A 57,671-nucleotide genomic window follows, 5' to 3' on the forward strand; every position below is an offset into this window, starting at 1 on the left:
GTGCTTCAACGACGATCCTCCCCACTGTGAGGACCCGAGCACATCACCTTCTCCACGGGTGCCGAGATCGTATTCGGCCAGCGCAAAGCCGTCGAGGGTGCCTGCGACCTCGCTGAGCCGTTCGAAGCTCTCATCGATTTCAGGCACCTCGGTGAGCAGGAAGCACATGGCCGCACTGCCATCACGTCCGACGCGTCCGCGCAGCTGATGGAGCTGAGCGACGCCGAAGCGCTCAGCCTCGAAGACGACCATCATGGTTGCCCGAGGGACGTCGACGCCCACCTCGACGACGGTGGTGGAGACCAGGATGTCGGTCTCGCCGGAGACGAAGGCCGCCATCGTCCGGTCCTTCTCCGCCGGAGGCATCCGACCGTGCAGCAGAGCAATCGAACGTGACCGGAGCTGCTCGGAGTTCTGCAGCAGGTCTCTCAGGTCTTCGATTCCCTGTCGGCTGCCGATCACGTCGCCCGTTTCGGGATCTTCGATGTCGGAGGGGTCGATGCGGGGGAAGACCACGAAGGTGCCCCGCCCGTTCTCGGCTGCCTCGTCGATGAGCTGGAGTACGCGGGCCAACCAGTTGGGATGATCGCCCAGGGAGACGGCGTGGGTGGTGATGTCCTTGGTGCCGGCGGGCATCTCATCGAGGGTGGACACATCGAGGTCGGCGAAGACGGTCATCGCCACGGTGCGTGGGATCGGGGTCGCGGACATCACGAGGGTGTGCGGAACCTTGAGTCCGGCCTTCGCCCGCAGCGCTTCACGCTGTTCGACGCCGAACCGGTGCTGCTCATCGACGACGATGAGACCCAAGGCGTCGAACATCGTGGTGTCCGACATCAGGGCATGCGTGCCCACGACGATGTCGATCTGACCGGTGGCGAGGTCGAGTGCCAGCTGTTTGCGCTCCCGAGCCGGCATCGACCCCGTCAGCAGCGCCACCCGCACCTGATCATCGCTCGAGAGCAGAGGGCTGAGCGCCATCTGATCGCCGAGGAGGCTCTCAATTGAGCGGAAATGCTGAGTGGCCAGCACCTCGGTGGGGGCCAGCATGGCGGCCTGCGCTCCCGAATCGACGGCTGTGAGCATCGCCCGCAGCGCCACGACGGTCTTGCCGGAGCCGACGTCGCCGTGGAGCAGCCGATGCATCGCCGTCTTCCGGCCCATGTCTGCCTCGATCTCCTCACCGACGCGCAGCTGAGAGGCGGTGAGGTAGAAGGGCAGATTGTTGTCGAAGCGTTCACTTCTGGCTCCGACGTTGAGCAGAGGGGTGGCCTCGAGCCTTTCGTAATCAGCCTTGCGGGAGACGAACTCCGCCTGCAAGGCGAGTGCCTCTTCCCATTTCCACCGCTGCTTGGCTTTCTCCGTCGCCGCCGCTGACCTGGGCCGGTGCATGTCGTTGAATGCGGTGCGCAGGTCGGGCAGGTCAAGGTTTTCTCGCATGGCGGTTGGCAGCGGGTCTTCGAACTCGGCAGGGTCGGCGACATCGAGGAGAACCTTGATGGCCTTCCACAGTCGTGTCTGCGCGATGCCTTTGACTCGTGAGTAGACGGGGAATGGGGAGTTGAGGTCCTCCGGCGTCCACTTCTCATCGTGTTCGTCCCGGTTCAGCCAGGTGGGGGAGTTCAGCGTCAGCTGCCCGCGGTACTCCTCGACCTTCCCGGCGAAGACGACGGTGAGCCCGGGCACCAGCTGGCTGTCCAGCCAGCGCTGGTTGAAGAAGGCGATCTTCATCGACTGCTGTCCATCGTGGACGATCACGTCGGTGATGGTGCCGCGGCGTTTCTGCATGCGTCTGGTGTCCACGGAGATGACTTCGGCCTGCAGGATCGCGGTCTCGCCCAGGGGGAGCCCGCCCAGTGGCGTCTTCTCTCCGGGCACGAGGAACCGGCGAGGGAAGAAGCGGAACAGATCCGCCACCGAGGTGATCCCCCGCTTCTTCAGTGCACCGCGGTCTCGTGCGGTGAAGTAGTCGTCGAGGCGGGCGCTCATTCGACTCCCATGATGAGCAGTGTGGCCCGATCCCTTGAGTCGATGTCCTGGAACCTCACTTGGGCGTGTGATTTCCGGATCCAGTCCCGCAGGTGCGAGAGGACATCGGGTGCGCAGCCCGGCCCGTGGACGACGGTGAGGAGTTCCCCTCCGGCGCCCAGCAGACGATCCGCAAGCTTCTCGACCAAGGTGCTGAGCTCGGTGCTCTGAGTCTTGACCTTCCCATCTATGAAGACGCGGTAGAACTGCGAAGGATGAGACAGTGGGATCCTCCGCCCACCCTCCGAGCCAGGTTCAGCGCCCATCGAGTCATCGATGATCGGCAGGGCACCGGTCGGTGGGTTCAGTGCCAGCTGCTCGGCCGAGACGATGGTTCCCACGCGGGTACCGGCTGCGGCTTCGGTCATATCGGCGACGATCTCGTTGGTCGGGGCGAAGGGGTCATAGACCGCCAGTGCCGATAGCAGCGTGGCCACATTGCGGGAGCGCAGCACCTGTGCCCCGCTCACCTGTCCCAGCGATTTGAGGACCGTGGTGGAACTGGGGACGACGAGGACCTCTCGTTCCTCCTCGGCGATGATGTCTGTGGTCATGGCCACCGCGTCACCGGCATCCGGTGACAGGGCGCTTGCTCCGTTGAGTGCGCAGTGCATGAGCAGGCCGGTGCCCGAGACGATGGCCACCAGATGGGTCTCGCCCTCTTCCTCGTGCAGGCGCAAGTCCTCCATGTCGAGGCGGGCGATGCCGTAGCTGGCGAGGTGGTCGAGGACGATCACGGCGGTGGCTTCGTCCGCGACGTGGACGTGGACCTTGGGACCGTTGATGACGATCGATGTCCCACCGAGCGCATCAAGCGCCTCGGCGAGGGTGGATGACGTCTTTTCGGAATCGACGGATGCCGGGTTCGTGGCCAGGATGGCGATGATCTCGAGTTCATCGGAACTGGCCTGATGCACGATTCGTGGGGCCCTGGTGACCTCGACGAGCATCGAGTCTTGGGGTGTGCGGCCGGTGACCGTGGCGTAGAGGAGGTCGAAGAGTTCAACGATCCCTGTCGAGCCGGCATCTACGACCGCGGCTTCGCGCAGCACGGGCAGCTGTCCGGTGGTCTCGCGCAGAGCCGACCGGGAGCGCAGCCGCACCGCGGAGATGAGTTCGATGAGGTTGGCGCCTTTCTCGGCCTTCTCATGTGCCTCGGTGGCCATGGCGTCGAGGACGGTGAGCATAGTGCCGTCGACCGGTCGGGCCACTGCCTTTCTGGCCCGACCGGAGGCGAGCTCGAGGGCTGCTGCCATCGCTTCGGGCGTCGCCACGGTCACACCGTCCAAGGCATCTGCAACACCTTGGAGCGCGACGGCCAGGATCAGTCCGGAATTCCCACGAGCCCCGCGACCGGCGCCCTCTGCCAGTGCGGCAACGACCTGGGGCAAGGTGACGGGGCCAGTGAGCTCTTCGACGGCTAAGTAGGCGCTGCGCAGCGTGTGATACATGTTTGTGCCGGTGTCACCGTCGGGGACAGGGAAGACGTTGAGTTCGTCGATTTCGACGCGTTCCTTGCGCAGACGATCCACGGCCCGCCGAGCCCACCTGGCGGCCAGACGCCCGTTGAGGCCGATGGCTTGATTGGGTCCGCTCATGTCACTTCCCGAAATGGCTGAAGCCGCTCGTCGGCACCGGTGCGCCGTCGAGACTGACCCCGCTGCCGACTGTCATCTCTCCGATTCTCCGCCAGCCTACCGGAGGCGTGTCGAACTGCATCGACGACGCGACGAAGCCATGGTCCTCTCCCCCATTCAGCACCCAGCTCAACGCCAATTCCTCGGCAGACCGGGCTTCTGCCACAGGTGCCGGGGCTTCGGCTCCTTCCTCAGGTGCCTCGGCTTCGTCGGTGCTCTTAGCGCTGGCCAGCAGGTAGCGTGCTGCGGGCAGCAGCGGATCGATGAGTTCCTGGAGTGCGGCTCGGTCGATGTCTGCGTGGACGCCCGAGGCCGTTGCGACCCGGCCCAGGTCCGTGCTCAGCCCATCGGAGACATCGATCATCGCCGAGGCTGCCCCCATGCTCAAGACGGCCGCATAGTCCGGCTGTGGGGCCAACTGAGTGGAGATCAGCTCTTTGAGACTCGCATCGAGCTCGGGCTGCTCGCCCGTGTTCCCGGCACGATCGCCGAGACCGGCGAAGAGAAGATCCAATCCGGCAGCGGCGCGACCGATGGTCCCGGCCAGGTAGATCGAGTCGCCCGGCTTGGCACCCACGCGGGTGATCGCTGCGCCGCTTCCTGCAGCTGTGGCTTCAGGGCCTCCGACGGTGCCCAGCGCTGTGATCGCGACGACGATGAGCCCGGAGGACGAAAGGTCACCACCGATGATGGGAATGTCGCAGTCCAGCTCCTCACCGGCACGCGCCGCCTCGGCGACGATGCCTGCGAAGAGTGCCTCGAGGTCATCGATATCGGTTGAGTTCGGCACGGCCAATGACACGAGCAGCCCGTGCGGCACGGCGCCCATGACGCACACATCGGAAAGATTCTGTGCTGCGGCTTTGACTCCGAGCCGAGACCAGTCGAGCCAGGTGCGAGTGAAGTCCTCGTTCTCCACGAGCATGTCGGCAGTCGACACAAGATTACCCTCCACCGCGGTCACCGCGGCATCGTCTCCGGGTCCGATGATCACCTGCGAACCGCCGCGATTGTGAGAGAGGATGCGTTCGAGCACGTGTGATTCGCCAAGTTCGGACAGTCGGGTCATGACTCAAGGTTATCGGGAGATACGGTAGTTGTATGAGATCTCGTCGCCTCCGCCCGTCGCCTCGCCCCTCGCTTCGGAAGAGGCCTCAGAAGACGCGCACTATCGCACTCGCAGCCATTGCCACTGTGGTGGCTGGTGTGAGCCTGGCCGGATGCGAGAGAACCGTCGTCGTTGACCCGGCTCAGGACGCACAGAATCCCAAATGCGCCGACATCATGCTGCGCATGCCCGATGAGATCGCCGGCCAGAAGTCACGCACGACATCCTCCCAGGGCACGATGGCGTGGGGAGATCCCAATATCGCTGTCGTCCGCTGCGGCGTCACTCCTCCGGGACCGACGACTGATCAGTGCGTGAGCGTGAGCAGCGTCGACTGGATTTCAAAGGCCTCCGAAGAGGACGACACTTGGGTGTTCACCAGCTACGGTCGCACCCCGGCGGTCGAAGTTCTTGTCAACCGCAAAGCAGAATCGGGCAACAATGTCCTCGCTGCCATCTCACCGGCCCTGACCGCCGTCAAGGCAGAGGCCAAGTGCGTAGGAGCCCAAGACCTCGACAGCTGAGCAGGTCCGCTGAGTTGGTGCTCTGAACCAGTCCCCTCAGCAGGCCCCCTCAACATCGAGGGGCATACTTAGCCTCGACCGGGCTACTTACCTTCGAGGGTAGACGTTCTACTATGGCCGCTCGATGATAAGTAGCCCCCTCGGCGCAGTCACCATGCTTGTAAACGATGAGGGGCGATCACTGGACATGTGTGTACTCAACGCCGTTTGATGACGCTTGATGACGTTCATTGCATTTCGGCATCATTGAGAGTCATAATGAGCCCATGGTCTCTGTCTTCAGATCCAAAGAGCTCCATAACCTCGGGTTCACCGAGGCGGGCATTCAGGGTGCGCTGAGCTGTTGTCTGCGCCGGATTCGGCGCGGACACTTCGTTCTGTATTCGCCCTGCACCACGACTGAACATATACCGCTCCACCTTCTGCACGACGCCACCGCCACGGACTACCCGCGACAATATGGGGACATTCGAGACAATTCGGAATGGCTGAAGGTGCTTATCCGCTCGTATGCTGATGAACTTCAGTCGGGAGCGGTCTTCTCTCACGTGTCCGCAGCGCTGATACACGGTCTTGCCCCTCCGTTTCCGGCAACAGAGTCCGCCGAGGTGATCCGGCCCGGCATGCACCGTGCAAAGAAGACCCTGCTAACTCGGGACCGTGCACTGAACTCTGAAGAACTGGCAGAGATCGGCGATCTGCCCGTGACCACCATCGCCAGAACACTTCTCGACCTTGCCAGCGACTATCCTCTGGAAGTATCGGTCCCCTACATCTCTGAGGCACTGCGGCGAGGACTCACTTCGTGCGAATCGCTGCGCGACGGTATCCGAACAGGCACTCGTGGTTGCAGACAAGCCGTGCAGGCTATCAATCTGGCCAGCCCGGCTCACGAGTCATCTGCGGAAGCACTGTGCGCCGTGAAGTTCTTTCGCTTCAACATCACCGGGATGGTTCCGCAGATTAATGCTTACGACCTCTCCGGAAAGTGGATCGCACGCAATGACTTCCAACATGACAAGCATCCGCTGATCGTCGAGGTCCACGGCGTGGGAAAGTACTATCTCAATGCCGCAGGGCCAGACCAAGCGAGTTCTGCTAACCATGAACGACACATGAAGCTGCTCAACGCCGGATACCGAGTCTTCAACCTCGTTTGGGCAGACCTCTTCCGCACGAGTGAGTTCGTGAGGATCAGAGCAGCTCTCGCCGAGTTCGACTGACAGCCGCCGACGCACACAATCAACTGAGTGCATTGCGGCAAGCAAGAACGGGCGTGCACACCCAGCAAGGTGACTCAATGAGACGCCTCAGTGAGACCACTCAGCATTGACCGGGCTACTTAGCCTCGAGCGACGAGGCTATAGCGTGATCCTTCGACGCTAAGTAGGCCCCTCGACGAGAAGCGCCGTATGGCACCGGAACTCAGTGGGTGCGGGCGTGATCGACCAGTGCGATGGTGATGAGCTCTGAGATGAGTGCCGGGTACTCGATGCCCGAGTTCGACCACATGAATGGGTACGCCGAGGTGGGGGTGAAGCCTGGGAGGGTGTTGATCTCGTTGATGAGGACTTCCCCCGCCCCTGTCACGAACGTGTCCACGCGTGAGAGTCCCGTGCAGTCGAAGAGCCGGAAGACCTGGGCCGAGAGTTCCTGGATCCGGGCCGTCGTCTTCTCGTCCACCCGTGCCGGGCAGGTCAGCTGCGCATCCGCGAGGTTGAGGTATTTGGCCTCGAAGTCATAGAACGAGTGCTCCCCTGAGACTTCGATCTCTCCGGGGTACGAGACTCGGATCTCACGGTCGTAGACGGAGCCGAGCACCGCGCACTCGATCTCACGGCCCACAACCTGTGGTTCGACGATGACCTTCGCATCATGCTCGAAGGCAGAGCGCAGCGCCTGATCCAGCCCCTCGGCTGATTCGACGCGACTGACTCCCATCGACGATCCTGCCCGAGCAGGCTTGACGAACACGGGCAGCCCCAGGCCGGCGATCCGCTCCTGCGCCTCGGCCTGATCGGCGTCCCACATGGTTTCGGTCACGAGCTCCCAGGGGCATGTCGGGATTCCGGCATGGGCCATCAGGGACTTCGTGTAGTGCTTATCCATGCTCGCCGCCGAGGCGAAGACCCCGGAACCGACGAAGGCCGTGTCGCTGAGCTCGAACAGACCTTGCAGAGTTCCGTCCTCCCCGTACTGGCCGTGCAGCAGCGGGAAGTAGACATCAACGGATCCGAGTTCGGTGTAGCGGCCCTCGGCATCGCGCTGCAGCAGGGGCGAGCCCTGAGCGGAGATCGGCGGGATGACCTCGGTTCCGTTGTCGAGCACCTCTGGCATATCGGCCGGGTCGAAGGCCATCGTCGACCAGTCGTCGACGATGCGCCACACACCGGCCTTCGTAATGCCGATCGGCAGCACTCGGTAGGCGTCTTCATCGATGGCCTGAATGACTCCGGCAGCAGTGACACAGCTGACGGCGTGTTCGCTCGATCGTCCGCCGAAGAGGACTGCGACGAGTGGCCGGTGATCATTTTCAGGCATAGGAATCCTTGGTCGTCAGAGCGCGTGACCGTTTGTACGGACTGGAAAACTCTAGCTCACTTGAGCTCGAACGTGCATTCCAACCAGGCACGGGCGATGCCCTTGAAGAACATGTTGAACCCGGCGAAGGCCGGTGAAGCGGAATCGTCGAGGCCCAGCGGCTCAGCGAGTGCTGTGACGATGAAGAAGTAGCGGTGTGATCCGTGCCCCTGGGGTGGTGCAGCACCGACGAAACGGGGTTCACCTGCATCGTTGCGCAGCGTCACGGATCCTGCCGGCAGGAGGTCTGCCGAGGGATCGCCGGCGTTGGCGGGCAGGCTGGTCGTCGACGCGTCGAGGTCGGTCACAACCCAGTGCCAGAAGCCGGAACCGGTGGGCGCATCCGGGTCATAGCAGGTCACAGCGAAGGCCTTGGTCTCTTCGGGGAATCCCGACCAGGACAGCTGCGGGGAGACGTCCTGACCGCCGTCAACACCCATCGCACCCGAGAGCTGCGGACCGGTGAGTTCGGCGCCGTTCTCAATGTCTGTGCTGGTGAGGGTGAATGTCGGGACGTCGGAAAGGTTGTAGAACGGTGAGTTGACGCTCATGACTGCTCCTTCTCGTTGAAATTCCTGCTGAGACGCTGAGGCGATCAGGCCGGTGGCCCTTCGTGCTTACGCTTCCGAGACAACAGCAAACCGGCGAGTTCGTCAACCCGCAGCCGCCCGGCGAGGACGGCACACACGGCTTCCGTGATCGGCAGGTCGACCGAGTACTTGCGTCCCAGCGCAAGGATGGCAGGAGCCGATTTCACTCCCTCAGCGGTCTGGAGGGTGTGGGCGATGACGTCGTCAAGGCTCATGCCCTCGCCGAGGTGGCGCCCGAAAGTTCTGTTCCTCGACAGCGGCGAGGCGCAGGTGGCGACGAGGTCACCGAGCCCGGCCAGCCCGGAGAGGGTATGCGACTGGGCGCCCATGGCGGCAGCCAAGCGGGACGTCTCGGCCAGACCACGGGTGATGATCGACGCCTTCGAGTTGTCGCCGAGCTTCTGCCCATCGGCGATGCCGACGGCCAGTGCGATGACGTTCTTCACCGCGCCGCCCATCTCGACACCGACGACGTCGGTGTTCGTGTATGGACGGAAGTACCCGTTGGCGCTGATCTCAGCGACCACCTCGGCGGTGTCGATGCTCTCCGAGGCGACGACGGTGGCGGTGGGCTGTTGGTCGGCGATCTCACGGGCCAGGTTCGGTCCGGACACGACCGCGATCTGGCCCGGATCCACCTCGGCGACCTCGGCGATAACCTCGGACATGCGCATGCCGGTGTCGACCTCGATGCCTTTCATCAGGCTCACGAGCCTGACTCCCGGACGCAGGTGATCCTTCCAGCGACTCAAGTTCTCTCGCAGGGTCTGTGCGGGAACGGCGAGGATGATGACCTCGGCGTCGGTGACCGCGGCAACGTCGTCATCGGTGGCCGTCAGCAGCTCGGGCAGGACCCGATCGCCCAGGTACCGTTCGTTCGTGTGCGAGCGCGTGATCTCTTCTGCGACCTCGGCCCTCCGGGCCCAGAGCGTGACGGGGAATCCGGCATCGGCGACGACGGCGGCATAGGTGGTCCCCCACGATCCTGCACCCAGTACTGCTGTCTTCTCGACGCTCATTCGCCTGCCTCCTCGTTGTGGAATCTCTCTGGCAGCTCCCGGCCCGAGAGCTCACCCACCATCACTGCGATGGTGTTCGTCAGACGCTTCGTCAGCAACGTCTTCGATCGTTTCTCGTCGCGATGTCCCCACAAATCGTCATAGCTGAGGGCAGGACCGAAGCGCACCACCGAGGTGTTGCTCATCGGCCTGAACTTGGGCAGCTTCGCTCCCCGTGGGTAGATTCCGTTGAGCCCCCAGTGGGCGACGGGAATGATCTGGGCCCCAGTTTCCAGCGCCAGCCGCGCGGTTCCGGATTTGAAGTGCTGGGGCCAGAACTCCTCATCCTTCGTCAGCGTGCCTTCGGGGTAGATGACGACGGTCTCACCCCTAGCCAGCGCTTCCTTGGCGTAGTCCAGGGAGTCACCGGCCTGTGCCGAAGCCCGCAGCACCGGGATCTGGCCCAGGCCCTTGAGAATGACACCGAGTGCCCCAGAGAACAGAGTCGACTTCGCAAGGAAGTGTGGGACCCGACCATTGCGCCACAGTGCGAGGCCGACGAGGATCGGGTCGAGGTGGTTCGCGTGATAGGCGGCAACGATCGCTCCGGTACCCCGGGGCGGCAGATTCTCCGAGTTCTCGACCGTCATCTTCGTGGCGGTGCGCATGAGCCCGTAGGCCGAGGTCGCGGCGGCGAAGGCCACTCGCTTCTGCGAACGCACCGAAGCGGGGTCGAAGGAGACGAGCTCCTTCGACTCAACATCCTCGCTCATGCGGAGACCTCGGCGCCGAGACCCAGCAGCTTGTCGAGGAAGTTCTCGTATCCGCGGTTGATGAGTTCGATGCCGTGGACCTGGCTGGTGCCGCGTGCCGCCAATGCGGCGATGAGGTGGCTGAACCCGCCGCGCAGGTCGGGCACGTCGATGCGTGTTCCCGTGAGTTCGGTGGGTCCGGAGACCACGGCCGAGTGCTGGTAGTTGCGGCGCCCGAAGCGGCAGGGTGTGCCGCCGAGGCACTCGCGGTAGAGCTGGATCTGGGCGCCCATCTCACCGAGTGCGTGGGTGAAGCCGAAGCGGTTCTCGTACACGGTCTCGTGGATGATCGACAGGCCCTCGGCCTGGGTCATGGCCACGACGAGCGGCTGCTGCCAGTCGGTCATGAAGCCCGGGTGCACATCGGTTTCCAGCGCGAAGGATGTGAGTTTGCCGCCGGGGTGGCGGAAGCGGATCCCTGACTCCTCGACCTCGAATTCGCCGCCGATGCGGCGGAAGACGTTGAGGAAGGTGATGAGTTCGGGCTGGGAGGCGCCTTCGACGAAGATGTCTCCGCCGGTGGCCAGCGCGGCCGAGGCCCATGAGGCGGTCTCATTGCGATCAGGCAGCGCCCGGTGGATGAAGCCGCGCAGGGAGTCCACACCTTCGATGCGCACCACCCGGTCGGTGTCCACGGTGATGATGGCGCCCATCTTTTGGAGCAGCGCGATGAGATCCATGATCTCGGGCTCGATGGCCGCATTGCGCAGTTCGGTCACACCTTCGGCGCGGACGGCGGTCAGCAGCACCTGCTCGGTGGCTCCGACGGAGGGGAAGGGCAGTTCGACCTTCGTGCCTTGGAGGCGTCCCCGGGTGGTGAGCATGATGCCGCCGGAGGTCTTGTCGACCTCGGCGCCGAACTGCCGCAGCACGTCGAGATGGAAGTTGATGGGACGGTCACCGATATGGCAGCCGCCCAGGTCAGGAATGAACGCTTGGCCCAAGCTGTGCAGGAGAGGTCCGCAGAAGAGGATCGGGATCCGTGAGGAACCGGCATGCGCATCGATGTCGACGATCGACCCCTGCGCCATGTCCGAGGGATCCAGGTGGAGCTCACCGTCGGGCAACTGCCCATCGGGACCGGGCGTGACCCGAACTCCGTGGAGTTCGAGCAGACCGGTGACGATCTCAACGTCCCTGATCTGCGGGACTCCCCGCAGCACGGAGGGTGTCTCCCCCAGCAATGAGGCGACCATGGCCTTGGGTACCAGGTTCTTGGCACCTCTGACCTGGACGGTTCCGCCTAGCGGATTGCCGCCGCGAACTTCGAGCATGTTCCTCCCTGCGTCACACTTGCACCCGGTGGGATCCGGACGTGGTCCAGACTAATCCGGACTCGTCCAAGACTAGCGCAGACGACGCGTGGGTCCCCTGTGGGAAGGCTCTCAGACCTTCGCGGGCAGGGTCTTCGGTTTGAATGCGGCGCGTCGGGATTCGAAATCAGAGATTTCGGATTCCTTGGCCAGGGTCAGGCTGATGTCGTCATGGCCCTCGAGGAGGCGCCAGCGCGTGTAGTCATCGATTTGGAAGGTCACGGTGACCGAATCGCAGGTGACGGTCTTCTCGTTCAAGTCGACGGTGATCGGCGTGCCCGGGTGGTTCTCCAGGATCTTCCAGATCAGTTCGATGTCGTCCTGTTCCAGCTGAGCTGCCAGGAGGCCCTCTTTGCCGGAGTTGCCGCGGAAGATGTCGCCGAAGCGGGAGGAGAGAACGACACGGAATCCGTAGTCCTTCAGTGCCCACACGGCGTGTTCACGCGAGGAGCCGGTGCCGAAGTCGGGTCCGGCCACGAGGACCGAGCCGGCGGAGAAGTCGGGATCGTTGAGGACGAAGTCCTCGGCGGTCCGCCACCGGTAGAACAGGGCGTCTTCGAATCCGGTGCGGGTGACGCGTTTGAGGAACTTCGCCGGGATGATCTGGTCGGTGTCGATGTTGGCGCGGCGCAGGGGAACGCCGGTGCCGGTATGTGTGCTGAAAGCTTCCATCAGTCGTCAGTCCTTAAACGTTCGCCGAGGTGGGGGTGGGTGTCAGTGTCAAGGTGGGCTTATCGTCCGTCCACGCCACCGGCTCGGCGTCGCGTGGGAGATCCTTGACGTCACCGGGTGAGGACAGGGTCCCGCGCACGGCGGTGGCGGCGGCCACGAGCGGGGACACGAGGTGGGTGCGCCCGCCCTTGCCCTGACGGCCCTCGAAGTTGCGGTTCGAGGTCGAGGCGCACCGTTCACCGTCGGCCAGCTGGTCAGGGTTCATGCCCAGGCACATCGAGCAGCCGGCGAAGCGCCACTCACCTCCGAAGTCCTTGAAGATCTTGTCGAGGCCCTCGTCCTCGGCCTGCAGGCGGACCTTCGCGGAGCCTGGAACGACCATGAAGCGGACGTTCTCGGCCTTCTTCCGGCCCCGAACCACCTCGGCGGCGGCTCGCAGGTCCTCGATGCGTGAGTTCGTGCACGAACCGAGGAACACGGTGTCGACTTCGATCTCACGCAGCGGGGTGCCCGGCGTCAGACCCATGTAGGCCAGTGCGTTGGCGGCCGAGGCCTTGTCGTTCTCGTCGGCGAAGTCATCCGGTGAGGGCACGGAGGCAGACAGCGGCAGTCCCTGTCCGGGGTTGGTTCCCCAGGTCACGAACGGTTCGATGTCCTTGGCTTCGAGGACGACCTCGTGGTCGAAGGTGGCGCCCTCGTCGGTGTACAGGGTCTTCCAGTACTCGACCGCTGCGTCCCAGTCTTCACCCTCGGGTGCGTGCGGGCGACCCTTGACGTAGTCGAAGGTGGTCTCGTCGGGGGCGACCATGCCGGCGCGGGCTCCGGCCTCGATCGACATGTTGCAGATGGTCATCCGTGCTTCCATCGACAGCGCCCGGATCGCCGAGCCACGGTACTCGAGCACATAGCCCTGACCGCCGCCGGTGCCGATCTTCGCGATGATGGCGAGGATGATGTCCTTGGCGCTCGAGCCTTCGGGCAGTTCGCCGTCGACGGTGATCGACATCGTCTTGAAGGCCTTGAGGCTCAGCGTCTGGGTGGCGAGCACATGCTCGACCTCGGAGGTGCCGATGCCCAGTGCGAGAGCACCGAAGGCGCCGTGGGTGGAGGTGTGCGAGTCGCCGCAGACGACGGTGGTGCCCGGCTGGGTCAGGCCCAGCTGGGGGCCGACGACGTGGACGATTCCCTGATCAGCATCGCCGAGGCTGTGCAGCCGGATCCCGAATTCCTTCGTGTTCTGCCGCAGAGTTTCGATCTGTGTGGCGGAGGTGGGTTCGGCGATGGGTTTGTCGATGTCCCAGGTCGGAGTGTTGTGATCCTCCGTGGCGATCGTCAGGTCGGGGCGGCGCACGGGGCGCCCGGCGAGTCGGAGTCCGTCGAATGCCTGCGGGCTGGTGACCTCGTGGACGAGGTGGAGATCGATGTAGATGAGGTCGGGCGCACCGTCTTCGCCCAGGGATACGACGTGGTCGGCCCAGACCTTCTCGGCCAAAGTGCGTGGCATGATTCCTCCCGCGGGTACAGGGATTGCCTGTACATGCTTACTGCTGTGATGGCCCGTATTCGGGCGCGAGTGACATTCGATATGGTGACTCGAGGAGGGCCCAATGGGGTCTCAACGAGTGTGTACAGGAAACTTACTCGCCCGTATCGCATTTCGAACTTGCATCTCGCCCACTGAGACGCGCACAATAGTGTCTATGACAAGCAATGGTAGCGGCGTCGGAGTCATCGACAAGGCCGCAATGGTTCTCTCCGCCCTTGAGGCCGGACCCGCATCACTGGCCGAGCTGGTCTCATTGACTGGACTCGCCCGACCCACTGCCCACCGACTCGCCGTTGCGCTCGAATTCCATCGCATCGTCGGTCGTGATCTCCAGGGTCGCTTCGTCCTCGGTCCACGTCTGGCCGAACTCTCTTCTGCTGCCGGCGAGGACCGCCTGCTTGCCGCGGCCGGACCCGTCCTTGGCCAGCTGCGCGACCAGACCGGCGAGTCCGCTCAGCTCTTCCGCCGCCAGGGCGACCTGCGCCTGTGCGTGGCCGCCGCCGAACGTCCCGTGGGTCTGCGCGACTCGGTGCCGATCGGCGCCACACTGAGCATGCGCGCCGGCTCTGCCGCTCAGGTCCTCCTGGCCTGGGAAGAGCCCGACCGTCTGCACACGGGCCTGCGCGGTGCCCGCTTCTCTGCAACCATGCTCTCCGGTGTCCGTCGCCGAGGCTGGGCCCAGTCCATCGCAGAACGCGAGCGGGGCGTCGCCTCCGTCTCAGCCCCAGTCCGCGGGCCCAGCAACCGCGTCGTGGCCGCGGTGTCGATCTCCGGACCCGTGGATCGCCTGACACGTCAGCCCGGACGCCTGCACGCGAAGTCCATCATCGACGCGGCCCGGACCCTGAGCGAAGCCCTCATCAGGGGCTGAGGACGCCGCCATGATCGCCGCCCAGAGACGCAACGTGATCATCGAGACGATCGAACGAGATGGTGCGGTCTCCATCTCCGCCCTCTCGGACCTGCTGAGCACCTCAGCGGTGACCATTCGGCGTGATCTCGATCAGCTCGCCGATGAAGGACGCCTGACTCGCACCCATGGAGGTGCGGTCCTCTTCTCCAGTGCGCGCGAGTCCACGTATGCGGAGAAGCTCGAACAGGCGCTGGCAGAGAAGACCGCAATAGCCCGTGCCGCAGCGAAGCATGTGCGCAACGGCGACGTTGTGGCACTGGGCCCCGGCACCACCACCGAGCTGCTAGCCGAGGAGCTCAAAGAACGCTCCGGCATCCGCATCGTGACCAACTCCCTCCTCGTCGCCGAGGCGATGGTCTCCTCCCCCGACATCGAAGTCATCGTCGTCGGCGGAATCCTGCGACATTCGATCCGCGCCTTCGTGGGCGGCGGAACTGTCTCGCAGCTCCTCGGGCTGAGGGCCGACACCGTCTTCCTCTCAGGCAATGGCCTGGCCGCGGACTTCGGTCTCTCCACACCTGCTTTTCCTGTGGCCGACACCGACCGGGCCATGGCGGCCGGGGCTGGGAAGGTGGTCGCGCTCGTCGACCACACGAAGGTGGGTCTGCGATCCTCAGTGCTCACGGTTCCGACTGAGGAGATCGACCAGTTGATCACGGACTCCGGCAGCGACGGCTCCGAGCTGGATGCGCTGCGCACCGCCGGCGTCGATGTCGAGGTCACGACCACCTCGGCGAGCTGACCGAGGACCTGCGCCGGGCGAGCCGGAGCATCTCGACCTCTCGATCTGATGACGATCCGGTGTCACTTCTTGATTGTTTTGTTGTGATTCTGATAACTTCTGATCAATCGCGGCGATGGCGCCGTGCTGGACAGAAGAGGTACATATGAAAACCGCACCATCGCGTTCAGTCATCCAGGCCACTGCATTCCGAGTGTCCGCAGTCGCGGCAGCAGGGGCCCTCCTGCTGTCCGGCTGCACGAACGAAGGGTCGACGTCCGAGCCGACGAGCAGCGGCGAGGCCGCACAGGCAGCCGACAGCGCAGGTTCTTCGGGCCCCACCTGCACTATGGACGACTACGGAGTCGACAAAATCGACCTCAATGGGGCCAAGATCGGCTTCTCCCAGTCCGAACCGGACTCTGCGAGCTTCAGAGCTGCAGAGACGAAGTCGCTCAAAGACGCAGCCAAAGAGGCGGGATCAGATCTCGTCGTCACCAATGCCAACAATGAACTGCCCAAGCAGATCAGCGACATCGAGAATCTGCTCAGCCAGGACATCAAGGCACTGGTCATCGCCCCGGTCAACTCCGACGGTCTGGACTCTGCCCTCAAGGCGGCCAAAGAGAAGAAGGTTCCTGTGGTCACCATCGACCGCAAGGTGACCAACAAATCCTGCGATAACTACCTCACGTTCATCGGCTCGGACTTCGTCAAACAGGGCGAGCGCGCCGCTGATGCCCTTGCGAAGGCCACAGACGAAAAGGCCAAGGTCGCGGTTCTGCTCGGACCCTCGGGCAACAACGTCACCGATGGTCGCCAGAAGGGCTTCAAGGACCAGGTCAAGGCCGAGTATCCCGACATCGAGATCGTCGCGGAGCAGACGGCCAATGCCTCACGGTCGGAGGGCCAGGAAGTCACGGCTCAGCTGCTCCAGTCTGACCCCGACATCGACGCCGTCTACGCTTTCAACGACGAAGAGGGCCTGGGCGCGATGGCTGCGATCCAGGAAGCGGGCAAGACACCGGGTGACGAGGTCAAGATCGTGTCCATCGACGGCACGAAGAATGCGGTAGAGGCCATCGTCGACGGCAAATACAACGCGGTCATCGAATCCAACCCTCGGTTCGGTCCGCTGGTGTTCGACACCCTCACGAAGTTCTACGACGGTGAGAAGATCCCTGAGGACATCATCATCAAGGACGGCGAATACACCCCCGACAATGCGCAGCAGCAGGTCGGACAGGCATTCTGACGTGGCGGAGCCCGGATCTCTCTCGGCCGAGGCTCAGCCGGTACCGGCAGCCCAGCCTGTGCTGTCTGCGCGTGGACTGAACAAGTCCTTCTCCGGTGTGCATGTGCTGCGCGATGTCGACTTCGTGCTCGGCCCCGGGACCATCCACACGATTGTGGGTGAGAACGGGGCTGGGAAGTCGACCCTGATCAAATCGCTGACCGGGGTCTATCAGGCGGATTCCGGCAGCATCGAGCTTGCCGGGACCCCGGTGTCGTTCAATCATCCGTCTCAGGCTCAGGACGCGGGGATCTCGACCGTTTACCAGGAGGTCAACCTCGTCCCGCTGCTCACGGTCGCGCGCAACATCTTCCTCGGCCGTGAGCCTCGCACACGCCTGGGACTCATCGACCTCAAAGCGCTGAACTCGCGTGCCGCCGAGGTGGTGTCCGGCCTGGGCATCGACGTCGACGTGACCGCCGAGCTGGGTGCGCTGGGGTTGGGAGTCCAGCAGATGATCGCGCTGGCGCGGGCCGTGACTACTGAGGCGAAGGTTATCATCATGGACGAGCCGACCTCCTCACTCGAACGGCGCGAGGTCGACGTCCTCTTCGGAGTCGCACGTCGGCTCCGGGATCAGGGTGCCGGGATCGTCTTCGTCTCCCACCGTCTCGACGAGCTGTGGGAGATCTGCGACGAGGTCACGATCCTCCGCGATGGTGAGGTCGTCCACACCGGAGCGATGGCTGACCTTGATCGCCGATCCCTCATCTCGGCCATGCTAGGCCGCGACATCGCCGAGCACGGAGTGACATCGTTTGCTGAGGATTCTCCCTCCTCTGCAGACGACGACTCCCCCACCGCCGAGGTGGTGCTCGAGGCGATCGGGCTCAATGCTCCGGGACGTCTGCACGACGTGGATGTCGAGGTTAGGGCCGGCGAGATCATCGGCCTGGCCGGACTACTGGGGTCAGGGCGCAGCGAAACCGTCAAGGCGATCTACGGCGCCCTCGACACGAGCGCCGGTTCGATCGCCGTCAAGGGTGCATCCATTCGACGACAATCAGTGCCTGCGGCGCTGAAGGCAGGCATCGCCCTGCTCTCCGAAGACCGCAAATCCGAAGGCATCGTGCCCGAGCTCTCCGTCCGCGACAACATCGTCCTCGGCATCCTGCCCCGGGTGTCCACCGCCGGGGTGCTCTCGCGGCAGACGATCGACGAACTCGTCGACACCTACATCGACCGTCTGGGAATCAAGGTGGCTTCGCCCAGGCAGCTCGTTTCGGAGCTCTCGGGAGGCAACCAGCAGAAGGTCCTCATCGCCAGATGGCTGGCCACCCAACCGTCGGTATTCCTCCTCGACGAGCCCACCCGCGGTATAGATGTCGGAGCCAAGCAGGAGGTCCAGGCACTCATCGACGAACTCGCCGATCGAGGGATGGCCGTCGTCCTCATCTCCTCGGAGACCGAGGAACTCGTGGCCGGATCCGAATCCGTCATCGTGCTGCGTGACGGTGAGATCAGCGAGATACTTACCGGCGATGAGGTCGACAACACGCGACTCCTGCAGTCCCTGGTCTCGGGAGGTCAGGAATGATGAGTGCCGCAGCCACCACCTCGGCGCCGTTGAAGCGCTCGACCTCGGTGCGCACGTGGATCGCCGCCTACGGTGTCTATCTCGCTCTTGCCCTGCTCGTCGTCGTCAACGTCATCATCACCCCGCACTTCCTCACCGTGTCCAACCTGCGCCTGCAGCTGATCCAGACCGCGCCGGTACTCATCGTCGCCCTGGGGATGGCGATGGTCATCGGCACGAAGGGCATCGATCTCTCCGTCGGCAGCGTCATGGCCCTGTCGGCCGCGGTCATGCCGCTCTACATCGGGTATGGGACGATGCCGGCGATCATCGTCGGCATCGTCGCCGGTGGGCTCAGTGGATTGATGATCGGCCTCCTCGTCTCCCATTTCGGGCTCCAACCGATCGTCGCCACCCTCGCCGTCCTCATCGGCGGACGGGGTTTGGCCAATGTCATCGGCGGTGAGATCAAGAATCTCTCCGATCCCGGCCTCGCGGTCCTGGGCACCGGCTCCTTGTTGGGCGTGCCCTATTCGGTGCTCAGCGCGATCGTGTTCGTCATCGTGGTCGGCTTCCTCATGCGCCGGACCTCGTTCGGGGTCATGATCGAGGCGATCGGCGGCAACAAACGTGCAGCTGAGCTCGCCGGCATTCGGATCAAGTCGGTACTCGTCACCGTCTATGTCCTCTCCGGCCTGCTCGCGGCCTTCGCCGGGATTCTCGTCGCCGCCCGGTCACAGGCCAGCGACCCGCGCACCTTAGGTCTGCTCATGGAGCTCTCCGCCATCGCAGCCGTGGTCATCGGCGGAACGTCGCTGAACGGCGGCCGCGTCAGAGTCCTCGGCACCGTCGGAGGCGCACTGCTCATGCAGCTCATCGTCTCCACCTTGGTCTCCCACAATGTTGCGGACTCAATCTCGCAGATGGTCCAGGCCGTCGTGATCGTCGTCGCGGTCGCACTCCAAGTCGGAAGGAGGAGAACATGACGAACCAGGATCCCGTCGATGTGGTCTCGGCCAACCAGACCAATCGCTCACGCATCGAGATGCTGGCCAGACTCACCCAGCGCAACGGCGCCCTGGCCATTCTGCTCGGACTCGTGGTGATCACGTCAATCGCGTTTCCGTCATTCGCCTCGGCGGGGAATCTGTCTCAGATCGCCCTGCAGTCCGCGTTCCTCGCCCCCCTGGCCCTGGGGCTGACCTTCGTCATCTTCACCGGCGGAATCGATCTGTCCGTCGGATCGGTCTTCGCCCTCGGCGGCGTGCTTGCGGCTTGGGCCTCGCAGTACGGGTTCCTGGCCGCGGTGCTCCTCCCTCTCATCGTGTGCACACTCATCGGGCTCATCCAAGGGGCCATCATCGCCGGGACGTCGATCCCGGCGTTCATCGTCACCCTGGCCGGGCTGCTGTTCGCCCGGGGGCTGCTGCTGGCGCTGACCCAGGAGGGCTCTGAAACGTACAAGGTGCCCGCCGAGGCGGCGTTCCTCCAGCTCAGCCGCGGCTCGTTTCTGGGATTGGGCTATCCGGTCTGGATCGTCGTGGTCCTCTTCGCCATCGGCGTCCTCGTCCTGCATCGGACCTCTTACGGCTCCACCCTGCTGGCGATCGGAGGTCAGCCGGATGCCGCTCGGCTGATGGGTCTGCCCGTGCTGCGCTCGACACTCATCGTCTATGCGGTCAGCGGCACGATGGCGGGTCTGGCCGGCGCTTTGACGGCCTCCTACACGGCCTCCGGTGTCACGACTCTGGGAGTGGGCCTTGAGCTCACCGCCATCGCCGCGGTGGTCTTGGGTGGGACCCTGCTCACCGGCGGTGCCGGCACGGTCGTGGGTTCGCTGGTGGGCGTCACGCTGCTGCAGGTAGTCGCCAATCTCATCAACCGCCTCGGGCTGACGAATTCGAACTGGCAGGCCATCGTCAACGGCGCCGTCCTCCTCGTCGTCGCGGTCGCACAGGTCCTCCTCTCCCGGGTCCAGGCGAAGGAGCGTGAGCGCAGACGCGGAGGTGAGACCGACGGAGCCGACGGCGAAGGTACTGGCGTAGGCGAAGTCGTGGGCGCCTCCGACACGCCGAGTTCGGAGGGAGAATCCCCGCTCACAGGCGAGCGATCATAATCAATCAAAACTTTTCATGTTCGATCACTGGAGATCAGCCGATCTGTCCTCTAGAGTATCCGCTTGAGGTGGCTTTGATCACAAGGAGCCATTCACCGAAGACGTTGGAGGACCTGTGGAAGACATCCGTCTGGACGCCCAGTGGATCGACTATGTGCTGATAGCGATCTATTTCATATTCGTTCTCGGTATCGGCTGGTTCGCCAAGCGCGGTATTTCCTCGAGCATCGAATTCCTGCTCTCAGGGAGAAGCCTGCCGGCGTGGGTGACGGCATTGGCCTTCGTCTCAGCCAACCTCGGCGCCGTGGAGATCATGGGCATGTCGGCGACGGGTGCCCAGTACGGTATGCCGACGATGCACTATTTCTGGATCGGCGCCGTCCCGGCGATGCTCTTCCTCGGCGTCGTCATGATGCCCTTCTACTACGGTTCGAAGGTTCGGTCCGTTCCCGAATTCATGCGCAGGCGTTTCGGCACCGGAGCCCACCTGGTCAACGCGCTGTCCTTCGCCGTCGCTCAGATCCTCATCGCTGGCGTCAATCTCTTCCTGCTCGGCACCATCGTCAATCGCCTTCTCGGATGGCCTCTGTGGATCGCCCTTGTCGTCGCCGCAGCCATCGTCCTGTCCTACATCACGCTCGGTGGGCTGACGGCAGCGATCTACAACGAGGTGCTCCAGTTCTTCGTCATCGTCGCGGCTCTGCTGCCGCTGACGATCATCGGCCTCAACCGTGTGGGAGGCTGGGATGGACTCGTGGCGAAGATCAGCAACGACGGCATGCTCGGCGCAGAGCAGCTGAGCAGCTGGCCGGGTGAACAGCTCTCCGGATTCTCCAACCCTGTGCTCTCGGTGGTCGGAATCGTCTTCGGCCTGGGCTTCGTGCTCTCCTTCGGCTACTGGACGACGAACTTCGTCGAGGTCCAGCGGGCCATGGCTTCGAAGAGCATCAACGCCGCACGACTGACCCCGATCCTCGGCGCCTTCCCGAAGATGTTCATCCCGTTCATCGTCATCATCCCCGGAATGATCGCCGCAGTGCTCGTGACGCAGCTGACCAAGTTCAAGCAGATCGCGAGCAGCGTCGACGAGGTGACCGCTCAGGCCCAAACCGGCGTGACCTATAACGATGCGCTCCTGCTGCTCATGCGCGAGGTTCTGCCCAATGGGCTCCTCGGCGTGGCAATCGCCGGCCTGCTCGCCGCGTTCATGGCGGGAATGGCCGCCAACATCTCCGCGTTCAACACTGTCTTCAGCTACGACCTGTGGCAGCAGTACGTCGTCAAGGACCGAGACGACGATTACTACCTCAAGGTCGGCCGCTATGCCACAGTCGGTGCCTGCATCGTTGCGATCTTCACGGCTCTCATCGCCGGGAACTTCTCCAACCTCATGGACTACCTGCAGACCTTGTTCGGTTTCTTCAATGCGCCGCTGTTCGCCACGTTCATCCTCGGCATGTTCTGGAAGCGCATGAGCGCGACCGCCGGTTGGGTCGGCTTGGTCGGCGGTACCCTCTCGGCCGTCGCCGTCTTTATCCTCAGTGAGACCGGAGTATTCGACCTGCCAGGTCAGGGCGCAGCATTCCTCGCCGCCAGCACGGCCTTCGTTGTCGACATCGTACTCTCCGTGATCGTCACCTACAGGACCGCGCCGAAGCCCGCGCATGAACTTCGAGGACTCGTCTATTCGGAGACGCCGAAGACCGACTTCGAGGACTTGAACGAGCCGAAGCCCCCGATCTGGAAACGTCCGGTGCCAGTCGCAGGGCTTGCACTGGTCATCGTCATCATCCTCAACATCACCTTCGGCTAAAGGAACAAGTGAGACTAGTGAGCAATTCGAACGAACTGACTAAGACCGCTGGTGCATTCGACATCCGCAACTTCATCGGCGTGCTGCTGGGAATCTTCGGGGTCATCCTCACGATCGTCGGCATCGTCGGCTTCACCCCAGACGAAGCGGAACGGACAGGCGGAATCGACGCGAACCTCTGGACGGGAATCGGCCTGGTTCTCACCGCAGTGCTGTTTCTCGTCTGGGCCAAGCTGCGCCCGATTCGCATCATCGACACAGACTCGGCTGAGGACACGGCCGGGACCGGCGACACGGTCGCCTAGTTTGGCCGTGGAGCCTGGGCTGCGGTGCCCAACTTCGCTGTGGTGTGACCGTGGAGCCTAGATTGGCTGCGGTGCCTCAAGAAAGCGGCAAGTAGGCACCGGCCGCATCAGTCGATTCTGCGGGCGCCTTTTCCGGCGCTGACGGTGAAGACATCGGGTGCGCGATATCCGTGTTCGGCGAACGCAGCCATGACGGTCTCACCTATCTGGTCGGCGCCTGCAACGTCGACGAGAGCGATCGCAGATCCACCGAAGCCGCCACCGATCATTCGTGCCCCGATCGCACCGGCCGACATGGCCGCCGCAACGGCGACATCGAGTTCGGTACACGAGACCTCATAGTCATGGGCGAGCGAGTTGTGGGAGGCAAGCAGGAGTTCGCCGATTCCGCGGATGCTGCGGCCTTCTCCCCCGTGCCCTTCTAAGAGTTCAACGGTGTCGAGAACCCGGGCGTTCTCACTGAAGACGTGCCGTAATCGCCGCCGCTGCTCCTCGGTGAGCGGAGCGAGGTCGACCGCCTCGTCGAGTTCACGCAGACTCGCGGCACCGAGGATCGCAGCGGCTTCCTCACACGTATGCCGGCGGTCACCGTAGCCGCTTTCGCTGTGCGAGTGGGACACCCGGGTATCGATGACAAGCAGCCGCAGCTCTTCGGCGTCGAGATCAAAGGGGATCTGTCGAGTTCGCAGGTCCCGACAGTCGAGGAAGAGCGCATGTCCGGCCTCGGTCATCACGGAGGCCGCTTGGTCGACGATTCCGGTGGGAGCGCCGACGAAGTCGTTCTCGGCGCGCTGGGTGAGCAGCACCTTCTCCCGGTCATCGAGGCCGAGACCGTAGACGTCGTCGAGGGCAATGAGGACCGCCACCTCGAGCGCATGAGAGGAGGACAGCCCGGCCCCCACCGGGACTGTCGATTCGATGTAGAGGTCGATGCCGCCAACTGTCGTGCCCGTCGTCTTGGCGATCTCGTCGACGACTCCCGCCGGATGGCTGAGCCACCCACGCAGAGTTCCGGGAACGAGCTCCTCGGCGGCGAACTGGCCCGTGAGTCGCTCGCCTCGCTCATCCCGATGATCGGAGACGATCCGGATGCTCTCTTCGCACCGAGGCGGTGTCGCGCTACCAGCATCGTGGCTGCTGTAGTGCGTCTGAGATCGCCGTCCGATGGCCACGTATACGGCTCTGTCAATGGCGATAGGCAGGACGAACCCGTTGTTGTAATCGGTGTGTTCCCCGATGAGATTGACGCGTCCGGGAGCACGAAAGCAGCCGAGCGGCGAATAGCCGAAGAGTGCTTCGAACTCGCTGCGCAAGTGTGTTTCCGTCGGAGCCGTGGCCGTGCTCATCGGCGACCGTCCTCGTGTGCAGGAGTCGCGGTACGTTGCCGCTGGTCAGGTATCGCGGCACGCAGCCGCGCCGCAGTCTCTTCGGCGGAGACGTCGCCGACGAAGGCCCCCATAGCCGCTTCGGACCCGGCGAGGAACTTCAACTTGTTCTCTGCCCGCCTGGGGCTCGTGATCTCCAGATGCATCCACTCTGCGCCGCGATCCTCACAGTTGACCGGTGCCTGGTGCCACGCTGCGATATAAGGAGTGGGCGTCGGATAGAGCCCGTCGATCCTTCCCAGCACCTCGGGATAGATGCGAGCGAGGTCGTCGCGTTCGGCCTCGTCGAGTTCGTCGATGCTCAGCACCTGCCGATGCGGAACGATGTGGACTTCGACCGGCCATCGAGCCGCGTAGGGCACGAAGGCAGAGAAGTATGCGGATTCGAGAACCATCCGCTCACCCGAGCAGCGTTCGAAGGCGAGGATGTCGCCCATCAGCGGCCGGCCAGTCTCGCGGTGATGCTGCACCGCTCGGGCAGAGGTGAGAACGGTGTGCGGAGTGACAAACGGATAAGCATAGATCTGACCGTGGGGGTGATTCATCGTCACGCCGATCTCCTCACCGCGATTCTCGAACACGAAGACCTGCTCGATTCCTTCTTGGGTGGAAAGCTCGCTCGTCCGGTTCGCCCAGGCGTCGATGACCGTGCGTGCACGGGCCGGGTCAAGGTCGGCGAACGATCCGTTGTGCTCGGAAGAGAAAACGACGACTTCACAGCGACCATAGGCTGGAGCGGTCAATGCGGACGCTGAATCCGCCCAGGGTTCGGAGGCTGCGTCGGCTCCTGAGGCCGCCTCGGCGAAATCCTGACTCGGATCAGCACTCACCGCACCAAGTTCAGATCCCAGCGAAGGGAACCGATTCTCGAAGACCACGACTTCGTAGTCGGCGGCGGGGATCTCGGTAGGTCGTCCGGGCGAGGATGGGCAGAGCGGGCATTCTGCGGCGACGGGGAGATGCGTTCGCGACTGGCGATGCGTGGCAACAGCCACCCATTGGCCTGTGAGCAGATCGAAGCGCAGCTGTCCGCCTGTGGGACGAGGCTCGGCGGGGCGGTGGTCCTCGACAATCGGCGCCGACAGCGAATCGGCGTCCTGGAAGAACAGGATCTCTCTGCCGTCGGCGAGCTCGTCCCTACGGATCCGTGTGCTCAACGGACGCCCACGGACTCAACAACTCGACGGCGGGATTGAGAAAAGCAGCTCAGACCCATCAGACCTCCCAAAAGTGATCATTTTCGATCATAATGCTAACACTCGCCCGGGGGAGATCCCAGATCTCGCGTAGAATTCCGGTGCAGAGGAACTTTTGTCCACCTAACACGAAGGAGTCGCATGGCCGCCTTCATCGAACTCGCTCTCGGCGAGGACTCCGCGGTCATCTCCCAAACCGGGGCAGCACTTCTCGAATACACCGTCGGCGATCGTCCCGTGGTCCTCGGCATGAACGCCTTCGACGGGGCCGTGCTCGCCCCCTGGCCCAATCGCATCGCCGATGGCCGCTACGATTTCAGGGGACGCAGTCACCAGCTGCCGATCACAGAACCCTCCCGCCGAACCGCGCTCCACGGACTGGTGGCGAACACGGTCTGGGACGTGGCGGACCGTGACGAGACTTCGGTGGCTCTGAGAACCACGATCGAGCCCAGTCCCGGCTACCCCTTCGAGCTCACCCTGACTGTGACGTATACGCTTAGCGAGGACGCGGTCGCAATCGTCGCTCATGCCAGCAATTCAGGAACGCAGTCCGCACCGTTCGCCTTCGGGTTCCATCCTTGGATCCACCCCGGTGCCGCCACGGTCAACGAGGCTCAGCTGCTCACTCCGGCACAGACCTGGTTCGCTGTCGATGACCGACTCATCCCGATCGAGGAACGGCCCTTCAACTCCGGGACGTTCAACTCGAGGTCGTTCATCCCCACCGACCATGAACCCGATGAGGCCTCGTGCATCGTCTGCAAGGACTTCCGGGCGTTGCGTGTCATCCGGGACAGCGTCCTCGACGATGCGTTCGGTGCACCGCGCCGCGCAGCCGACGGATGGTCATATGCGCGACTCAGAGGAGCCGATGACCGAACCGTCGTCGTCGGCATGGATGAGAGCTTTCGAGCCTGGCAGGTCTGCACCGGCGACGAACTCGACCCGGCGCTGCGCCGCAGCGCCATTGCCATCGAACCCATGACCTGTCCGCCCAATGCCTTTGCCGCTGGAGTCGACCACGATGTCATCGAACCACAGGGTGAGCTCCGAGTGGAATGGAGCATCAGCCTGCGTTAAGAGTTCTGAGCGCAAAGTGATCTTGCCCTGATAAGTTGCATCTATCGACTTCAACCCGTGCGAAGGAAGATTATGTCAACACCACAGAACCCGTACTCCGGTTCGGATGCAGAGAACAATCAGAACATCCCGAGCGATCAGACCCGCCCGGACACCGGCCAGGCCAGCCCGGAGTTCAGTCAGCCGCAGGATCCAGCTGCTGGTGAACACCCTGTCGACGAAACGTCCGTCAACGAACCGTCCGTCGGCGAACCAACCGTCGGCGAACCAGCCGTCGACGGACAGTCCGATGCCACACAGTCACATGCTGGCACTGCCCAGTATGGCCAAGGCTCGCAGTTCAGTCAGGCCGGTCAATACGGCGGCCAGCAGAATCAGTTCGATCAGCAGAATCAGTTCGGCCAGCCGGACCAGTTCGGCCAAGGGGGTCAGTACAGCCCTCCGGAGCAATACGGTCAGGGCAGTCAAGGTGGTCAGTACAATCCGCAGGCTCAGTACGGCCAGTATGGGCAGCCAGCCCAGCAGGACCAGTATTATCAGGGCGCTGACTACGCAGCGCACAACCAGACCAATTACGCCGGTTCACAGCATGCTCCAGCGGGTGGTTTTCCACCGCCGGCAGCACAGCACAATGCCGGCGGCAACAGCGGCTTCTTCAAGTCGCTCTTCGACTTCCGCTTCGATAGCTTCATTGCCGTTCGCTGGGCGGGATTCATCTACATCATCGCCATCGTTGTGGCTGCGCTGTCCTGGCTGGCGTCCATCATCGGTGGACTCATCACCGGCGCAGCAGCAGGAGCCGCCACCAGCTATATGAGCAGCGGGCCGAGCTTCAGCCCGTGGCCACTGCTTCTGGCTATCATCTTCGGCTGGGTCGTTCCGGCGCTGTGGGTGATCTTCGTCCGTCTGGCCCTCGAACTCATCGTGGCTAACGTAAAGACTGCAGAGAACACGAAGAAGATCGCGGACTCCATCGGACGCTGAACAGCTTCGGTATTCGCTCTGAGTCCCAGGGATCGGCTTTGAAGTCGAGCTCTGAGACCCAGAGCGAGCTGCAGGTTATTACCCGGGCTATATAACCCGGAATGTATGTACGGAAAACGGGGTTATAGGCCAAAATGTGTGTATGGGTAGGGCGTGTTCGGCAGGCTAATCCTGATGGTTTCACCGTGATCGTCCGCCCCAACCTTTCTGGATACCGTTACCGTCTTCGACGCTGAACGAGGTCCCGTACAAAGACGTTGTCTCCGGGCGGCCGGCATCTGGTCTCGTGACTTTTCGAGTAGGTTTCCTGGTCCACGCAGCCGACGTGACAAAGTCCCACGGATCCCTCGCAGCTTCTGTCTGCAGATACAGCAGCCAGTCGACTCCCCGCCTGGCATGATCGGCCGGGAGGCCCCTGTGGAGTCGCAGGAACTCCTTGATAGCTCTGTTCGGCCCGCCCTCTAAAGGGTTGGTCGGCCTCGCGACCGTGATTCCTTCTTCCGCCAGGTCCAGCCAAACGAAGAGTTGCTCGTCACGGACGAGTCCGGCCAGGAGTCTCCACGCCCGCCTGGTCCGTAGGTGTGTGTGTACCACCAGGTCTGGCCCGGTCTGACGTGCGAGGGTCGAGGCGTGCCGGCGTGGGCACGAGTACGGTGTTTGAGGAAGGTCTGCCACCGCGCTTCCCATGCTGCGAACTCACCCATCCACGCGGCAGCCTGATCGTGAGTCTTGACCTTAGTGAGCATCGTGTAGATCGCGAGAAGTTCCTTGTTCGCAGGCAGATTCGGTCGCCGTGTGAGGTGCCTGTTTCCGCCCTGGCGGATATGGAAGTAACAGCGCTGGATACGCGTCGATGGCCACAGCCTCCTGATCGTCGTTATCAGGGGCCCGTTGCCGTCAACGACGGCGACGACGGGGGCCGGGATCCGTTCGATGAGCGCCGTCCATGATGCGGTCTTTTCCTGGTCACACCACTGCCAATCGATGACGTGTGTGCCGGTGTGGGCAATGAGGACGCACCATCCGTTGAAGTAGGTGCCATCGAGCATGATTTGGTCATGGATCTCGCCTGTTCGCGACAGGGTGGGGGCCACGTTCCAACACCACTGTGTGCGCCTGGCGAAGGTGCGTGTGCTGGTGGCGAAGTCGCCCCTGTCACGGGTACTCGTCAGCCAGGCCATGAAGCTGGCGAACTCGGCTCTTCTAGTGACATCAGCCCGGGTTTGAGACGTCGAGGCGCCGCAGTGCTTGCACCGCCACCTGGTCCGTCCAGCAGTGGTCTTGCCGTTCTTAACGAGCTTGTTCGCACATACACCACAGCGGGGATGATTCCTGGGATTGGACACTGAACATGCTTCCAGACCATGTTCAGCCCCGTCTTGGCCTACTGCCTACTGGGCAAAGTCCCTATGCTGTACACACAATCTGGCCTATAACCCGGAAAACGGCCGTGAATTAGAGCGAGCCCCACACCGATTCCTCGATGCGGGACTCAACCGTACCCCCGAGCAGGTTCGAACTGCCGTTTCCGCCTTGAGAGGGCAGCGTCCTAGGCCACTAGACGACGGGGGCCAATAAACAGCTCAGAGTCATACTCCTAAGCTGTTCGCTGGGGTACCAGGACTTGAACCTAGACTAAATGTACCAGAAACACTCGTGCTGCCAATTACACCATACCCCAATGTTATTCAGGCTCATTCCCTAAGGAATTTCCCTGAGCAACGAGATACAACTCTACACAAATCCCCCGCCAAGCTCCAAATCCGTGAAGCCCTTTTTCGGTGTGACCTTCTTAACATTGACTCCTGCGCGAACGATTTGACGCATGCGCTTCAGGATTTGTTCCCGCACGACCAAGTTCATTTCCTGCAGGACCAGGCTCAGTCCCGCGCCAGGGAGATGAGACGGTCAAGCACCCGGTATCCGTCGGCGCGCAGGCCGTTGTGCTCGTACTCATTCGTCACCCACGGCTTCACACCAGCAAGGAGGTCCGCCGTCGCCAGCGAGTAGTCCACAGGGACGTAGGCGTCCTCAAAGTACACCGCTGCCGCACCACGCACCTGTGAGGCCTGCAGTGCGTCAACGTCGTAGAGCCGGGGCCAATCGTGGCGTGCCACGAACTGTGCCACCTCGGCGAAGGGTGCAAGCTCCGGATCCTCGTTCAGTGACTCCGGTCCGGCATGTTCCCCCGCCAACAGGGTCGGATCGGCCTTGACATCGGCAGGCATAGCCCGCCGAGCCGCCCAGTCGGTGATGCCGCCGTCGGCCCAGCAGGATTCGTGAACTACCGCGTAGAGCGGGTTTCGTCCCGAGAACGGCAGTGCAGCAGCCAGATCATGCCGGAAGGCCGCCGAGGCAGGGTCCTGGTCCAGCAGATAGTGCAGTTTCTCGGGCCCGTCGGAGGCTCCGAGGAAGTGCCCGAGGAGACGGATGCGTTCCGTCGTCGCCCGTGCCCCACCGGGCAGTGCGATACCGCCCTCCGCCTCGGCGAGATCGATGAGACGGGCCAGCTTCTCACGGTCACGGGGAAACGCCTGGTAGAACTGCTCCGACTTCCGCTTCATGCCCTCCCACGTGGTGGCGTACACGGCGGCGGGATCCATTCCGATCGCGGGCAGTCCCCCGGTGAAGTAGACCTCGTTGAGCGACCCCGAGTGCGCCGAAACGTACCGCAGGGCGGTGAAGCCGCCGAACGACTGTCCTAGCAGCGACCAGGATTCGACACCCAGCCCCTGGCGCAGGATCTCAGCGTCCGCAACAATCGAATCGGCACGGTAGTGACTCAGCGCCGCTGCAATATCGGCGGCGTCTTCGCCGACTCCCTCGAGGCCGGTGATGCGTCCGTCAACGGAACCGATGGGACTCGATTTCCCGGTGCCCCGCTGGTCGAGCATGACGACCTGGAACTCTTCGAGTGCACGTGCCAGCCAAGTGGACTGGCCAACGGGAGTGGTGGGTCGGGGCGCTTCGACACCCGGCCCGCCCTGGAGGAACACGAGGTAGGGCTTGGTGCTGTCGGCCTCTGTCGCGGTGATTCGAGCGAAGACCTCGATGGTCCCCGGTGTCGCTGCGGACAGCCCCGCTCCACCACCGAAGTGGTCGAACGGGGCTTCGAAGGTCACATCGCGCAGATGCAGTCCCCGACGCGTCCAAGTCTGCTGGTTGAGCATCGTCACAGCTGGGCTGCCAGAGCCCGCAGACGGGTCAGCGACGAGTCTTTGCCGAGGATCTCCATCGACTCAAACAGTGGTGGGGAGACCTTGCGGCCGGACACGGCCACGCGCAGTGGACCGAAGGCCAGTCGAGGCTTGATCTCCATCTCGGTGACCAGTTTGGCCTGCAGCGTTTCGTGCAGCGTGTCCGTCGTCCAGTCTTCGACTCCTTCGAGAACCTCCATCGAAGCGGCGAGCACCTCGGGGGCCGAATCCTTCAGGGTCTTCAGCCCGTCCTCAGTCATGGTCAGTTCGGCATCGGGGGTGAACAGGAACGCCAACAGGTCGGGAGCCTCGCCGAGGAGGTTCATCCTCGTCTGCACGAGCGGAGCCGCCTGGTCAAGGATCTCCAGCTGAGCCTCCGATGGCTTCTCCGGGAGCACCTCGCCGGCCTGGAGATAGGGCACCAGACGGTCACGGAAGTCGCTGACATCGAGGAGCCGGATGTGGTCGGCGTTGATCGATGTCGCCTTCTTCACATCGAAGCGGGCGGGGTTGGGCAGGACATCATGGATGTCGAAGGCATCGACGAACTCCTTCACGCTGAACACGTCTTCGTCGGGTCCGATCGACCAGCCGAGCAGAGCCAGGTAGTTGATGATGCCTTCGGGGATGAAGCCGTTGTCGCGGTGGAGGAACAGGTTGGATTCCGGATCACGCTTGGACAGCTTCTTGTTGCCATCTCCCATCACGTAGGGCAGGTGACCGAACTCGGGAGTCGCTGCTGCGACTCCGATGTCCTTGAGCGCCTCGTAGAGCACAACCTGACGCGGGGTCGAGGACAGCAGATCCTCGCCACGCAGCACATGGGTGATGCCCATGAGAGCATCGTCGACGGGGTTGACCAGGGTGTAGAGCGGCTGCCCGTTGGCACGGACGACGACGTAGTCGGGGATGGTGCCGGCGCGGAAGGTGATCTCTCCGCGGACCAGGTCGGTGAACTTAACGTCATCGGCGGGCATGCGCACACGCCAGACGGGTTCGCGTCCCTCGGCCTTGAAACCAGCAATCTGCTCGGCGGTGAGGTCACGGTCATAGCCGTCGTAGCCGAGTTTGGGGTCACGACCCGCTGCCTTGTGCCTGGCCTCTACCTCTTCGTTGGTCGAATAGGACTCGTAGATGTGTCCGGCGGCCTTGAGCTTCTCGATCACGCCCGCGTAGATGTCGCCGCGCTGGGACTGGCGGTAGGGTCCGTCGGGTCCGCCCACGTCGATGCCTTCGTCCCATTCGAGGCCGAGCCACTTCATGGCCTCGAGGACCTGGCCGAAGCTCTCCTCGGTGTCACGGGCGGCGTCGGTGTCCTCGATGCGGAACACGAATTTTCCGCCGGTGTGCTTTGCATACGCCCAGTTGAACAGGGCGGTGCGGACCATGCCGACGTGCGGGGTGCCGGTGGGTGATGGGCAGAAACGAACTTTGACGCTCACTATGATCCTTCGGTCTCTTGGCTGCGAGTCTTGAGTGCTGCGAGTTGTGTAGCGGTGTGACGCGGTGCTGGTCGTGCGCGGTGCTGGTCTCAGGCGTCCATGACCATATTGGTGAGGACTCCGAGTCCGTCGATGGCGATGTCGACCCGGTTGCCGGACACGATCTGGCCCACGCCGGCGGGAGTGCCGGTGAGGATGACGTCACCGGGCAGCAGTGTGATGGTCTCCGACAGGTGCTCGATGAGCGTCGGGATGTCGAAGATGAAGTCTGCGGTGTTGCCGTCCTGCTTCAGCTCCCCATCGACCCATGAGCGGATGCCGAGATTATCGACGTCGAGTTCCGTTTCGATCCAGGGACCCAGCGGGCAGGAGGTGTCGAAGCCCTTCGCCCGTGACCACTGATTGTCAGACTTCTGAATGTCGCGCATGGTCACGTCGTTGCCGCTGGTGTAGCCGAGGACATGGTCGAAGGCGTTCTCGGCCTTCACACCCTTGGCGACGCGGCCGATGATGACGGCCAGTTCGGCCTCATAGGATACATATTCGCTGATGGCGGGAAGACGGATCGGATCGCCGGGCCCGATCACCGAGGTGTTGGGCTTGAAGAAGGTCAGCGGGCTGACGGGCACCTCATTGCCGAGCTCGGCGGCGTGGTCGGCGAAGTTGCGTCCGACGCCGATGACCTTCGACCGCGGCAGGATCGGGCTGACGAGACGAACGTCGTCGAATTTCAGCCTTTCGCCCGTTGACTGGGCCGGAGCGAAGAACGGGTCCTGGTCGAGAACGGCGAGGCTGAGGCCGGACGTGTCCCACGTGCCGTCCTCAATCTGCGGCACGTCGCCTTCGACGACTCCGTATTTGGGTTCATCCTGGTGCACAAATCTGGCAATACGCATGTGCCCCAGTCTAGTCAGTCGGCTGGGCCGCTGACACACGGGCTTTCTGCGCTCGGGCTGAGACACTTGAGGCATGCCCGATTCTCGTCCGTTCGATCTGCAGACCATTGCCGTGGGACTGCCCGCCGCCGCGCTCATCGACCAGCTGGCGAACACCCTCGTCGGCAGGTTTCCGCGCCTCGTCGTCGAGGCCCCGCCCGGAACCGGCAAGACCACCCTGGTGCCGCCGCTCATTGCCGAACATCTGGCCGGACGCCTGGCCGAACACCTGACCGGGACCGTGTCTGGGAACCGGGATGAGTCGCAGTTCGGACATTCTGCTGATTCTCCGCCCGCCCAGGGGCGAATCATCGTCACCCAGCCGCGGCGCATGGCGGCTCGGGCAGCGGCCAGGCGGCTGGCGACGCTGACCCGGACCCGCCTCGGCGAGGACATCGGCTTCACAGTCCGCGGCGAGTCACGGACCTCGGCGCGCACGAGGATCGAGTTCATGACCACGGGAGTGCTGCTGAACCGGCTGCTGCGTGATCCCGAGCTGGCAGGTGTCTCAGCGGTCATCCTCGATGAGGTCCACGAACGGCAGCTCGACACCGATCTGACCTTCGCCCTGTGCCGCGAACTCATCGATCTGCGTGAGGACCTCGGCCTCGTCGTGATGTCGGCAACCCTTGACGCCCAGATGTGGGCGCGCCGCTTGGGCTCCGGAGACGGTGCAGACGGAGTCTCTACTGATGGTGGCGACGAACCTGCCGCACTGCTCTCGGTTGCTGCGAAAATCCACTCCCTCGACGTCAGGTGGGCCCCGGCGAAGCAACGACCCTTAGATGCACGCGGGGTGACCTGGGACTTCCTCGATCACGTGGCCCGCACGAGCATCGAAGCATTGTCGACGCACACGGACGGGGACGTGCTCGTCTTCGCTCCCGGCGCCCGTGAAGTCGAGGAGATCGCCGCCCGAATTACTCGATCCCTTCCTGCTGGTTCCGGGACCGAGGTTCACACCCTGCTCGGACGCACTCCGGCCAAGGACCAGGACGCAATTCTGCGACCTCATCCCGCCGAGGTTGGTCAGCGTCGCGTGATCGTGTCGACCTCGGTCGCGGAGTCGGCCCTGACGGTTCCCGGGGTGAGCATCGTCATCGACTCGGGACTGGCCAGGGGTCCACGGTTGGACACTCGCCGTGGCATGTCGGGCCTGGTCACGACCCGTGAGTCGAAGGCCTCTGGGACACAGCGTGCCGGTCGTGCCTCGCGGCTGGGCCCGGGCACGGCCTATCGGTGCCTCTCCGAATCGGATTGGGCGAGCCTGCCCGAGCATACGCCTGCGGAGATTGCGACCTCAGATCTCACCTCGGCGGTCCTGACCGTCGCCGTGTGGGGTGGTAACACTGCGCTGCTGCCGGAGCCGATGCCCGAGGGCCCACACCGCCTGGCCGTCGAGAATCTCGTGGCGTTAGGCGCGCTCGAGCTCACCGAGTCCGAGGACGGGGCGAGTGCTGAGGAAGGGTCATACGAGACTGCCTCAACGACCGTGACCGAGCTGGGGCGGGCCATCGCCCGGATTCCAGCCTCAGTGTGGTCGGCTCGCGGTCTCTTCGATGGAGCCGCCATGCTGTCACCTGGGGCTGCGGCCGAGGCGATCGCCGTCATCGAGTCCGAGCAGCGTGCCCCGGGCGCCGATCTCGTGGCCACCCTGCGCGAGCTGCGGAGAAGCAAGGACCGTCGTTTCACCCAAGATGTGAAACGCTTCGCCGGACTGGCCGCGGAATTCTCAGGCCCTCAGAGCTCCACCACACATGATTCACTCGCCGCCGAACCCACAAGCCAGGGTGAGGATCGAGGCACGGGGCGAGGTGCGGGTCGGGGTGGTTCCCTGCGCCCCGATGACCTGGGGCTCGTGGTTGCACTCGCCCACCCCCTCCAGATCGCACGGCTGCGCAGTTCCTCAGCGTCGGAATACCTGCTGGCCTCGGGAACCGCCGCGTCCCTGCCCCGGAACTCGTCTTTGCAGGGCAGTCCCTGGTTGGCGATCTCCGATGTCGGCCTCTCGGGTGGGCGCGCTGTGATCAGGGCCGCTGCTGTCATCGATGAGGACACCGCTGAACTTGCAGGTGCCGGGCTGCTGGCGACAGATGAGACGGCGACCTTCGAGCAGGGGAAGGTGCGTGCGGTGCGCCGGACCTGCCTCGGCGGCATCGAACTCACTGCCACACCGATCAAGGCGAGTACAGATCTGGCCCGTTTCGCGATCGCACGGTCGGTGCGTGAGCTTGGCGCTCGGGAGATTCTGCGACCCAGCGAAGCGTTCGAGGAGCTGCGTTCCCGGCTGGGGCTGCTGCACGCCGTCTATGGTGCCCCGTGGCCGGATGTGCGCTGGTCACGGCTGTCGCAGACGCTGACCGAGTGGTGCCCGGCCGCTCTGGATCGGATCGCACGTGGGGCGGATCCGAGCAGGGTCGATCTGGTCTCTGCGCTGCGAACGCTTCTGCCCTGGCCGCAGGCAGCACGCCTCGAGGAGCTGGTGCCGGTGAGTATCGAGGTGCCCAGCGGTTCACGCATTCGCCTCGACTACCCCGATCCCGACCTCATGGATTCGGATGCCGAGTCCGAACCGGGGCCCGTTCTCGCCGTCAAACTCCAGGAGTGCTTCGGATGGCAGAGGGCACCGAGCGTATGTGAAGGCCGGGTCCCTGTGGTCATCCACCTCCTGTCCCCCGCTCGCCGACCGCTGGCGGTCACCAGCGACCTCGCTTCCTTCTGGGCCAATGCGTACTCCCACGTCAGAGCCGAGAACCGCGGCCGGTATCCGAAGCATTCCTGGCCCGAGGATCCGCTCACGGCTCCCCCGATGCGCGGGACCAAGCAGTCTGGGACAATGAAGCGGTGACGTCTACTGCCTCCCCGACTGCCGACAGCACCGACTCTCTCAGTGCTGCTTGTGCTGCTGCCGGTGCTGCGATGAGCGCACCAAGGTGGCGGGCGCTGCGGGATGACCACGCTACGAAGATCGCGGAGCGCACCGATGCTCACATTGCCCGCCGTCTCAAGGGCGAGAAGCACCCGGTAGAAGATTTCCTGTTCACCTACTATCCATTCAAAGCGGGTCAGTTGGCCAAGTGGAATCCTGGCCCCGGCGTGCAGCTCGAATTGGCTGATGAAGCAGACCAGACCTATTTCGACCGGCGCTGGTACACGAGAAGTCACGCCGGCACCATCGCCGAGGTGGATGTCGAGTCCTGGTTGGACGACCGTGGCGATGGGGCGAAGTTCATCGCCTCACTGCTGCAATCGACCCTGCGCCGGGAAGCAAACTTCGGGTGCTTCGGCATCCACGAATGGGCGATGGTCTACAAGCTCACCGAGGAGCAGCGTCGCCACCAGCAGGTGCCTCTGCGCTTGAGTCCTGCGGCCACCGACGCCGTCGTCGAAAGCCACCGGATCCAGTGCTCGCACCACGACGCGTTCCGCTTCTTCACCGAACCCGCTCGGCCCCGCAACACGCTTCAGCCCACACGCGAGTCCATGGTCGCCAATGAACAGCCGGGCTGTCTGCACGCGGGAATGGACCTGTACAAGTGGGCGATGAAGATCGGACCTATCGCACCCTCTGACCTCGTCGTCGACTGCTTCGACCTGACATTGGACATCCGCACCCTCGATATGGAGGCCTCCCCCTACGATCTGCGTGACTGGGGCTACGGTGTCGTCGCCATCGAAACCGCCGCGGGCAAGGCAGAATACATGGACCGCCAACGAGTCTTCTCCGCACGGGCACAGGCTCTGCGGCAGAGGCTGCTCGATGCTCTGGCCTGCGTCGGAGTTCACGCCAAGTAGGGCTCATCCGAACGGCGGACCTATGTTCACACTGGGACCATGTTCGTGCTGGGACCATCCGAGTGCACACAGTGCGGACCAGACTGTGATACCGGGACCGGCCTGCATAGGATCAGCGTGTGCGCGCAATCGTCTATGAAGAGTTCTCTGTCCTCCCTCAGCTGAGAGACATCGAGTCACCCTCCGTTCCCGCCTCCGGCGTCGTCATCGACGTCGAAGCCACCGGAGTCTGTCGCAGCGACCATCACGCCTGGTCAGGCCACGACTCGACGATCACCCTGCCCCATGTTCCCGGACATGAGCTGGTTGGTCGCATCGCCTTGGCGGGGCCCGAGGTCACGGATTTCCGTATTGGTCAGCGTGTGACCGTGCCATTCGTGTGCGGCTGCAGTCGCTGCCGGTGGTGTGTGAGCGGCAGTGCGCAGGTCTGCCCGGACCAGACCCAACCCGGGTTCACCCACTTCGGATCTTGGGCCGATGAGGTGGTCATCCACAACGCCGATGCCAACCTCATTGCGGTCCCCGACGATCTTCCTGCCTCGGCGACGGTGGGGCTCGGCTGCCGGTTCGCCACCGCCTTCCACGGACTGCGGGTGCGGGCGAAGCTGCACGCGGGTGAGACCGTCGCCGTCTTCGGCTGCGGCGGAGTCGGCCTGTCTGCCATCATGATCGCGCGCGCCATCGGCGCTCAGGTCATTGCGATCGACGTCAGCGATGCTGCCCTCGATCGAGCCCGAGAGCACGGTGCCGTGCACACGATCAACGCCTCTGGCAAGAGTCCCGAGACCCTGTCCGCCGAGGTGGTCGCACAGTTCTCGGATGAGTGCCCCGACGGTGTGGCCGTGAGCGTGGATGCCCTGGGTCGAGAGGACACGATCGCTGCCGGGATCGCTTCGCTGGCGCCCTTGGGACGCCATGTGCAGATCGGTCTGCTGGCCACGCCACCGGTCGTCGATCTGGGACGTGTCATCGGTCTCGAGCTCAGCGTCCTCGGTTCCCATGGGATGGCCGCTGCAGAATACCCGGAGATGCTCGATCTCGTCATCGAGGGCAAACTGCGACCGCAGGACCTGGTCACCAATGTCATCGGCCTTGCAGAGGCTCCTGCCGCAATGGAGGCGCTGGAGTCGAACACAGGATCGGGAATGACGATCATCGACCTGAGCCGGTGAATTCAGGCCTGAACCAATGAACACCTGAACTCGGGCTCGTGCCTCTGTGTCAGCTCTCCTGCAGTGCCGAGCGCATCGTCCCAGCCAGGCCCTCAATCAATTCAGCCTCGCCAAGAACACCGGGTTCGAACGGCAGTCTGAGCCGGTCCTTGCCCTTGTCGCGGTAACGCGGGATGACATGCATGTGGAAATGGAAGACCGTCTGCCAGGCATCTTCACCACAGCAGTTGAGCAGGTTGACCCCGTCGGCATCCCAGGCATCGAAGACCTGCTTGGCGATGCGCTGTGACTCGATAGCCACCTCGGCGAGGTCGGCGGATGGGATGTCGCGCAGGTCGGTGCTGTGACTCTTCGGGACGACGAGCAGATGCCCGTCGGAGCCCGGCTGAATGTCCATGAATGCGAAGGTCGACTGAGTCTCAGCGACCTTCGCACTCGGGACGTCACCTGCAATGATCGAGCAGAACAGGCAATCATGACTCATCGGCTCATCACACCATCACGGCGAGGACGACCGCAGCTTCCTGGCCCGACCAGCGGCCCAGGAGGAGTCCCGCATCGGAACCTTCAGCGGGAGAGTCGAGGTTGAGTTCATACAGCATCTGAACGTCTTCGGCACCGGCCAACGGTCCTGTGCCCCAGGCATGAGCCACGTCGGTGATCTCTTCACCGCGGTTGCCCTCATCGTCGACTTTGTATTGTTTGGCCGACGTTCCAGCAGTGGCGATCGCATGGTCGAGACGCTGTCTGAAGTGCGGGTCGCCCATGCCGGCGTAGACCCAGCGCTTGCCGAGAACGGAATGCTCCATGGTCGAGATCAGGTGTTTGTCGGCACCAGCCAGCTCCGCACCGCGATAGGTCAGCGGCACCTGGAAGACGCGATCACCGGCGGCGACGATATGAATCTCGGCGCCCACTTCACCGGCTGGATCATCAAACCGGTAGGAGCTGATCGATTCCAGCGACTCCGGGGCCACATCGGCCCCGGCTGCCCACGACTGCTGGCTCAGCCATGCAGAGATGACGTCGAGTTTTCCTGGTTTCAGTTCAGCGTTGTAGATATCAGCCATGTCATGCCTTCCGGGTCCCGGGGATCCATTCCCCGTCGACCACTTCATAGTCGGAGAAGACCGCTGGGGCCTCTTGGAGCATGGCCTCACCGATCTTGTTGAACACGAGACGAATCTCTTCCTCGGCACCCTTGGCGGTGCGCATCTCGATGACGTGACGCAGGGAGCGCAGGTTTGCGGTGTAGACGATGCCGGTGGCCAGCCCCTCGGGTGCGAAGCGGCGCATGAACGAGGTCATGTGCTTCTTATGGGAGAACTTGGTGCTGGCTTCGTCGAGTTCGAAGTGCTCTGCCATCCATTTCTGGTGTTCTTCGAGGGTGTCGAGGACCTTGAGAGAGCGTTCCATGAGCTCCGAGTCTTCGCGTGCCCATTCGGGGAACCAGAACGGAATGTCGGCCAGGCGCACGTAGCGCAGGGATTCCTGCGAGAACGCCGATCCCGCGCGGTGGCGGATGAGTTCGTGGGTGAGCACTCGGGACACATTGTGCAGCACGAAGGTGAAGTTCGCGTGTTCGAGGACCGACCCGTGCTGGGAGGCGATGACGTTGCCCAGGTACTGTGCCGAGTCGGTGCGCACGCGGGACACGTTCGGGTTCAGTCCCGGCTCCCACGAGCGGTAGCACATGCGTCCGGAGAACTCGACGATATCCTCGGCGTCGGGAGAATCGGCGTCTTCGACACGTTCCGCCCAGCTAGTTCCGCCCACCTCGTCGAGGTATGTCCTCATCGATTCCCAGTCGATGCTGGGTTTTGCGAGCAGTTCTACGGACGGTTCGACCTGGCGCATGGCTCTCCTTGTGCAGGGTATGGCTTGATTGATTCCCAATCCTACAGACACGAGGCCCAACGATGGTCGATGATCCGCCACTATTGTTTGCAGCGGCGTCTGCTGCTTGCGGCGGACGCCGAATGATCCGGGCAGATTGATCCTCAGAGTTCGAGGCGTGTGTCGCTTCGAGAGTCGACGGTGTAGGCGTTTGCCTCCGCTGATTCCACCATCACCGAGGTGGCCACGAGGTTTTCGAAGACGACCGCGGCATGGTCATCGATGGCAAGTCCGGGACCCGGCAGTTGGCCGGTCCCGATCCATTTTCGGAAGGTCTCGGCCCGGCCAGGTTCACCGTGATAGTGGGGGCAGACGCTTCCCGAAATGAAGCCAAGACCGTCGGTGAGCGGGGCTAATGGGCCGAAGGAATCTGTCGAGGAGGCCTCGAACCAGCAGTTTGCACCGGCACTGATGCCGGCCAGGATCGTGCCACCCGCCGCGGCTTCTGCCATGATGTCGTCTACGCCGTGGCGACGCCACAGGCTCAGCAGGTTGGCGGTGGATCCGCCGCCGACGTAGATGAGGTCCACATCCAGCAGCGTCGTTGGGTCCTCGTAGTCCCAGGGACTCTGGCCGAACAACGAGAGCACAGACGTCTCGGCCCGGCCGGCGAAGGCTGTTTCGAAGCGTTGAACGTAGTCGGGGTTGTCCCCCGATGCGGTCGGGACGAAGCACACGCGAGGAAGCAGCGAAGCGCCACCACCACCTCGGTGATGGTGTGCTCCGGTGCCACGTGTGTCTGTGTCACGTGTGTCTGTACTGCACATGTCTGTCTCGCGTGCCTCTCGCACCAGGGATGCGCGCTCGAGCAGGTAGTCATCGATCGCTGACTGCCCTGACTCTGGCATTGAGAAGCCGCCACCGCCGAGAGCAACGATCGTGGACTGTTCCGACGCTTCAGTCAGCGTTCGAGGGTGGGATTCCCACCCTGGGCTTTGCTCACCCGCTGGGCTGTGCTCACGCGGCGACTGGCTCACGGCACTCGGTGCGTCCATTTCTCGGTCCCGAACTTCTCTGCGACGAGAGCGTGAGCCTTCTCCAGCTCGTCGTCGGTGAATGCGTCGAAGTGTGCTCCGTAGCGGTCGGCGAATGTATCGGCCATGACGTCGATGATGTCCTTGCGGGCCTCACCGGTCTGGCTGCGCAGCGGATCGACGCGCTTCTTGGCGCTTGATACTCCCTTGTCGGAGATCTTCGCTTCGCCGATGCGCAGAACTTCCACCATCTTGTCGGCGTCGATGTCGTAGCTCATAGTCGCGTGGTGGAGCAGTGTGCCGTCGCGCATTCTCTTTTGGGCCGCACCACCGATCTTGCCGCCGGTTGAGGAGATGTCGTTGATCGGCTTGTAGAAGGCTTCGACGCCGAGGCTCTTCAACGCTGCCAGCACCCACTGGTCGAGGAAGACGTAGGACTCCTCGTAGTCGAGGCCAGCGACCAATGCAGGTGGAACGAACATCGAATAGGTGATGCAGTTCCCGCCTTCCATGAACATCGCTCCCCCGCCGGAGATGCGGCGCACGACCTGCACACCGTACTTCTCAACGCCTTCTGGGCGAAGTTCATTGACATAGGACTGGAAAGCTCCGATGACCGTGGCGGTATCGTCCCACTCCCAGAACCGCAGGGTAGGTTTCCGACGCCCCGCCGCCACCTCTTCCAGCAGCACCTGATCGAGAGCGACGTTGACCTGCGTGGGCAGAACCTCGCCGCGAATGACCTGCCAGTCGAAGTCGGTGAAGTTCGCAGCCGACCCCAGAGCACGTCGGACGACTGTGGCGATGTCCGAGGTGGAGAATCCATGCATCGCCAACTCCGAACCGTACCCGGCAAGGGCTGCGTCGAGACGCTGGCGCAGATTCGCGTTGTCCGCGGTGACGCTGGCACCCACAAGCGCCGGTGCAAGGTCGAAGTAGGCTTCTTCGGGCTCGAGGAAGAAGTCGCCGGAGATCTTGACCTCGGTGATGATCTTTCCATCGGTCTCCACATCGGCGACCACGAGTTTTCCGCCGATGACCTTGTACTCGGCGTGAAAGCGCTGGGATTCGTGCATGTCGTTCGTCATGCTCCCAACGCTACGCCCAGGCTCCACTCAGAAGCTATGAGTTTGCTCACTCCCCGGACGGTTCGCTTCCTGGTCAGCTCACTCCCCGGTCAGCGAGGTCCACAGGAATCGGTAGCTCAGTGCGCGGGTGAAAGCCGCCTGCTTGTTGTCCGACGCTGCCGAGTGTCCGCCTTCCGTGTCTTCGAAGAACCAGACGTCGTCAATCCCACGATTCTGCATCCGAGCAGCCATCTTGCGTGCCTGCACCGGACCGACCCGGTCATCGGAGGTCGCCGTCCAGAACAGCACGGGCGGATAGTCGGTGCCATCTTCGAGCAGATGATAGGGCGAAAACCTCTGGATGAACGCCCAGTCCTCAGCCACATCGGGGTCACCGTACTCTGCCTTCCACGAATAGCCGGCGCTGAGTTTGGTGTAGCGGCGCATGTCCAGAAGTGGGACTCCGCACGAGATCGCACCGAAGAGTTCGGGATGCTGTGTGAGCATGTTTCCCACCAGCAGCCCACCGTTGGAGCCACCTGCGCATGCCAGGCTGCGCGCGGATGTGACCCCGCGTTCGATGAGGTCTCGGGCAACAGCTGCGTAGTCCTCATAGGCGCGCATCCGGTTCTCTCGCATCGCCGAGGTGTGCCACCGTGGCCCGTATTCTCCACCCCCGCGGATGTTGGCAAGGACATACACCCCGCGACGTCCTGCAGGAATCGGGGTCTCGGCTGCAGCGGTGGGCTGTGGGTTGGCAGGATCGTTTGAGGCCCCCGTCGTCGTGCGGCCCAGCCATCCGATGCCCATCACTGGGGAATACACCGGTGTCCGGCTGACTTCGAATCCGCCGTACCCATCCAGGAGGGTCGGGTTGCTCCCATCGAGGGCCAACGCGCTATCGGCGATCTGGAAGTAGGGGATCTTCGTTCCGTCCTCGCTCGTGGCGAAGTGCTGCTCGACGGAGAATCCCTCGCTTGGGAAGAGTGCCGGTGCCGACTTGATGACGACGGGCGCGCTGGAGTCTCCAACGGTGCTGGGACTGCCAGCAGTGCTGGATTCTGCACTGCTGTTCGAGGGCTCCAGGCTCCCGTACGACAGGGTCGAGGGAGTCAGAAATCCCGTGCTGACCAGCCAATAGTCATTAGCGGTCGCGTCATCGTGCTTGTCGACGGCTCCGAGCCCGACCATGTGATTGGCGGGGACCCCAGGCAGAGAAAATGAGGAGAAGTTGTCGTTCGGAATCAGGACCACCAATTGTGACTGCACATCGGCCAGCAGCTCGAGGATCAAGTAGTCCCGTGTCCAGGTCCACGATTGCAGGGCGGTGTGCTCATCTGGGGTGAAGATGACGGTCGGTGCAATCGTCCCGGCCTTCACCTCGGCGATGCCGGCCACGGCCAGGCCACCGGCCGGAACCGAAAAGTCTTCGTGCCTCCACTCGGATTGGGGTCGAAAGAGCACGATGTCCCGTTCGAATCCGACTTCGACGTCGGTCGGCACATCGACGACGATCCAGGCCTTCTCCCACGCCGAGGCGTCGGTGGGCACTGCCTCGGATTCGTCCTTGACGTCGTCGAGGTCGATGAAGCTGAGTTGCGTGTTGAAGAAGTCGATGGCGTCGATGGCAAACGCTCTGTCGGTTGACTCGGGGTCTGCGGCGTCCACATCGCTGCCCACGAAGATGGCGACATGGTCGCGGGGAACTTCGGCGACGATCGGAGCATCGGCGATAGCCTGTCCGCGTGTGAGAACTCGTGCCTGGCGCGGATAGGACGAGGTGGTCAGAGAGTCCTCGCCTGTGTCGGTCGCGACGATGATCGTGTCGTCATCGAGCCAAGCGAAGCGAGTCTTCGCCGAGGGCAGGTCGAAGCCACCGTCGACGAAGGTTTGGGTCTCCAGATCGAATTCGCGCACCCGGTGGGCATCTCCACCATCCGGTGACAGGGAGACGAGGGCGCGGGCGTTGTCTGAGCGACGCACCGAAGCTCCGGCCCACACCCACGGTGTCTCCTCTGCAGCGGCGAGGGCGTCGAGGTCGATGAGGACCTCCCATTCCGGGGAATCGGAAACGTAGCTGTCCCAGGTGGTTCGCCTCCACATGCCTTTCGGATTCGTGGAGTCACGCCAGAAGTTGAAGTAGTGATCGCCGCGTTTAGCCACCATCGGGATCTTTCCCTCGGAGTCCAGTGCGGTCCGGATATCACCGGCGATGGAGTCAAACAGGTCGTCCTGGAACCGTGCGATGGTCTTCGCGTTCTGGTCCTTGACCCACGCGATCTGATCATCACCGTGGATATCTTCCAGCCACAGGTTCTCGTCGTGTGGCATGGGGGCAGCGTGCCGCGACTTGGTGGCGCCGCTGGAGGGATCGGTCTTCTGGTTGTCTGCCGGAGCTTCTTTGCGCATGCCACCATCCTAATGATCGCCGGAGGATGCACGATTCAAGGTCAGCACCGCTCGAGGACTGCACGACTCATGCAGGTGGTCGGAACATGACCAGTCCCGGTTGTCCGTTAGGCGCCTGGGGCCCATGGCCGAGGGCGAAGAAGCCGAGGCGTTCATAGAGCCGACGTGCTGGAGTGTCGATGTCGGTGGTCTGCAGCCAGCAGCCGTATCCGCTGATGCCGGTCAACCACGTCTGCAGAGTGGCCCGGCCGAGTCCGGACTGATGCAAATGAGGGTCACGTGCCAACAGGTTGAGCGCGAACGACCATTCGATCGTTGCAGCGGCGTCCCCGAGAGTGGCACGGAGTTCGTGCGCCCAGTCGTAGTCCTGTTCAATCCAGGACCAGTAATGGCCGTAGGCGATTGACCTCAGACGTCCGCCGGAACGCGCTGCTGCGACGAGTACCTGACCGTTTCGGACCGAGAGATCGTAGAGGCTCCCGAACAACGCTGCATGTTTCGGATCTTCGAGTAATGGCGGCTCGGCTGCTGCCGTTGCATAGAGCTCTTCGACTTCGGCTGGCGAAGGGAGGACTCGCGGGAGTCCCGCTGTTGAACTCATCGGTGCCCAACTCGGGCCGAGACCGCCCGGTACGCCCCACATCAGTTCAACGTCGAACTCTGCAGATGACGTTCCAAGTCCTTCACACTCGGCACGTTCAACCATGCTTCCACCTTAACGACAACAGCAGTCGAGCAGTTGAACTCAGAGAAAATTCTCGTCAGTGGGCTGAGAAACATACGCCGAGACCTGACGCCTGGAGCAGATGTCTGATTCCGGCATCTGGTTCACAAGTCTGGTTGAGGACATCACCCCACGGAGGCGAATTCAGCCAGTTGTTTCTCTAGGTTCAGTTCCACTGGACTCGGCGGTTCAATATAGCTTTCCCACACGTCTATTTTGAGGGAAGAATGTATTCCTTCCAACTTCGGTGCCTCGATTTTTCGAAGCGGTCGAAGTCTCACATAAAACAGGTCGGGATCACTAAGCGCACCTGGTGCCTCGACACTTGCTGCATTCGGAGCCTCTTCGCGTGCTGGAGCCGGCGACTCTTCGCCTCCTGCATCCGACACCTGCTCATCGGGGTGATTGGATCGAGGCCGTTCACGGGAATTGGCCACCGGTGTCCCGATCGGTCTGGTGCCGATCCGATATCGGTGCCCCGTAGGTGTTCGTACGACCAGTTCTTCTGCCGTGGCCTCATGGCGCCAGCCGGGAACTTCTTTGAGGAAGTTGCAGGCGGCGCAGAGCCCCGAAGCATTGTCCCAGTTGGTCTCACCGCCGGCGGCAAATGCCTGCGAATGATCTGCGTGTTTGATCTGGGCATCGCACCAGGGCGATCGGCAGACGTCGTCGCGGATCATCACCATACGGCGAAGCAGTCCGGAAAATTCACGTCGCTTCGAGTCCATTCGGACCAGCTGTCCGTCGGATGGACGTGTGTACAAGCGGCGGATGAAGACTGAGGCTTCGTTGTCTGCGATGAAATCACGTGCCGTCTTTGCTGGGATTGGGCCGAAACCTGGAAACCATGCTGACGTTTCGCCTGTGTCGAAGAGGCTGGTTTCATTCATCACTACGTGGACTTCGGTCGGGATGGCCTCAGCACTGTCTTGGCCCGTGGTTCTCTCAATTAAGAGATCGGCCATGACCTGTCCTTGAGTTCGCCCTTCGGACTGTCCTACCCCGACGATCGACTGTGCCGACTTCGACAGGTTGGTATATGCCGCCACAGCCTGTGACAAAGGTAGAAGCGCTGTCAGGTACGCCATGTTCCCAGGCGCTGGCCGCACCGAGACACCACGTTCTTCCACACACCTGTCGAGATGGTCGACGGCGGCTTTCTGGTCGAGCTGCTGAGCCAGAGCGCGAACTTCATTGCCCAATCGACCGACGCCAACCTCGGCGAGGCGATCGGCCATTTGGTCATCGACCTGGTGCCGTTTGTCCTTCGGGAGCCAATCGGTCTCCTTCGCAACAACTCGCGCCTTCTCCTCCGAGATGTCTCCACTCTTCAGCGAGGCATAGGTCTTGGGCAGGTCCAGCAGCAGCGAGCGAGAGAATCCGAGCAGTCTGTTCCCTCTGGCCCGAGACACCTTCCGTGCCAGCCCGATCTCGGCACCAAGGCCCTTGCCTTGGCTGCGACTCGGCACCCCTTCTTCGGCTTCGCGATTTCGACGGTGCATGTCGAAGGTCAACGTTTCTCTGGCCTGCGCAGCTGCACTCACTGACGTCAATTCTTCCAGGGCAGTGATTCTGTCGATCGCTTCGGCTTCCGTGCTCGCTGGCGGCAGATCGGACAGCGCCTTGCGCCACCGATGAATCTCGGTGATCACGTCTGAAACCGTCCCCGCTCCCATACCGATCACAGTAGCCGTCGCCCCTGACACGAGATTTTGGCCAAGCATCACTCCAAGTCAGGCGGCAGGTCAGGCCAGATCAGGAACGGTTCCGAACGATTCGGTCCTCAGTCGAGTGCTTCGCCTGTGGTCTCTCTGGCAAGCAGACCCATCAGCACCACCGCCATGACCACGAGCAGTCCGGTGAGAATGAACGTCACGGTGAGTCCGAGCACCGGCCACATGAAAGCACCGAAGACCAGCGGAGCAATGCCGGTCGCGATGCGGGAGGCAGCCGATGCCCAGCCGAATCCCGAACCGCGCAGTCGGGTCGGGTACAGCTCTGATACGTAGGTGTAGAGGGTAGGGATCGCGATCTGCACGACGAATCCGAAACCGATGATGCTGGCTTTGGCGGCGAAGGTCAGCTCGGAGCCCGAGGCCTCGATGAACACTGCTGCACCAACCAATAGGACCGCGGAGACAATCGAGGTCACGCCGAGCACCCATTTTCGGCCCACCCGTTCAACGATCAGGGCCGAGACGATGACGCCGAGGATTCCCACCGCGGTCATCGACCCGGTGACCATGAATGCAGCCTGGTCCCCCATGCCCTGCTTCTTCAGGATGCCGGGCAGCCATGTCAGTGCCGCGTAGTAGACAAGGAGGACGGACACGAACAGGGCCCAGGACACGAGAGTCGTCTTAGCGGAGTACTGCCACAGCTGCACAAGCTGGCCACTGGCTGCACGCAGCTGTTTGTTGACGGAGGTGACCGTTTCAGCCGAATCGGATGACTGCTGTGACACCTGGGTCGTAACGGTGGATTCGTGGGTTGTGTCGGAGGCTTTGTCCCCACTCACGGCAGGGACATCGTGGGTCCAGGTCGTCTCCTCGGCGCCGGTGCGCTCAACAAGCCGGGTGATGATGGCGTCGGCTTCGGCATACCGTCCCACGGAGGCAAGGTAGAGAGGTGATTCGGGAATTCCGAAACGCACGGCAACCGTCAGGAGAGCGGGCACAATCATGACGAGCATGATGAGGCGCCAATCCCCCACGCCCAGCAATGATGCAGAGACGAAGGCACACAGTGAGGCACCGATCGGCCACCATCCGTCCATCGCAGTCAGGACGCGACCGCGGTGCTTCTTGGGGGTGAATTCCCCGACGAGCGCATAGTCGACGGGGATGCATCCGCCGAGCCCGAATCCAGCGAGGAATCGGAAGAGGGTGAACCAGCCGAATGCCGGGGAGAAGGCTCCGGCGACTGTGAAGATGGAGAACACGAGGAGCGTGAGGGTGAACGCCTTCTTCCGACCGATCACATCGGCGATGCCGCCCCAGATGAAGGCACCCAGTGCCATGCCGATGAGGTTGGCTGTTGCGATCCAGGCGGCCTGGCCCGCGCTCAAGCTCCAATAGTCGCTGAGTAGCGGAATGAGGAACCCGTTGAGGGCAACATCCCAGGCATCGAACATGAAACCCAGACCACCGATGATGAAGATGGCACCTTGGGTTCTCCATCGCCAGGGAAGGTTTGCGACGACTTCGGAAGCGGTCGGCGTAGTCGCCGAGGTTGCAGTAGGCACGAGGCCACAATACCTCTTTAACGCATTTGTGAGTAAAATTGTCCGCGATAGAACCTGCAGGCGAACTTCGGCAAGAGAACCCGACACGAAGGACACGACCAATGTTCGGCAATGGAGCGGTTCGAGTCGTCTTAGGCAAAGCCGGCGTTGCCCGGTTGTCGAAGAAGATCGGCCAGCTTAACTACTTCCGCCGAGAGGTGGTGCTCGGGGCTTCATTGTACTTGTCGGACTGGCCGTCGCGGTTTTACTGGGAGTACTGGGAGTCGCCAGCGGCATATTCATGATCACAGCAGCATTTCGCATCCGCTCAACTGACATCCCGCTGGAGGGAATCGCTACTAGCTCTCTCGCCGCCATCGATCTCCGCTCAGGCGGCGCTGCAACCGATTTGAGTCGGGTCATCCCCGCTGACCGCTTGGTCAGCAATCTCAGCGACTCGGATCTCGCAGAGGCAGCATCGGCAGTCGGCAGCTCATGTGCTCGCGCGCATTCGCCAAGCCTACTGAACTCATCGACAAACCAGCCAAGATCCAAGGCACGTTAAAAGGGTCGGGTGCCGCGAACAAAATCGCGATACCCGACCCTCATAATGCTGGATGGTCTGAGCCTGCACGGCTCAGCAGGCCCTCAGGCCAGGCGAACCATCCAGTTGTTCGCGTCCTCAGCCCGACCGTACTGAATGTCGAGCAGAGTTTTGCGGAACTCCATGGTCTTCTCACCTGGCTTTTCACCATGATCGATCGTGAAGTCATTGCTCACGACTCGACCGATCGGCGTGACCACCGCGGCCGTGCCGCAGGCGAAGGCCTCGACGATGTCGCCGTTGGCGGCACCCTCTCGCCATTCGTCGACGGTGACCTTGCGCTCTTCCGGCTGCAGCCCAAGCTGTGGGGCGAGGTCGAGCAGGGATCGGCGAGTGACTCCGTCAAGAATGGAATCACCGAGCTGCGGAGTGAGAAGGCGGCCATCCTTGGTCACGAGCATGAGGTTCATTCCGCCCAGCTCATCGATGTACTTGTTCTCTGCAGCATCGGTGAACAGCACCTGCTGGCACCCCTGGGCTGCGGCTTCGTTCTGAGCGGCAAGCGAGCCCGCGTAGTTGCCGCCGCACTTGGCGAATCCGGTGCCGCCGGAGCCGGCCCGGTTGAAGTTCTGCGACAGCCAGATCGAGACCGGCTTGATGCCGCCGGAGAAGTAGGGACCGGCGGGGCTGGCGATGACGTAGTAGTCGACCTCATGACTGGACCGCACACCCAGGAATCGCTCGGTGGCGATCATGAAGGGGCGCAGGTACAGGCTCGACTCATCGGCTTCAGATTCAGGGGTGGGAACCCACTGCTGATCGAGCGAAACCAGAGCCTTGATCGATTCGATGAAGTCCTCTTCCGAGATCTGCGGCAGCGCAAGACGCTCGGCGGACTTGTTGATGCGCGCGGCATTGCGCTCGGGGCGGAAGGTCCAGACGGAGCCGTCTGCGTGGCGGTAGACCTTCATACCTTCGAAGATCTCCTGCGCGTAGTGGAACACAGCAGCAGCAGGATCGAGCACGAGCGGGCCGTACGGCTTCACCTCGTGAGCGTGCCAGCCATCGTCAAGGGTGTACCTGACGTGTGCCATGTGGTCGGTGAAGTAGAGCCCGAATCCGGGATCCTTCTTGATGTTCTCTCGCACCAGCTCGGGTTGCGGCTGGACATTCTTGAGAACGGCAAACTTAGTCATAAGAACTCTTTTCTCATTTGTGATGAGTGACACTGTCAGGGTAGTACATCACCCCGGTGCGATGCGCACCGGGGTGAAGTCCCTGTCATCGTCGAACAGGGGCGATTCTATGATTCCGTGAAGGCGGTTATGCCGTCTGAGCTGAGGTGGTTTGTGTCGCCCCAGCCGAGGCGGTTATGCCGCCCCAGCCGAGGCGGTTATGCCGCCTCAGCCCAGGCGGGCCGCAATCGCGTCGCCCACCTCGACGGTGGATCGCTTGGTTCCATCACGATCAGCCAAGTCAGCCTCAACAGCGGCCTCGATCGACTTCGCCACGACCTCGAGCCCCAGATGCGAGGCCATCAGCGAACCGGAGAGGATCGAGGCGGTCGGATCGGCGATCTGCTGCCCGGCGATGTCCGGGGCCGAACCGTGGATGGGTTCGAACAGGCTCGGTGCCGTGCCTTCGACATTCAGGTTGCCCGAGGCTGCCAATCCGATGCCGCCGGTCACTGCGGCAGCCAGGTCGGTGAGGATGTCACCGAAGAGGTTGTCTGTCACGATCACGTCGTAGCGTGAGGGATCGGTGACCATGTAGATCGTGGACGCATCGGTGTGCTCGTAGTTGAACGTCACCTCAGGGTATTCGGCACCAACCTTCTCCACGACGCGGCGCCACAGATGACCTGCATGGACCATGACGTTGTGCTTGTGGACGTAGGTGAGCTTCTTGCTCCTCGCCTGCGCTCGCTCGAAGGCGTCGCGGACGGCTCGTTCGACGCCGTACCAGGTGTTGACCGAGACCTCGGTGGCAACCTCATAGGGAGTATCGGTGCGGACGGAGCCGCCCATTCCGGTGTAGGAACCTTCGGTGCCCTCGCGGACGACGACGAAGTCGATCTCTCCGGGGTTCGCCAGTGGGCTGGTGACTCCTGCGAAGAGTTTCGAGGGACGCAGATTGACGGCGTGGCTGAGGCCGAAGCGCATTTTGAGGATCACGCCGCGTTCGAGCACACCCGAGGGCACGCTCGGGTCACCACAGGCACCGAAGAAGATCGCGTCGTGCTTGCGCAGCGACTCCAGCTCCTCGTCCGTCATGGTCTCGCCGGTCTCGTGCCAGCGGCTGGCACCGACATCGTAGTCCGTGAGTTCGAGTTCAACGGGCTCACCGGAGACCTCGATGGCGCGCTTGAGCACCTTGAGACCTTCGGGGACGACTTCGTTGCCGATTCCGTCGCCTGGCATGACTGCAATTGAAAACTTCATGGTCACAGAGTAGAACTCATCTCACGATGCAACTAGGTCGTCCTACTATCCGGACACGTTTCGGCTCTCAGGTTCACCGAATCCCGTCATCCACAATTTCATGTCTCAAACTTCGTTCCCGACTACAATTTCCCGGCCCGAGCGTCGAAGATGGGAGGAACACCCCGAAACCCCCAGAGAAAGTCGATCATTGACAGATACGATCCGCAACGCACGAGCCGCCGCCCTCCCCGCCAAGCTCTCCCGCTCCTGGCTGCTGGTCAACGCAGCCAAAGAGGAGATCTTCACAGAGGCGCAGATCTCCGAGTCGGATTCCGTCATCTTCGACCTCGAGGCCTCGGTCTCTGACGATAAGAAGCTCGAAGCCCGCGACAACGTGGTGCGTGCTCTTGAAGGCGGCATGTCCGCCTGGGTCCGGATCAACAAGATGGACTCAGAGTTCTGGGACGACGACCTGGCCGCCATTGCCATGCTGCCCGGACTGCGTGGTGTGATGCTGCCGGAGACCGAACGTCCCGAGCAGGTCTCCTACACTGCAATGCGCGCGAAGGCCGGACTCCCGGTCATCGCGCTGTTGGAATCTGCGATGGGCGTGGAGAACGCAACCAAGATCGCCGAGGCGCCGGGCACCTTCCGCCTGGCCTTCGGAACGAACGACTTCCGCAAGGACACCGGCTTCTCCGGCGACCCGATGGCTTTGGCCTATGCCCGGTCGCGCCTGACCATCGCTTCGCGCATGGGTGGACTGCCCGGCGCGATCGACGGACCGTCCGCAGCGACCGCCAGCGACGAACAGGTCCGCAAGGACGCCGAGGTGACCCACATGATGGGCATGACAGGAAAGCTTGTGCTCAACGTCGACCAGGTCGTGGCACTCAACGAATCGATGAGCCCCAGCGAGGATGAGCGCGACTGGGCGCGTCAGCTGCTCGAGGCTGCAGAAGGCGGGTCCGAGATCACGGACGGTTCGTACCTGCCGCGTCTGGCACGCGCGAAGAAGATCGCCTCCCTGGCGTCGACCTACGGCCTCTGGAACGCCTGAGTCTGAGTCCTTAATATGCCGGTCCGTCAACCCTCGTGGATCCTCTGGTCGACCCTGCCAGCGGTCCTCCTCGTCGTCGCCTTCGGCCTGTGGCTGAGAGTCAATGTCTCCGGGCCCACGACGGTTGATCAGGCCTGGCTGAACTTCGTCGGCCTTGAACCCGACACCACCGGGTATTGGCTGGCGGTTATCCTCGCCGAGGTGGGCGGAGGTACGGGTGCCGTGATCTGCACCGGCCTGCTGGCTGCGATCTTCGTCCTCCTGCGACGATTCCGTGCCGCGGGCGTCCTCGTCACCACCATGCTCGTGGGCATCGCCCTGTCCGAGCTGCTCAAGGCCGTGGTCACCCGGGTCCGGCCCAGTGAGCAGCTCTATGAGTCTCTGGGCTATTCGTACCCTTCGGGTCATTCCATGGGTGCGGCCGCACTGGCAATGGGGCTGGCGTTCATCGCCTCCCGTGCGCACATGCTCCGGCTGGCCGAGGTGGGCGCGATTGCCCCGTTGGCGATCCCGCCGGAGGACAAGACCGCGACTCTACCCGGCGGTGCCGAGACTCTCCCCACTGAGTCCGAAACTGCTCTCACCTCTCCCACCTCGACCGACGCAGTTCCGACCGAGATCACTCCCCCGCTCGAACCCGTGCGCCTGCGGTTCCACTGGTCGATCATTGTGGCCTTCGCGTGGATTCTGCTGATGATGTGGTCGCGCACCGCACTGCAGGTGCACTGGCTCTCCGACACGATCGGCGGGGCCCTCATCGGCATCTCGGCCGCCGTCCTCGCCGACGAACTGTGGACCTGGATAACGATAAGAACCCGCTCACCTCGACTTCAGAGGTGAACGGGTTCCGTTCGCAGCTATACGACCGGTGAAGGTCAGTCCTCGCTCAATGAGACTCCGCTGAATGCCGAAGCGTTGACTGCTCCGGCCACGGCCTTGACGACTTCCTCGGACACTGCCGAGTCGACAGCCAGAACCGAGAGCGCGTCATTGTCTGTGGCAGAGGGCGAGACCTGCATGCCGGCGATGTTGATCGCATTGGCTCCGAGCGCCTGGCCCAGCTGTCCGATGATGCCCGGACGGTCTTCGTAGCGGAAGATGAGCAGGTTGTCGGTGAGTTCAATCTCCAGGTCGAAGCCGTTGACCTCGGTGAGCTTCTGCACGAGCTTCGGACCGGTCACGGTACCCGAGACTGAGATCCGCTGCCCTTCGCTTGTCGTCGCGGTCAGTCGCGTGACGTTGCGGAAGGATTCGCAGTAGGGATCGGTCACGAGCTCGACGCCGATTCCGCGCTCTTCGGCCAACAGAGGCGCGTTGACGTAGGAGACCTGATCGGACACGACGTCCTTGAACAGGCCCTTGAGCGCGGAGAGCTTGAGGACGGACACGTCCTTGTCCGCGATCTCGCCGTTGACCTCGACCTTGAAGTGGGTGACCGAGGAGTTCGCCAGTGAGTTGACAACACGTCCCAGCCGCTCGGCCAGGGGAATGCCCGGTCGCACATCCTCGTGGATGGCTCCACCAGCGACGTTGACCGCATCGGGAACGAGTTCGCCTGCCAGTGCCTTGCGCACCGACTTGGCAACGGCCACGCCTGCCTTCTCCTGGGCTTCAGCGGTCGAGGCGCCGAGGTGGGGCGTGACGTTGACGGCGTCGAGTTCCATCAGCGCCGAGTGCTCAGGGGGTTCGGTGTTCCACACATCGATGCCGGCACCGCCGACCTCTCCTGCTGCGACCGCCTCGGCGAGGGCATCCTCGTCGATGATGCCGCCACGTGCCACGTTGATGAACCGTGCGCCCGGCTTGGCTGCTTTGAATTCCTCGGTGCTGATCATGCCGATCGTCTCCGGGGTCTTGGGCATGTGGACGGTGACGAAGTCACTGACGGCCAACAGCCCGGGCAGGTCGACGACCTCGACGCCCATCTGCGCGGCGCGTGCCTGCGTGATGTAAGGATCATAGCCGACCAGGCGCATGCCGAATGCCTTCGCACGTTCGGCCACGAGTCCGCCGATGCGGCCGAGTCCGACGATGCCCAGAGTCTTTTCGTAGAGCTCCACGCCCGTGTACTTCGAACGCTTCCACTCCCCCGCCTTGAGCGAGGTGTTGCCGGCGCCGAAGTAGCGTGCCGAACCGAGGATATGGGCCATGGTGAGCTCGGCCGCGGAGATGATGTTCGAGGTCGGAGCGTTGACGACCATGACGCCCGCCGAGGTGGCGGCTGGGACGTCGACATTGTCGAGTCCGACGCCGGCACGGGCGATGACCTGAAGCTTCTTCGCGGCACCAATCGCTTCGGCATCGACCTGAGTGGCGGAGCGGACGAGGATCGCGTCGACATCGACGATGTCGTTGAGGAGCTGAGAGCGGTCAGCACCTTCGGTGTGACGGATCTCGAAGTCCCCTCCGAGGGCATCGATGGTGGCCGGTGACAGATTTTCGGCGATGAGCACGATGGGCTTGGGCACTGAGTTCCTCCTGTTGCGTCCGGGACGCGTCCATCTTATGAGACTTTGTGAATGCTTTCACAAAGTCTCAAATTCTGGGAAGTGCGTCTCGGCTCACTTTAGGCGAGGACCTCAGAAGCCGTTGGGCGAGTACGGCATCCGACCCAGGTTGAACATTGAGCTCGCGCGCACGGCCGCTCCGGGCACGTTTTCGTCGATGCGCCCCGCCCGCGCAAGGATCACCGGGTCGGCACCTCCGAAGTAGAGGGAGCCGAGCTCCGCGATGCCCAGGCTCAGATCGGCAGGGGTCGAATCGGGTGCGGTTTCGACGACGGCGTTCTCCCCATCCGAGGTGATCGTAAACCGGCCGCCGGCCAGGTCAAGGGAGTCATCGACTTCGATCACCAGTGTGCCGGGTACGTACCAGGGCCTGGCCTCGAGGGCCGCTTTGACGTCGAGGATCCGGATCCAGATGTTGTCCTCTGTGGACACGGTCCGGACTCGGCGGGAGTCGGTGAGCAACCAGGGCAGCGGCGAATCCTCGGCAGATTCCCCGAAGGTCACTCGCGTCGACAGATCGATGGCGGCCAGGAATGACCACAGTGAGGCGTAGGCGGCGTCCGTGACCGCGACGAAGTCGATGAGTTCGATCGTCGGCGGATTCTTCGACCAGCCGGCGAATTTATAGGACACGTAGCCGTCGGCTTCGCCCTGCTCATCGAAGTGCAGAGCCGCACGCACACCGCGGTCGGCTTCACCGGTGTCGGTGTTGAGTGCTCCGGTGGCGCGTTCGATGTAGGTCTGCTGGCGTTCCATCGCCCCCGGAGAGGTGCGCATGAACTCTCCGTAGATCTTCGGAGCCAGTTCGCGCAGTTCGCCGGGCAGGCACAGTTCGACCCGACGGTCGGGTTCATGGACCATCTTGAAGCCGGGCGAGGTGTCGACCTCGATGGAGTGTGACCAGGTGGCGACACCGAAGCCGAAGCGGGAGTAGATTCCACCTTCGGTCGCTGTCAGTGCGGCGAACGGGTATCCGTCGGCCTTTGCCTCGGCGAGGTCGGTCGTCATCAGTGACCGCAGCAGTCCGCGCCGACGATGGGTCGGCCGCACCGTCACCCAGGTGATCAGATGACCGGGTACCAAACGCCCACCACCGACGTTGACCAGCTTCTCGAACCAGGCGAAGGTCGCCACAGGAACGCTGGCGTCGAGGGCGTGTTCGTATTCCTGCTTCGCGTAGACGGCGGTGAGATTGCGACCGTCGGCGATGGCCCGCTCGACACGGTTCTTCAGCGCATCATCAGTCGATCTGGCGTCATGGAATCCCACACTCGTCGATGCGAAGTACCCCTGTGTGCGCTCATCTGGAGCACCAGTGGACTCGTCGAAGCCGGGCTTGAAGTTCTCGAAGCTGTAATTCGTCACGCTTCCAACAGTAATTCACATCACCAGGATTACGAGTCCGAATCAAGTGGAATCAGTCGCTTCACAGCGGCCGGGCACAACGAAGCCCCGGAAGCCAGAGGGCCGTCCGGGGCTTCGGAGTGTGACGATCAGCGAGCGGCAGTGCCCTCGGTGTAGTCGTCATCGGAGTCCTTGAGCCATGCGAACATCTTGCGCAGTTCGCGGCCGGTGGTCTCGATCGGGTGCGTCTCTTCCTTCGAACGCAGCTCCTTGAACTCGGGCGCACCGTTCTTCTGGTCGTTCATGAAGCGCTCGGCGAACTTGCCGTTCTGGATGTCGGCGAGAACGGCTTCCATATTCTTCTTCACGTCCGGGGTGATGACGCGCGGTCCGGAGACGTAGTCGCCGTACTCAGCGGTGTCGGAGATCGACCAGCGCTGCTTGGCGATTCCCCCCTCGACCATGAGGTCGACGATGAGCTTGAGCTCGTGGAGAACCTCGAAGTAGGCGATCTCCGGCTGGTAGCCGGCCTCGGTCAGGACCTCGAAGCCGTACTGCACGAGGTGGGAGGTGCCACCGCAGAGAACGGTCTGCTCGCCGAAGAGATCCGACTCGGTCTCTTCGGTGAATGTGGTCTTGATGCCGCCGGCACGCAGTCCGCCGATTCCCTTGGCGTAGGAGAGCACGAGCTCCCAAGCGTTGCCTGAGGCATCTGCTTCGACTGCCACGAGAACGGGCACGCCACGGCCATCGACGTATTCGCGACGCACAACGTGTCCCGGGCCCTTGGGTGCGACCATGATGACGTCGACGCCTTCAGGAGGCTGGATGTAGTCGAAGCGAATGTTGAAGCCGTGAGCGAAGAGCAGCGCGTTGCCTGGGCTCAGGTTCGGAGCGATCTCTGCGTTGTAGATCTCGGCTTGAACCTGGTCAGGAGCGAGGATCACAACGAGGTCTGCCCATTCGGAGACCTCGGCGGGGGTGCCGACTTCGAGGCCTTCAGCGGCGGCCTTGTCGCGGCTGGCGGAGCCTTCCTTGAGGCCGATGCGGACCTCGACGCCGGAGTCGCGCAGGCTCAGTGAGTGTGCGTGGCCCTGGCTGCCGTAGCCGATGACGGCAACCTTCTTGCCCTGGATGACGGACAGATCTGCATTGTCGTCGTAATAGCGTTCTGCTGCCATAGTTCTCTTGCTCCTTCAGAGGTTTGGGGTACTCCCCCATCATTTCACAGTTTGGTACTGCTGTTCATTTGTTGAGATGGATCTCGTTCCACGAAGTGGAACGTGAAGACGTCAGCTGCGCAGCGTCACTGGATTCAGCTGCGCAGGGCCCTGTCGGTGATCGACTTCGAGCCGCGGCCGATGGCCACGGTGCCCGACTGGACGATCTCCTTGATCCCGAAGGGTTCGAGGACTTCGCGCAGCGCCTCGACCTTGCCCAGCTCGCCAGTGGCTTCGACGCTGACGGAGTCAGGTCCCACGTCGACGATCTTGGCGCGGAACATCTCCACCGCCGCCGCGACCTGCGGGCGGGTGGTGGCGTTGGCCTTGACCTTGTAGATGATGTGGGCACGTCGGACCGATGTGGCCGGTTCGAGCTCGACGATCTTGATGACGTTGACCAGCTTGTTCAGCTGTTTGGTCACCTGTTCCAGAGGCACGTCCTTGACGTCGACGACGACCGTGATGCGCGAGAGCTCATCATGCTCGGTCACCCCGACTGCGAGGCTGTGGATGTTGAAGCCGCGGCGGGCGATGAGTCCGGTGAAGCGGGTGAGCACGCCGGGCTTGTTCTCGACCAGGACTGAGAGTGTGTGCCGGTTATT

General features: G+C 63.0%; 49 protein-coding genes and 2 tRNA genes (3 of these 51 running past the window's edge). 17 read left to right on the forward strand and 34 right to left on the reverse strand.

From position 1 onward, the window contains the following. The 3 genes in view from INT40_RS08780 to INT40_RS08790 are tightly spaced (at most 1 nt apart) and all read right to left on the reverse strand, a layout consistent with a single transcriptional unit that may run on beyond the window. Positions 1-1,989, reverse strand: the 5' portion of a protein-coding gene (locus INT40_RS08780) for an ATP-dependent DNA helicase RecG (RefSeq protein ID WP_101571300.1). 159 nt of this gene lie to the left of the window's left edge; 1,989 of the gene's 2,148 nt are visible here — the first part of the coding sequence; its start codon is at positions 1,987-1,989; the stop codon falls past the left edge of the window. Further along, a complete protein-coding gene (locus INT40_RS08785) occupies positions 1,986-3,626 on the reverse strand; it encodes a DAK2 domain-containing protein (protein WP_193071743.1) in 1,641 nt (546 codons plus the stop codon). The genes INT40_RS08780 and INT40_RS08785 overlap by 4 nt, the downstream gene beginning before the upstream one ends. A 1-nt stretch (position 3,627) precedes the next feature. Beyond that, complete coding sequence (locus INT40_RS08790) at positions 3,628-4,734, reverse strand: thiamine-phosphate kinase (RefSeq protein ID WP_193071744.1); 1,107 nt, start codon at positions 4,732-4,734, stop codon at positions 3,628-3,630. 32 nt (positions 4,735-4,766) lie between these two features. On the opposite strand from INT40_RS08790, the gene INT40_RS08795 reads away from it, so the two are divergent. Together INT40_RS08795 and INT40_RS08800 are read left to right on the forward strand one after the other, a co-directional pair. After that, complete coding sequence (locus INT40_RS08795; protein ID WP_226841906.1) at positions 4,767-5,297, forward strand: DUF3515 family protein; 531 nt, start codon at positions 4,767-4,769, stop codon at positions 5,295-5,297. Positions 5,298-5,563: 266 nt separating this feature from the next. Further along, complete coding sequence (locus INT40_RS08800) at positions 5,564-6,520, forward strand: hypothetical protein (protein WP_193071745.1); 957 nt, start codon at positions 5,564-5,566, stop codon at positions 6,518-6,520. Positions 6,521-6,722: 202 nt separating this feature from the next. Here INT40_RS08800 and INT40_RS08805 read toward each other — a convergent pair whose 3' ends face one another. The 7 genes from INT40_RS08805 to leuC all read right to left on the reverse strand — a co-directional run bounded on the left by INT40_RS08805 (position 6,723) and on the right by leuC (position 13,766). Then, positions 6,723-7,838, reverse strand: coding sequence for a D-alanine--D-alanine ligase family protein (locus INT40_RS08805; protein ID WP_101571308.1), 1,116 nt, complete (start codon positions 7,836-7,838; stop codon positions 6,723-6,725). A 56-nt stretch (positions 7,839-7,894) separates the two neighbouring features. Further along, positions 7,895-8,428 carry a YbhB/YbcL family Raf kinase inhibitor-like protein gene (locus INT40_RS08810; protein ID WP_193071746.1) on the reverse strand — a complete coding sequence of 178 codons (534 nt, stop codon included), beginning with the start codon at positions 8,426-8,428 and terminating at the stop codon, positions 7,895-7,897. Positions 8,429-8,472: 44 nt separating this feature from the next. Further along, positions 8,473-9,486, reverse strand: coding sequence for an NAD(P)H-dependent glycerol-3-phosphate dehydrogenase (locus tag INT40_RS08815; RefSeq protein ID WP_101571312.1), 1,014 nt, complete (start codon positions 9,484-9,486; stop codon positions 8,473-8,475). Beyond that, positions 9,483-10,238 (reverse strand): lysophospholipid acyltransferase family protein, encoded by a 756-nt coding sequence (locus INT40_RS08820; protein WP_193071747.1) that lies wholly within the window; start codon positions 10,236-10,238, stop codon positions 9,483-9,485. Before INT40_RS08820 ends, INT40_RS08815 begins: the two co-directional genes overlap by 4 nt. Then, on the reverse strand, positions 10,235-11,551 hold the full coding sequence (gene murA / locus INT40_RS08825) for a UDP-N-acetylglucosamine 1-carboxyvinyltransferase (RefSeq protein WP_101571316.1): 1,317 nt from the start codon (positions 11,549-11,551) through the stop codon (positions 10,235-10,237). The genes INT40_RS08820 and murA overlap by 4 nt, the downstream gene beginning before the upstream one ends. 111 nt (positions 11,552-11,662) lie before the next feature. Then, positions 11,663-12,262 (reverse strand): 3-isopropylmalate dehydratase small subunit, encoded by a 600-nt coding sequence (gene leuD / locus INT40_RS08830; RefSeq protein WP_101571318.1) that lies wholly within the window; start codon positions 12,260-12,262, stop codon positions 11,663-11,665. 13 nt (positions 12,263-12,275) lie between these two features. Continuing rightward, positions 12,276-13,766 carry a 3-isopropylmalate dehydratase large subunit gene (gene leuC, locus INT40_RS08835; RefSeq protein WP_101571320.1) on the reverse strand — a complete coding sequence of 497 codons (1,491 nt, stop codon included), beginning with the start codon at positions 13,764-13,766 and terminating at the stop codon, positions 12,276-12,278. Between the two features lie 196 nt (positions 13,767-13,962). Here leuC and INT40_RS08840 point away from each other — a divergent pair, with 196 nt between their 5' ends. The 8 genes from INT40_RS08840 to INT40_RS08875 all read left to right on the forward strand — a co-directional run bounded on the left by INT40_RS08840 (position 13,963) and on the right by INT40_RS08875 (position 22,486). Next, on the forward strand, positions 13,963-14,679 hold the full coding sequence (locus INT40_RS08840; RefSeq protein ID WP_101571322.1) for an IclR family transcriptional regulator: 717 nt from the start codon (positions 13,963-13,965) through the stop codon (positions 14,677-14,679). A 10-nt stretch (positions 14,680-14,689) separates the two neighbouring features. Next, positions 14,690-15,463, forward strand: coding sequence for a DeoR/GlpR family DNA-binding transcription regulator (locus tag INT40_RS08845; RefSeq protein WP_193071748.1), 774 nt, complete (start codon positions 14,690-14,692; stop codon positions 15,461-15,463). A 145-nt stretch (positions 15,464-15,608) separates the two neighbouring features. Then, positions 15,609-16,697: an ABC transporter substrate-binding protein gene (locus INT40_RS08850; protein WP_193071749.1), complete on the forward strand. Its 1,089-nt coding sequence runs from the start codon at positions 15,609-15,611 to the stop codon at positions 16,695-16,697. A 1-nt stretch (position 16,698) separates the two neighbouring features. After that, positions 16,699-18,273: a sugar ABC transporter ATP-binding protein gene (locus INT40_RS08855; protein ID WP_319021964.1), complete on the forward strand. Its 1,575-nt coding sequence runs from the start codon at positions 16,699-16,701 to the stop codon at positions 18,271-18,273. Beyond that, on the forward strand, positions 18,270-19,238 hold the full coding sequence (locus INT40_RS08860) for an ABC transporter permease (RefSeq protein WP_193071751.1): 969 nt from the start codon (positions 18,270-18,272) through the stop codon (positions 19,236-19,238). Before INT40_RS08855 ends, INT40_RS08860 begins: the two co-directional genes overlap by 4 nt. Then, positions 19,235-20,368, forward strand: a complete 1,134-nt coding sequence (locus INT40_RS08865; protein WP_193071752.1) for an ABC transporter permease — start codon at positions 19,235-19,237, stop codon at positions 20,366-20,368. The genes INT40_RS08860 and INT40_RS08865 overlap by 4 nt, the downstream gene beginning before the upstream one ends. Before the next feature lie 115 nt (positions 20,369-20,483). Next, positions 20,484-22,181: a sodium:solute symporter family protein gene (locus tag INT40_RS08870; protein WP_101571327.1), complete on the forward strand. Its 1,698-nt coding sequence runs from the start codon at positions 20,484-20,486 to the stop codon at positions 22,179-22,181. Between the two features lie 17 nt (positions 22,182-22,198). After that, positions 22,199-22,486 (forward strand): hypothetical protein, encoded by a 288-nt coding sequence (locus INT40_RS08875; protein WP_180958943.1) that lies wholly within the window; start codon positions 22,199-22,201, stop codon positions 22,484-22,486. Between the two features lie 107 nt (positions 22,487-22,593). Here INT40_RS08875 and galK read toward each other — a convergent pair whose 3' ends face one another. Both galK and galT read right to left on the reverse strand, forming a co-directional pair. Then, positions 22,594-23,832, reverse strand: coding sequence for a galactokinase (gene galK, locus INT40_RS08880; protein WP_101571331.1), 1,239 nt, complete (start codon positions 23,830-23,832; stop codon positions 22,594-22,596). Continuing rightward, positions 23,829-25,028: a galactose-1-phosphate uridylyltransferase gene (galT, locus tag INT40_RS08885; RefSeq protein WP_101571333.1), complete on the reverse strand. Its 1,200-nt coding sequence runs from the start codon at positions 25,026-25,028 to the stop codon at positions 23,829-23,831. The genes galK and galT overlap by 4 nt, the downstream gene beginning before the upstream one ends. Before the next feature lie 180 nt (positions 25,029-25,208). Here galT and INT40_RS08890 point away from each other — a divergent pair, with 180 nt between their 5' ends. Then, a complete protein-coding gene (locus INT40_RS08890) occupies positions 25,209-26,150 on the forward strand; it encodes an aldose 1-epimerase family protein (RefSeq protein WP_101571335.1) in 942 nt (313 codons plus the stop codon). 72 nt (positions 26,151-26,222) lie between these two features. Further along, the gene (locus INT40_RS08895; RefSeq protein ID WP_101571337.1) at positions 26,223-27,134 is read left to right on the forward strand and encodes a DUF4282 domain-containing protein; all 912 of its coding nucleotides are present in this window, start codon (positions 26,223-26,225) and stop codon (positions 27,132-27,134) included. Between the two features lie 461 nt (positions 27,135-27,595). Here INT40_RS08895 and INT40_RS08900 read toward each other — a convergent pair whose 3' ends face one another. The 6 genes from INT40_RS08900 to INT40_RS08925 all read right to left on the reverse strand — a co-directional run bounded on the left by INT40_RS08900 (position 27,596) and on the right by INT40_RS08925 (position 32,669). Then, on the reverse strand, positions 27,596-28,315 hold the full coding sequence (locus tag INT40_RS08900) for a hypothetical protein (protein WP_101575106.1): 720 nt from the start codon (positions 28,313-28,315) through the stop codon (positions 27,596-27,598). A 318-nt stretch (positions 28,316-28,633) separates the two neighbouring features. After that, positions 28,634-28,706 (reverse strand) — tRNA-Glu (locus INT40_RS08905). Between the two features lie 37 nt (positions 28,707-28,743). Further along, positions 28,744-28,815 (reverse strand) — tRNA-Gln (locus INT40_RS08910). Positions 28,816-29,014: 199 nt separating this feature from the next. Continuing rightward, positions 29,015-30,304: an alpha/beta fold hydrolase gene (locus tag INT40_RS08915; RefSeq protein ID WP_101574278.1), complete on the reverse strand. Its 1,290-nt coding sequence runs from the start codon at positions 30,302-30,304 to the stop codon at positions 29,015-29,017. Between the two features lie 2 nt (positions 30,305-30,306). Continuing rightward, entirely contained in the window at positions 30,307-31,719 is a 1,413-nt protein-coding gene (gltX, locus tag INT40_RS08920) for a glutamate--tRNA ligase (RefSeq protein ID WP_226831013.1), read from the reverse strand. A 143-nt stretch (positions 31,720-31,862) separates the two neighbouring features. After that, on the reverse strand, positions 31,863-32,669 hold the full coding sequence (locus INT40_RS08925) for a fumarylacetoacetate hydrolase family protein (RefSeq protein WP_101574276.1): 807 nt from the start codon (positions 32,667-32,669) through the stop codon (positions 31,863-31,865). Between the two features lie 73 nt (positions 32,670-32,742). Here INT40_RS08925 and INT40_RS08930 point away from each other — a divergent pair, with 73 nt between their 5' ends. The 3 genes from INT40_RS08930 to INT40_RS08940 all read left to right on the forward strand — a co-directional run bounded on the left by INT40_RS08930 (position 32,743) and on the right by INT40_RS08940 (position 37,675). After that, positions 32,743-35,556 carry an ATP-dependent RNA helicase gene (locus tag INT40_RS08930; RefSeq protein WP_101574275.1) on the forward strand — a complete coding sequence of 938 codons (2,814 nt, stop codon included), beginning with the start codon at positions 32,743-32,745 and terminating at the stop codon, positions 35,554-35,556. Further along, positions 35,553-36,503 (forward strand): 3-methyladenine DNA glycosylase, encoded by a 951-nt coding sequence (locus INT40_RS08935; RefSeq protein WP_319021965.1) that lies wholly within the window; start codon positions 35,553-35,555, stop codon positions 36,501-36,503. Before INT40_RS08930 ends, INT40_RS08935 begins: the two co-directional genes overlap by 4 nt. Positions 36,504-36,622: 119 nt before the next feature. Continuing rightward, positions 36,623-37,675 (forward strand): zinc-binding dehydrogenase, encoded by a 1,053-nt coding sequence (locus tag INT40_RS08940; protein WP_101574273.1) that lies wholly within the window; start codon positions 36,623-36,625, stop codon positions 37,673-37,675. A 49-nt stretch (positions 37,676-37,724) separates the two neighbouring features. On the opposite strand, the gene INT40_RS08945 is transcribed toward INT40_RS08940, so the two are convergent. The 11 genes from INT40_RS08945 to INT40_RS08995 all read right to left on the reverse strand — a co-directional run bounded on the left by INT40_RS08945 (position 37,725) and on the right by INT40_RS08995 (position 50,953). Then, positions 37,725-38,159, reverse strand: coding sequence for an HIT family protein (locus INT40_RS08945; protein WP_101574272.1), 435 nt, complete (start codon positions 38,157-38,159; stop codon positions 37,725-37,727). 7 nt (positions 38,160-38,166) lie between these two features. Beyond that, positions 38,167-38,745, reverse strand: a complete 579-nt coding sequence (locus INT40_RS08950) for a maltokinase N-terminal cap-like domain-containing protein (protein WP_101574271.1) — start codon at positions 38,743-38,745, stop codon at positions 38,167-38,169. A gap of 1 nt (position 38,746) precedes the next feature. Beyond that, positions 38,747-39,532, reverse strand: a complete 786-nt coding sequence (thyX, locus tag INT40_RS08955; RefSeq protein ID WP_101574270.1) for an FAD-dependent thymidylate synthase — start codon at positions 39,530-39,532, stop codon at positions 38,747-38,749. Positions 39,533-39,675: 143 nt separating this feature from the next. After that, a complete protein-coding gene (locus INT40_RS08960) occupies positions 39,676-40,566 on the reverse strand; it encodes a peptidase E (RefSeq protein ID WP_226830989.1) in 891 nt (296 codons plus the stop codon). Continuing rightward, positions 40,545-41,633, reverse strand: coding sequence for a biotin/lipoate A/B protein ligase family protein (locus INT40_RS08965; RefSeq protein WP_101574269.1), 1,089 nt, complete (start codon positions 41,631-41,633; stop codon positions 40,545-40,547). The genes INT40_RS08960 and INT40_RS08965 overlap by 22 nt, the downstream gene beginning before the upstream one ends. Before the next feature lie 78 nt (positions 41,634-41,711). Next, complete coding sequence (locus INT40_RS08970) at positions 41,712-44,021, reverse strand: prolyl oligopeptidase family serine peptidase (protein ID WP_193095937.1); 2,310 nt, start codon at positions 44,019-44,021, stop codon at positions 41,712-41,714. Between the two features lie 67 nt (positions 44,022-44,088). Continuing rightward, positions 44,089-44,727, reverse strand: coding sequence for a GNAT family N-acetyltransferase (locus tag INT40_RS08975; RefSeq protein WP_193095938.1), 639 nt, complete (start codon positions 44,725-44,727; stop codon positions 44,089-44,091). Positions 44,728-44,870: 143 nt separating this feature from the next. Continuing rightward, positions 44,871-46,469 carry an HNH endonuclease gene (locus INT40_RS08980; RefSeq protein ID WP_319021966.1) on the reverse strand — a complete coding sequence of 533 codons (1,599 nt, stop codon included), beginning with the start codon at positions 46,467-46,469 and terminating at the stop codon, positions 44,871-44,873. Positions 46,470-46,528: 59 nt separating this feature from the next. Continuing rightward, positions 46,529-47,989 (reverse strand): MFS transporter, encoded by a 1,461-nt coding sequence (locus INT40_RS08985; protein WP_193095940.1) that lies wholly within the window; start codon positions 47,987-47,989, stop codon positions 46,529-46,531. A 627-nt stretch (positions 47,990-48,616) separates the two neighbouring features. Continuing rightward, on the reverse strand, positions 48,617-49,708 hold the full coding sequence (locus INT40_RS08990; RefSeq protein WP_193095941.1) for a branched-chain amino acid aminotransferase: 1,092 nt from the start codon (positions 49,706-49,708) through the stop codon (positions 48,617-48,619). 207 nt (positions 49,709-49,915) lie between these two features. Then, positions 49,916-50,953, reverse strand: coding sequence for a 3-isopropylmalate dehydrogenase (locus tag INT40_RS08995; RefSeq protein ID WP_101574261.1), 1,038 nt, complete (start codon positions 50,951-50,953; stop codon positions 49,916-49,918). A gap of 190 nt (positions 50,954-51,143) precedes the next feature. Here INT40_RS08995 and INT40_RS09000 point away from each other — a divergent pair, with 190 nt between their 5' ends. Both INT40_RS09000 and INT40_RS09005 read left to right on the forward strand, forming a co-directional pair. Then, positions 51,144-51,995, forward strand: a complete 852-nt coding sequence (locus INT40_RS09000) for an HpcH/HpaI aldolase/citrate lyase family protein (RefSeq protein WP_101574260.1) — start codon at positions 51,144-51,146, stop codon at positions 51,993-51,995. A gap of 15 nt (positions 51,996-52,010) precedes the next feature. Further along, on the forward strand, positions 52,011-52,835 hold the full coding sequence (locus tag INT40_RS09005) for a phosphatase PAP2 family protein (RefSeq protein ID WP_193095942.1): 825 nt from the start codon (positions 52,011-52,013) through the stop codon (positions 52,833-52,835). Between the two features lie 35 nt (positions 52,836-52,870). Here INT40_RS09005 and serA read toward each other — a convergent pair whose 3' ends face one another. Then, positions 52,871-54,463, reverse strand: a complete 1,593-nt coding sequence (gene serA, locus INT40_RS09010) for a phosphoglycerate dehydrogenase (RefSeq protein WP_101574259.1) — start codon at positions 54,461-54,463, stop codon at positions 52,871-52,873. A gap of 111 nt (positions 54,464-54,574) precedes the next feature. After that, positions 54,575-55,867 carry a GNAT family N-acetyltransferase gene (locus INT40_RS09015; protein WP_101574258.1) on the reverse strand — a complete coding sequence of 431 codons (1,293 nt, stop codon included), beginning with the start codon at positions 55,865-55,867 and terminating at the stop codon, positions 54,575-54,577. A 128-nt stretch (positions 55,868-55,995) separates the two neighbouring features. Next, positions 55,996-57,027, reverse strand: a complete 1,032-nt coding sequence (ilvC, locus tag INT40_RS09020) for a ketol-acid reductoisomerase (protein WP_101574257.1) — start codon at positions 57,025-57,027, stop codon at positions 55,996-55,998. A 134-nt stretch (positions 57,028-57,161) separates the two neighbouring features. Then, on the reverse strand, positions 57,162-57,671 hold the 3' portion of the coding sequence (gene ilvN / locus INT40_RS09025; protein WP_096178825.1) for an acetolactate synthase small subunit. It continues 3 nt past the right edge of the window; the window shows 510 of its 513 coding nt (coding positions 4-513); the start codon falls outside the window, past its right edge; its stop codon occupies positions 57,162-57,164. Continuing rightward, a protein-coding gene (locus INT40_RS09030) for an acetolactate synthase large subunit (protein ID WP_193071766.1) crosses the window boundary here: on the reverse strand, position 57,671 shows a 1-nt sliver of it. Its footprint extends 1,937 nt past the window's final position; just 1 of its 1,938 coding nucleotides falls inside the window; the start codon falls outside the window, past its right edge — the gene reads right to left on this strand; the stop codon is cut by the window's right edge — 1 of its three bases falls inside, at position 57,671. Before INT40_RS09030 ends, ilvN begins: the two co-directional genes overlap by 4 nt.

This window comes from Brevibacterium sp. FME17 (assembly GCF_014897515.1).
Taxonomy (GTDB): domain Bacteria; phylum Actinomycetota; class Actinomycetes; order Actinomycetales; family Brevibacteriaceae; genus Brevibacterium.

What these genes read in the sequence shown, in the direction of transcription:
- INT40_RS08785 (WP_193071743.1), bottom strand. Translation starts at nt 3,626, where the DNA reads ATGAGCGGACCCAATCAAGCCATCGGCCTCAACGGGCGTCTGGCCGCC.
- INT40_RS08790 (WP_193071744.1), bottom strand. Translation starts at nt 4,734, where the DNA reads ATGACCCGACTGTCCGAACTTGGCGAATCACACGTGCTCGAACGCATC.
- INT40_RS08795 (WP_226841906.1), top strand. Translation starts at nt 4,767, where the DNA reads ATGAGATCTCGTCGCCTCCGCCCGTCGCCTCGCCCCTCGCTTCGGAAG.
- INT40_RS08800 (WP_193071745.1), top strand. Translation starts at nt 5,564, where the DNA reads ATGGTCTCTGTCTTCAGATCCAAAGAGCTCCATAACCTCGGGTTCACC.
- INT40_RS08805 (WP_101571308.1), bottom strand. Translation starts at nt 7,838, where the DNA reads ATGCCTGAAAATGATCACCGGCCACTCGTCGCAGTCCTCTTCGGCGGA.
- INT40_RS08810 (WP_193071746.1), bottom strand. Translation starts at nt 8,428, where the DNA reads ATGAGCGTCAACTCACCGTTCTACAACCTTTCCGACGTCCCGACATTC.
- INT40_RS08815 (WP_101571312.1), bottom strand. Translation starts at nt 9,486, where the DNA reads ATGAGCGTCGAGAAGACAGCAGTACTGGGTGCAGGATCGTGGGGGACC.
- INT40_RS08820 (WP_193071747.1), bottom strand. Translation starts at nt 10,238, where the DNA reads ATGAGCGAGGATGTTGAGTCGAAGGAGCTCGTCTCCTTCGACCCCGCT.
- murA (WP_101571316.1), bottom strand. Translation starts at nt 11,551, where the DNA reads ATGCTCGAAGTTCGCGGCGGCAATCCGCTAGGCGGAACCGTCCAGGTC.
- leuD (WP_101571318.1), bottom strand. Translation starts at nt 12,262, where the DNA reads ATGGAAGCTTTCAGCACACATACCGGCACCGGCGTTCCCCTGCGCCGC.
- leuC (WP_101571320.1), bottom strand. Translation starts at nt 13,766, where the DNA reads ATGCCACGCACTTTGGCCGAGAAGGTCTGGGCCGACCACGTCGTATCC.
- INT40_RS08840 (WP_101571322.1), top strand. Translation starts at nt 13,963, where the DNA reads ATGACAAGCAATGGTAGCGGCGTCGGAGTCATCGACAAGGCCGCAATG.
- INT40_RS08845 (WP_193071748.1), top strand. Translation starts at nt 14,690, where the DNA reads ATGATCGCCGCCCAGAGACGCAACGTGATCATCGAGACGATCGAACGA.
- INT40_RS08850 (WP_193071749.1), top strand. Translation starts at nt 15,609, where the DNA reads ATGAAAACCGCACCATCGCGTTCAGTCATCCAGGCCACTGCATTCCGA.
- INT40_RS08860 (WP_193071751.1), top strand. Translation starts at nt 18,270, where the DNA reads ATGATGAGTGCCGCAGCCACCACCTCGGCGCCGTTGAAGCGCTCGACC.
- INT40_RS08865 (WP_193071752.1), top strand. Translation starts at nt 19,235, where the DNA reads ATGACGAACCAGGATCCCGTCGATGTGGTCTCGGCCAACCAGACCAAT.
- galK (WP_101571331.1), bottom strand. Translation starts at nt 23,832, where the DNA reads ATGAGCACGGCCACGGCTCCGACGGAAACACACTTGCGCAGCGAGTTC.
- INT40_RS08890 (WP_101571335.1), top strand. Translation starts at nt 25,209, where the DNA reads ATGGCCGCCTTCATCGAACTCGCTCTCGGCGAGGACTCCGCGGTCATC.
- INT40_RS08895 (WP_101571337.1), top strand. Translation starts at nt 26,223, where the DNA reads ATGTCAACACCACAGAACCCGTACTCCGGTTCGGATGCAGAGAACAAT.
- INT40_RS08900 (WP_101575106.1), bottom strand. Translation starts at nt 28,315, where the DNA reads ATGGCCTGGCTGACGAGTACCCGTGACAGGGGCGACTTCGCCACCAGC.
- INT40_RS08915 (WP_101574278.1), bottom strand. Translation starts at nt 30,304, where the DNA reads ATGCTCAACCAGCAGACTTGGACGCGTCGGGGACTGCATCTGCGCGAT.
- gltX (WP_226831013.1), bottom strand. Translation starts at nt 31,719, where the DNA reads ATGGTCCGCACCGCCCTGTTCAACTGGGCGTATGCAAAGCACACCGGC.
- INT40_RS08925 (WP_101574276.1), bottom strand. Translation starts at nt 32,669, where the DNA reads ATGCGTATTGCCAGATTTGTGCACCAGGATGAACCCAAATACGGAGTC.
- INT40_RS08930 (WP_101574275.1), top strand. Translation starts at nt 32,743, where the DNA reads ATGCCCGATTCTCGTCCGTTCGATCTGCAGACCATTGCCGTGGGACTG.
- INT40_RS08945 (WP_101574272.1), bottom strand. Translation starts at nt 38,159, where the DNA reads ATGAGTCATGATTGCCTGTTCTGCTCGATCATTGCAGGTGACGTCCCG.
- INT40_RS08950 (WP_101574271.1), bottom strand. Translation starts at nt 38,745, where the DNA reads ATGGCTGATATCTACAACGCTGAACTGAAACCAGGAAAACTCGACGTC.
- thyX (WP_101574270.1), bottom strand. Translation starts at nt 39,532, where the DNA reads ATGCGCCAGGTCGAACCGTCCGTAGAACTGCTCGCAAAACCCAGCATC.
- INT40_RS08960 (WP_226830989.1), bottom strand. Translation starts at nt 40,566, where the DNA reads ATGGACGCACCGAGTGCCGTGAGCCAGTCGCCGCGTGAGCACAGCCCA.
- INT40_RS08965 (WP_101574269.1), bottom strand. Translation starts at nt 41,633, where the DNA reads ATGACGAACGACATGCACGAATCCCAGCGCTTTCACGCCGAGTACAAG.
- INT40_RS08970 (WP_193095937.1), bottom strand. Translation starts at nt 44,021, where the DNA reads ATGCGCAAAGAAGCTCCGGCAGACAACCAGAAGACCGATCCCTCCAGC.
- INT40_RS08975 (WP_193095938.1), bottom strand. Translation starts at nt 44,727, where the DNA reads ATGGTTGAACGTGCCGAGTGTGAAGGACTTGGAACGTCATCTGCAGAG.
- INT40_RS08980 (WP_319021966.1), bottom strand. Translation starts at nt 46,469, where the DNA reads ATGCTTGGCCAAAATCTCGTGTCAGGGGCGACGGCTACTGTGATCGGT.
- INT40_RS08990 (WP_193095941.1), bottom strand. Translation starts at nt 49,708, where the DNA reads ATGACTAAGTTTGCCGTTCTCAAGAATGTCCAGCCGCAACCCGAGCTG.
- INT40_RS08995 (WP_101574261.1), bottom strand. Translation starts at nt 50,953, where the DNA reads ATGAAGTTTTCAATTGCAGTCATGCCAGGCGACGGAATCGGCAACGAA.
- INT40_RS09005 (WP_193095942.1), top strand. Translation starts at nt 52,011, where the DNA reads ATGCCGGTCCGTCAACCCTCGTGGATCCTCTGGTCGACCCTGCCAGCG.
- ilvC (WP_101574257.1), bottom strand. Translation starts at nt 57,027, where the DNA reads ATGGCAGCAGAACGCTATTACGACGACAATGCAGATCTGTCCGTCATC.